Annotated in this window: 44 protein-coding genes and 2 pseudogenes (2 of these 46 running past the window's edge); 31 read left to right on the top strand and 15 right to left on the bottom strand. The window is 66.3% G+C overall.

Going from position 1 to position 57,671, the window contains the following annotated elements:
• The 3 genes from QMO14_RS02505 to QMO14_RS02495 form a co-directional block, all read left to right on the top strand.
• Positions 1-1,326, top strand: partial view of an NAD-dependent succinate-semialdehyde dehydrogenase gene (locus tag QMO14_RS02505; protein ID WP_301504105.1) — the 3' portion only. Its footprint begins 114 nt before the window's first position; the window shows 1,326 of its 1,440 coding nt (coding positions 115-1,440); its start codon lies beyond the left edge, outside the window; it ends in the stop codon at positions 1,324-1,326.
• An 11-nt stretch (positions 1,327-1,337) separates the two neighbouring features.
• Positions 1,338-2,789, top strand: coding sequence for an NAD-dependent succinate-semialdehyde dehydrogenase (locus tag QMO14_RS02500; RefSeq protein ID WP_301504103.1), 1,452 nt, complete (start codon positions 1,338-1,340; stop codon positions 2,787-2,789).
• Positions 2,790-2,914: 125 nt separating this feature from the next.
• On the top strand, positions 2,915-3,505 hold the full coding sequence (locus tag QMO14_RS02495) for a nitroreductase family protein (RefSeq protein WP_301504101.1): 591 nt from the start codon (positions 2,915-2,917) through the stop codon (positions 3,503-3,505).
• A gap of 27 nt (positions 3,506-3,532) precedes the next feature.
• Here QMO14_RS02495 and QMO14_RS02490 read toward each other — a convergent pair whose 3' ends face one another.
• The 6 genes from QMO14_RS02490 to QMO14_RS02465 all read right to left on the bottom strand — a co-directional run bounded on the left by QMO14_RS02490 (position 3,533) and on the right by QMO14_RS02465 (position 12,538).
• Positions 3,533-4,552, bottom strand: coding sequence for a YCF48-related protein (locus QMO14_RS02490; RefSeq protein WP_301504099.1), 1,020 nt, complete (start codon positions 4,550-4,552; stop codon positions 3,533-3,535).
• Positions 4,553-4,572: 20 nt separating this feature from the next.
• On the bottom strand, positions 4,573-6,987 hold the full coding sequence (locus QMO14_RS02485) for an RND family transporter (protein WP_301504097.1): 2,415 nt from the start codon (positions 6,985-6,987) through the stop codon (positions 4,573-4,575).
• Positions 6,988-7,046: 59 nt separating this feature from the next.
• Positions 7,047-8,711: a DUF1302 domain-containing protein gene (locus tag QMO14_RS02480; protein WP_301504096.1), complete on the bottom strand. Its 1,665-nt coding sequence runs from the start codon at positions 8,709-8,711 to the stop codon at positions 7,047-7,049.
• Between the two features lie 46 nt (positions 8,712-8,757).
• A complete protein-coding gene (locus QMO14_RS02475; protein ID WP_301504095.1) occupies positions 8,758-10,158 on the bottom strand; it encodes a DUF1329 domain-containing protein in 1,401 nt (466 codons plus the stop codon).
• A 257-nt stretch (positions 10,159-10,415) separates the two neighbouring features.
• Entirely contained in the window at positions 10,416-11,045 is a 630-nt protein-coding gene (locus QMO14_RS02470; protein WP_301504093.1) for a cytochrome b, read from the bottom strand.
• A gap of 38 nt (positions 11,046-11,083) precedes the next feature.
• On the bottom strand, positions 11,084-12,538 hold the full coding sequence (locus tag QMO14_RS02465) for an aldehyde dehydrogenase (protein ID WP_301504092.1): 1,455 nt from the start codon (positions 12,536-12,538) through the stop codon (positions 11,084-11,086).
• A gap of 328 nt (positions 12,539-12,866) precedes the next feature.
• On the opposite strand from QMO14_RS02465, the gene QMO14_RS02460 reads away from it, so the two are divergent.
• Positions 12,867-13,829 (top strand): helix-turn-helix domain-containing protein, encoded by a 963-nt coding sequence (locus QMO14_RS02460; protein ID WP_301504090.1) that lies wholly within the window; start codon positions 12,867-12,869, stop codon positions 13,827-13,829.
• A gap of 150 nt (positions 13,830-13,979) precedes the next feature.
• Positions 13,980-15,452, top strand: coding sequence for an APC family permease (locus QMO14_RS02455; protein ID WP_301504088.1), 1,473 nt, complete (start codon positions 13,980-13,982; stop codon positions 15,450-15,452).
• Between the two features lie 18 nt (positions 15,453-15,470).
• On the opposite strand, the gene QMO14_RS02450 is transcribed toward QMO14_RS02455, so the two are convergent.
• The gene (locus tag QMO14_RS02450) at positions 15,471-16,019 is read right to left on the bottom strand and encodes a GNAT family N-acetyltransferase (protein WP_301504086.1); all 549 of its coding nucleotides are present in this window, start codon (positions 16,017-16,019) and stop codon (positions 15,471-15,473) included.
• Positions 16,020-16,177: 158 nt separating this feature from the next.
• Between QMO14_RS02450 and QMO14_RS02445 the strand changes: the two genes are divergently transcribed.
• Positions 16,178-16,918, top strand: coding sequence for an IclR family transcriptional regulator (locus QMO14_RS02445; RefSeq protein ID WP_176666459.1), 741 nt, complete (start codon positions 16,178-16,180; stop codon positions 16,916-16,918).
• A 55-nt stretch (positions 16,919-16,973) separates the two neighbouring features.
• On the opposite strand, the gene QMO14_RS02440 is transcribed toward QMO14_RS02445, so the two are convergent.
• Positions 16,974-18,350 (bottom strand): aspartate aminotransferase family protein, encoded by a 1,377-nt coding sequence (locus QMO14_RS02440; RefSeq protein ID WP_301504083.1) that lies wholly within the window; start codon positions 18,348-18,350, stop codon positions 16,974-16,976.
• A 132-nt stretch (positions 18,351-18,482) separates the two neighbouring features.
• Here QMO14_RS02440 and QMO14_RS02435 point away from each other — a divergent pair, with 132 nt between their 5' ends.
• From QMO14_RS02435 to QMO14_RS02425, 3 genes are read left to right on the top strand one after another with little or no spacing between them, the layout of a single operon-like run.
• On the top strand, positions 18,483-19,979 hold the full coding sequence (locus tag QMO14_RS02435; protein ID WP_301504081.1) for an NAD(P)/FAD-dependent oxidoreductase: 1,497 nt from the start codon (positions 18,483-18,485) through the stop codon (positions 19,977-19,979).
• 59 nt (positions 19,980-20,038) lie between these two features.
• Positions 20,039-20,416 (top strand): DUF4440 domain-containing protein, encoded by a 378-nt coding sequence (locus QMO14_RS02430; RefSeq protein ID WP_301504079.1) that lies wholly within the window; start codon positions 20,039-20,041, stop codon positions 20,414-20,416.
• 41 nt (positions 20,417-20,457) lie between these two features.
• Positions 20,458-21,909, top strand: a complete 1,452-nt coding sequence (locus QMO14_RS02425) for an APC family permease (protein ID WP_301504077.1) — start codon at positions 20,458-20,460, stop codon at positions 21,907-21,909.
• A gap of 17 nt (positions 21,910-21,926) precedes the next feature.
• Here the strand turns inward: QMO14_RS02425 and QMO14_RS02420 are convergent.
• Positions 21,927-22,289 (bottom strand): annotated as a pseudogene (locus QMO14_RS02420) (cyclic peptide transporter); the annotation flags it as partial.
• A gap of 442 nt (positions 22,290-22,731) precedes the next feature.
• On the opposite strand from QMO14_RS02420, the gene QMO14_RS02415 reads away from it, so the two are divergent.
• Positions 22,732-23,631, top strand: a complete 900-nt coding sequence (locus tag QMO14_RS02415; protein WP_301504075.1) for a TolC family protein — start codon at positions 22,732-22,734, stop codon at positions 23,629-23,631.
• Positions 23,632-24,761: 1,130 nt separating this feature from the next.
• Positions 24,762-26,888 carry a hypothetical protein gene (locus QMO14_RS02410; protein ID WP_301504073.1) on the top strand — a complete coding sequence of 709 codons (2,127 nt, stop codon included), beginning with the start codon at positions 24,762-24,764 and terminating at the stop codon, positions 26,886-26,888.
• Positions 26,889-26,980: 92 nt separating this feature from the next.
• Here QMO14_RS02410 and QMO14_RS02405 read toward each other — a convergent pair whose 3' ends face one another.
• Positions 26,981-30,157 carry a glycosyltransferase gene (locus tag QMO14_RS02405; protein WP_301504071.1) on the bottom strand — a complete coding sequence of 1,059 codons (3,177 nt, stop codon included), beginning with the start codon at positions 30,155-30,157 and terminating at the stop codon, positions 26,981-26,983.
• A 515-nt stretch (positions 30,158-30,672) separates the two neighbouring features.
• Between QMO14_RS02405 and QMO14_RS02400 the strand changes: the two genes are divergently transcribed.
• Positions 30,673-31,386, top strand: coding sequence for a hemerythrin domain-containing protein (locus tag QMO14_RS02400; protein WP_367618143.1), 714 nt, complete (start codon positions 30,673-30,675; stop codon positions 31,384-31,386).
• Here the strand turns inward: QMO14_RS02400 and QMO14_RS02395 are convergent.
• The gene (locus QMO14_RS02395) at positions 31,368-32,864 is read right to left on the bottom strand and encodes a hypothetical protein (protein ID WP_301504067.1); all 1,497 of its coding nucleotides are present in this window, start codon (positions 32,862-32,864) and stop codon (positions 31,368-31,370) included. The genes QMO14_RS02400 and QMO14_RS02395 overlap by 19 nt on opposite strands.
• A gap of 191 nt (positions 32,865-33,055) precedes the next feature.
• On the bottom strand, positions 33,056-33,979 hold the full coding sequence (locus QMO14_RS02390; protein ID WP_301504065.1) for a LysR family transcriptional regulator: 924 nt from the start codon (positions 33,977-33,979) through the stop codon (positions 33,056-33,058).
• Between the two features lie 179 nt (positions 33,980-34,158).
• Here QMO14_RS02390 and QMO14_RS02385 point away from each other — a divergent pair, with 179 nt between their 5' ends.
• The 3 genes and pseudogenes from QMO14_RS02385 (at position 34,159) to QMO14_RS02380 (ending at position 36,197) form a co-directional block, all read left to right on the top strand.
• Positions 34,159-35,292, top strand: a complete 1,134-nt coding sequence (locus QMO14_RS02385) for an AraC family transcriptional regulator (RefSeq protein ID WP_301504063.1) — start codon at positions 34,159-34,161, stop codon at positions 35,290-35,292.
• Positions 35,293-35,497: 205 nt separating this feature from the next.
• A pseudogene (locus QMO14_RS33345) lies at positions 35,498-35,626 on the top strand (IS5/IS1182 family transposase); the annotation flags it as partial.
• Between the two features lie 238 nt (positions 35,627-35,864).
• Complete coding sequence (locus tag QMO14_RS02380) at positions 35,865-36,197, top strand: hypothetical protein (RefSeq protein ID WP_301504061.1); 333 nt, start codon at positions 35,865-35,867, stop codon at positions 36,195-36,197.
• Positions 36,198-36,579: 382 nt separating this feature from the next.
• Here the strand turns inward: QMO14_RS02380 and QMO14_RS02375 are convergent, their stop codons facing one another.
• Entirely contained in the window at positions 36,580-37,482 is a 903-nt protein-coding gene (locus QMO14_RS02375) for a LysR family transcriptional regulator (protein ID WP_301504059.1), read from the bottom strand.
• A gap of 116 nt (positions 37,483-37,598) precedes the next feature.
• Here QMO14_RS02375 and mdlC point away from each other — a divergent pair, with 116 nt between their 5' ends.
• The 7 genes from mdlC (at position 37,599) to QMO14_RS02340 (ending at position 46,804) form a co-directional block, all read left to right on the top strand.
• Positions 37,599-39,221: a benzoylformate decarboxylase gene (mdlC, locus tag QMO14_RS02370; protein WP_301504056.1), complete on the top strand. Its 1,623-nt coding sequence runs from the start codon at positions 37,599-37,601 to the stop codon at positions 39,219-39,221.
• Positions 39,222-39,287: 66 nt separating this feature from the next.
• Positions 39,288-40,736, top strand: a complete 1,449-nt coding sequence (locus QMO14_RS02365; protein ID WP_301504055.1) for an aldehyde dehydrogenase — start codon at positions 39,288-39,290, stop codon at positions 40,734-40,736.
• Positions 40,737-40,864: 128 nt separating this feature from the next.
• Entirely contained in the window at positions 40,865-41,842 is a 978-nt protein-coding gene (locus tag QMO14_RS02360) for a tripartite tricarboxylate transporter substrate binding protein (RefSeq protein WP_301504053.1), read from the top strand.
• An 11-nt stretch (positions 41,843-41,853) separates the two neighbouring features.
• Entirely contained in the window at positions 41,854-43,044 is a 1,191-nt protein-coding gene (pobA, locus tag QMO14_RS02355; protein WP_301504052.1) for a 4-hydroxybenzoate 3-monooxygenase, read from the top strand.
• 153 nt (positions 43,045-43,197) lie between these two features.
• Positions 43,198-44,601: an MFS transporter gene (locus QMO14_RS02350; RefSeq protein ID WP_301504051.1), complete on the top strand. Its 1,404-nt coding sequence runs from the start codon at positions 43,198-43,200 to the stop codon at positions 44,599-44,601.
• Positions 44,602-44,701: 100 nt separating this feature from the next.
• Entirely contained in the window at positions 44,702-45,625 is a 924-nt protein-coding gene (locus QMO14_RS02345; RefSeq protein ID WP_301504049.1) for a ketopantoate reductase family protein, read from the top strand.
• Positions 45,626-45,673: 48 nt separating this feature from the next.
• Positions 45,674-46,804, top strand: a complete 1,131-nt coding sequence (locus QMO14_RS02340; protein WP_301504048.1) for an alpha-hydroxy acid oxidase — start codon at positions 45,674-45,676, stop codon at positions 46,802-46,804.
• Positions 46,805-46,808: 4 nt separating this feature from the next.
• On the opposite strand, the gene QMO14_RS02335 is transcribed toward QMO14_RS02340, so the two are convergent.
• Complete coding sequence (locus QMO14_RS02335) at positions 46,809-47,789, bottom strand: helix-turn-helix domain-containing protein (protein ID WP_301504046.1); 981 nt, start codon at positions 47,787-47,789, stop codon at positions 46,809-46,811.
• Positions 47,790-48,058: 269 nt separating this feature from the next.
• Between QMO14_RS02335 and QMO14_RS02330 the strand changes: the two genes are divergently transcribed.
• From QMO14_RS02330 to QMO14_RS02305, 6 genes are read left to right on the top strand one after another with little or no spacing between them, the layout of a single operon-like run.
• The gene (locus QMO14_RS02330) at positions 48,059-49,372 is read left to right on the top strand and encodes an ABC transporter substrate-binding protein (RefSeq protein WP_301504044.1); all 1,314 of its coding nucleotides are present in this window, start codon (positions 48,059-48,061) and stop codon (positions 49,370-49,372) included.
• Positions 49,373-49,381: 9 nt separating this feature from the next.
• Entirely contained in the window at positions 49,382-50,125 is a 744-nt protein-coding gene (locus tag QMO14_RS02325) for an ABC transporter ATP-binding protein (RefSeq protein WP_301504042.1), read from the top strand.
• Complete coding sequence (locus tag QMO14_RS02320) at positions 50,112-50,804, top strand: ABC transporter ATP-binding protein (protein ID WP_301504041.1); 693 nt, start codon at positions 50,112-50,114, stop codon at positions 50,802-50,804. Before QMO14_RS02325 ends, QMO14_RS02320 begins: the two co-directional genes overlap by 14 nt.
• Before the next feature lies 1 nt (position 50,805).
• Entirely contained in the window at positions 50,806-51,672 is an 867-nt protein-coding gene (locus QMO14_RS02315; protein ID WP_301504039.1) for a branched-chain amino acid ABC transporter permease, read from the top strand.
• Complete coding sequence (locus tag QMO14_RS02310) at positions 51,669-52,670, top strand: branched-chain amino acid ABC transporter permease (RefSeq protein ID WP_301504037.1); 1,002 nt, start codon at positions 51,669-51,671, stop codon at positions 52,668-52,670. Before QMO14_RS02315 ends, QMO14_RS02310 begins: the two co-directional genes overlap by 4 nt.
• A 47-nt stretch (positions 52,671-52,717) precedes the next feature.
• Positions 52,718-53,731: a nitrilase gene (locus QMO14_RS02305; protein WP_301504036.1), complete on the top strand. Its 1,014-nt coding sequence runs from the start codon at positions 52,718-52,720 to the stop codon at positions 53,729-53,731.
• Between the two features lie 299 nt (positions 53,732-54,030).
• On the opposite strand, the gene QMO14_RS02300 is transcribed toward QMO14_RS02305, so the two are convergent.
• Positions 54,031-54,831, bottom strand: a complete 801-nt coding sequence (locus tag QMO14_RS02300; protein WP_301504033.1) for an IclR family transcriptional regulator — start codon at positions 54,829-54,831, stop codon at positions 54,031-54,033.
• 238 nt (positions 54,832-55,069) lie between these two features.
• On the opposite strand from QMO14_RS02300, the gene QMO14_RS02295 reads away from it, so the two are divergent.
• The 3 genes in view from QMO14_RS02295 to QMO14_RS02285 are tightly spaced (at most 56 nt apart) and all read left to right on the top strand, a layout consistent with a single transcriptional unit that may run on beyond the window.
• Positions 55,070-56,044, top strand: coding sequence for a tripartite tricarboxylate transporter substrate binding protein (locus tag QMO14_RS02295; protein WP_301504032.1), 975 nt, complete (start codon positions 55,070-55,072; stop codon positions 56,042-56,044).
• Between the two features lie 56 nt (positions 56,045-56,100).
• Positions 56,101-56,892 (top strand): enoyl-CoA hydratase/isomerase family protein, encoded by a 792-nt coding sequence (locus QMO14_RS02290; RefSeq protein WP_301504030.1) that lies wholly within the window; start codon positions 56,101-56,103, stop codon positions 56,890-56,892.
• A 4-nt stretch (positions 56,893-56,896) separates the two neighbouring features.
• Positions 56,897-57,671 carry the 5' end (the start) of an acetate--CoA ligase family protein gene (locus tag QMO14_RS02285; protein WP_301504028.1) on the top strand. 1,325 nt of this gene lie beyond the right edge of the window, so only the first 775 of its 2,100 coding nucleotides appear in the window; the start codon lies at positions 56,897-56,899; the stop codon falls past the right edge of the window.

The raw sequence follows: 57,671 nt of genomic DNA, 5'->3' as shown, positions 1-57,671 counted from the left end.
GCTGAAGCCGAAGACGTCGAGGCCGCGGTGCAGGCCGCTCATGCGGCCTTCGCGGGCTGGCGGCGCGTGTCGCCGCTGGAGCGCTCGGACCTGCTGCGCCGTGTGGCCGCGCTGGCCCGCGAGCGCGCGCCGGAGATCGGCCACGCCATGACGCTGGACAACGGCAAGCCGCTGGCCGACGCCGTGGCCGAGGTGCTGAACGCCGCGGAGCACGTCGAGTGGCACGCGGAGGAGGGCCGCCGCGTCTACGGCCGCGTGGTGCCCGCGCGTCAGCCGGGCGTGCGCCAGCTGGTGGTGCGCGAGCCGGTCGGTGTGTGCGCCGCCTTCAGCCCCTGGAACTTTCCCTTCGGCCAGGCGATGAAGAAGGCCGCGGCCGCCATCGCGGCCGGCTGTCCCATCGTGCTCAAGGGGCCGGAGGAGTCGCCCAGCGCGCTGGTGGCGATGGCGCGCCTCTTCCACGACGCCGGCCTGCCGGCGGGCGTGTTCAACCTGCTGTGGGGCGTGCCGGCGGAGATTTCGCGCCAGCTCATCGAGTCGCCGCTGGTGCGCGTGGTCTCGTTCACCGGCTCGGTGCCCGTGGGCCGGCAACTGGCCGCGCTGGCCGGCCAGCACATGAAGCGCATGACGATGGAGCTGGGCGGCCATGCGCCGGTGCTGGTCTTCGACGACGCCGACGTCGACGCGGCCGTGGCGCTGCTGGCGCGGCTGAAGACGCGCAACGCGGGCCAGGTCTGCGTGTCGCCGACGCGCTTCCACGTTCAGTCGGGCGTCCATGACCGCTTTGCCGCCGCCTTCGCCGATGCGCTGGGGGCGGTGAAGGTGGGCCACGGCCTGGAGGACGGCGTGCAGATGGGCCCGCTGATCCACGAGCGCCGCTACCAGGCCGTGCGGGCACTGGTGGACGACGCCCGCGCGCGCGGCGCAGAGCTGCTGACGGGCGGTGGGCGCATCGGCGGGGACATTGGAGCCGAAGGCCACTTCCATGCGCCGACCCTGTTGGCCAACGTGCCCGCCGATGCCCGCGTGATGCATGAAGAGCCTTTCGGCCCCGTCGCCGCGCTGTCGCGCTTCGACACCGTCGACGAGGCGTTGCAGCAGGCCAATGCGCTGCCCTTCGGCCTGGCCAGCTACGTCTTCACCCGCTCGCTGCAGACCGCGACCCGCGTGGGCGACGGCCTCGAAGCCGGCATGGTGAACATCAACCACTCGGGCATGGCGCATCCGGAGCTGCCCTTCGGCGGCGTGAAGGACAGCGGCTTCGGCAGCGAAGGCGGCACCGAGTCCTTCGACAGTTTTCTCAGTACCAAGCTCATCACCCAGATCTGAACTCGATCCTCATGCTGAAACTCGACGACCCCTCCCTGCTGCGCGAGCAATGCCTGGTGGCGGGCGAATGGATATCCGCCGAGCGGACCATCGCCGTCACCAACCCCGCCACCGGCGAACTGATCGCCCACGTGCCCCGGCTGGACGCCAGCGCCACGCGGCGCGCCATCGAAGCGGCCGATGCCGCCTGGCCGCAATGGCGCCGCCGCACCGCGCACGAGCGCTCGGCCATCCTCGCGCGCTGGCACGCACTCATCCTGCAGAACCAGGAAGACCTGGCCCGCATCATGACGGCCGAGCAGGGCAAGCCGCTGGCGGAGGCGCGTGGCGAGATCGCCTACGCGGCCTCCTTCATCCAGTGGTTCGGCGAAGAAGCCAAGCGCGTGTATGGCGAGACCATTCCTTCGCCCGTGGCCTCGCAGCGCATCGTGGTCGTGCGCGAGCCGGTGGGTGTGTGCGCCGCCATCACGCCATGGAACTTCCCCGCGGCCATGATCACGCGCAAGGCCGGCCCCGCGCTCGCGGCCGGATGCACGATGGTGGTCAAGCCCGCGAGCCAGACGCCGCTCACGGCCCTGGCGCTGGCGGTGCTGGCCGAGCGCGCCGGCGTGCCCGCGGGCGTGCTGTCGGTGCTGACCGGCTCCGCCGGCGACATCGGCACCGAACTGGCCACCAACCCCGTGGTGCGCAAGCTCAGCTTCACCGGCTCCACCGAAGTGGGCCGGCTGCTGATGCAGCAGACGGCGGCCACGGTCAAGAAGGTGTCGATGGAACTGGGCGGCAATGCGCCTTTCATCGTCTTCGAGGACGCGGACCTGGATGCGGCGGTCGAAGGCGCGCTGGTGGCCAAGTTCCGCAACGCGGGCCAGACCTGCGTGTGCGCCAACAGGCTCTATGTGCACGAGCGCGTCTACGACGCCTTCGCGCAGAAGCTGGCCGAGGCACTGCGTGCGCTGAAGGTGGGCCACGGCGACCAGGAGGGTGTGCGCATCGGCCCACTGATCGACGAGGCCGCCGTGCGCAAGGTGGAGGAGCACCTGGCCGATGCGGTGGCGAAGGGCGCGCAGGTGCTCAGCGGCGGGCGCCGCCATCCGCTGGGAGGCAGCTTCTTCGAGCCCACCGTGCTGACCGGCGTGACGCAGGCGATGACGGTGGCGCGCGAAGAAACCTTCGGCCCGCTTGCGCCGCTCTTCCGCTTCCGCGACGAAGCCGAGGTCGTGCGAATGGCCAACGACACCGAGTTCGGCCTGGCGAGCTACTTCTATGCCCGCGACCTGGGCCGCGTGTGGCGCGTGGCCGAGCAGCTGGAGTACGGCATGGTCGGCGTCAACACCGGCCTCATCAGCAACGAGGTCGCGCCCTTCGGCGGCGTCAAGCAGTCCGGCCTGGGCCGCGAGGGCTCGCGCCACGGCATCGAGGACTACCTGGTCATCAAGTACATCAACATGGCCGGCATCGCCTGATGCCCGGCTGAGGCGTCTTCGCGTTTCTCGCGCCGCATCTTCGCGGCGCACTTCTGCGTACCTCCGCGCGGCACCGCCGTGCCGCACCTTCTTTCATCTTTCATCGTTCCCACCTGGAGTCTTCAATGAGCAATCCCCGCCAATCCACCCACCCCATCGATCCGCTGTTCACCAACCGGTGGTCGCCACGCGCCTTCGCGGAAGAAACCATCGCCGAGCCCGCGCTCATGAGCCTGCTCGAGGCGGCCCGCTGGGCGCCCTCGGCGTACAACGTTCAGCCCTGGCGCTTCATCTACGCACGACGCGATACGCCCGCGTGGCAGCCCATCTTCGACAGCCTCGTCGAGTTCAACCAGATGTGGACGAAGCGCGCCGCCGCGCTGGTGGTGGTGGTCTCGCAGCGCGAGGCCCTGTTCCCGGGTCGCACCGAGGCGGCCCCCAACCAGTGGCATTCCTTCGATGCCGGCGCCGCCTGGGCCAGCCTCGCGTTCCAGGCCACGCTGTCGGGCTGGTCGGCCCATGCGATGGCCGGCTTCGACGCCGAGAAGCTGCGCACGGCCATCCAGCTGCCGCAGGGCTATGCCATCGAGACGGTCGTGGCCGTGGGCAGGAAGGGCGATCCGGCCGTGCTGCCAGACGGCGTGCGCAAGCTCGAGGCGCCCAGCGATCGACGTGCGCTCGCCGAGACGGCCGCCGAGGGCGTGTTCCGCCAGTAGCCTGCGTTCTTGCCGGGTCCGTGGCGCTCAGCGCGCTGACGGATCCTTGTCGCCCGCACGAGCCACCACGCCCTGGCGCGAATACATCGCCGCGTGGCCCTGGCCGTCCAGCACCACGCTGGTCAGGGGCAGGCGGTCTTCGCGCGTGCTGGCGGCGAAGCTCGCACCGCCGTCTTCGCTGTTCAGCACCAGTCCGTTGAGTCCGACAGCCACGATCTTCGAACCGGCGCCGGCAAGCGCGGTGATGGACGACTCCGTGTGCGTATCCACGCGCTGCCAGCTGCCGCCGTCGTCGAGGCTGCGGTACATCGAGCCGCGCAGCCCCGCCACCAGCAAGGTGCCACCGGGGCCCGCGATGCCGCTCCAGAAAGAGCCCGCATAGCCGGTCGGCATGTAGCTCCAGCTGCGGCCCTTGTCGCCCGAGCGAAGCACCATGCCGCGCTCGCCCGGCGCGAACAGCTGGCCGCGCGCGTCGGCGAACAGCCCGAAGAGGTTGAGGTCGGCGCGCTTGCCGCCCGGCGGCGGCGCCAGTTCGACGGACTGCCAGTGGGCGCCGCCATCGTCGGTGCGCAACACCAGTGACCACAGGCCCACGGCCACGCCTTGCTTCTCGTCGAAGAAGTGCACCGCGAAGAGCGGCCGGTCGTGCGCCGCGTCGCTGCGCTGCACCTGCCAGGTCTCGCCGCCGTCCGTGGTGTGCAGGATCACCCCCCAGTGGCCCGCGGCCCAGCCCTGCCGGGCATCGATGAAGGAGACTGAGGTCAGTGCCACGTCCACCGGCACCTGGCGCGCCTGGCGGTGGCTGCGGCCACCGTCGTCCGACAGCAGCACCACGCCGTGGTCGCCCACGGCGACGATGCGCTCGCCTGCGCGAGTGCTGGCGAGCATGGTGGCGCGGGCGGCATGCGCGGCGCGAACCGCGGGAACCAGCACCGGTGCGCCATCGACGGCAGCAGGGGCCTGTTGAGCCTGTGCCGCGCAGGCCAGCGACAGTGAAACGAGGGCGCCGGCCAACGCCGTGCGCGCAAGGAGGGAAGTCGATTTCATCTTCGATCGTGGGATGGAGTTCAGTGGTGCTGCAGCCCTGTCGCCCGCACCGGCTTGCGGCGCGGGAAGAGCCTTTCCAGCCAAACCGCCATGGCGGGCAGGGCGGTCATCGCCATCACCATGTTCACCATGAACATGAAGGCCAGCAGCTTGCCCATGTCGGCCTGGAACTTCAGCTGCGAGAACGACCAGGTCGCCACGCCCACGGCCAGCGTGATGGCGGTGAAGATGGTGGCCGTGCCCACTTCCAGGATCGCGTGCTCGATGGCCTTGACGATGGACTGGCCCGCGGCCATGTGCATCAGCAGGCGGTTGTAGATGTAGAAGGCGTAGTCCACGCCGATGCCCACCGCCAGCACCATCACCGGCAGGGTCGCCACCGTGAGGCCGATCTGCAGCTCCTTCATGAACCAGTAGCCGATGAAGGTGCCCACCGTGAGCGGCAGGCAGCAGGCCGCCACGGCGCGCAGGTCGCGGTAGACCAGGAAGACCAGCACCACGATGGCCGCGTACACGTACAGCATCATGGGCAGCTCGCTCCTCTCGACCTCGTCGTCGATGGCCGCGAGCACGCCGGCATTGCCGGCGGCCAGGCGGATGTTCACGCCGGGCATGGGATGGCCGTCGCGGAAGGCTTTCACCGCGTCGATCACGCGCTGGATGGTGGTGGCCTTGTGGTCGGTCAGGAAGAGGTTCACCGCCGTCATGCTGCAGTCCTTGCGCATGGTGCCGCGGATGCGGGCGATCTCGGTGGACAGGGCGGCGTAGTTGGCCGCATCGATGGGCACCACGGCCATCTTGGGGTTGCCTTCGTTGTAGCCCTCGTTGTACAGCCGCAGCTGTCCGGCGTACGACGAGATCGACAGCACCCCCTCTACCGGCTGCATCGCCCAGACGAAACGGTCCTGGTAGAGCCCGATGTTCACGTTCGCGCAGCTCTCGGGCGGCGCTTCGAAGACGACGGTCAGCCAGTCCAGGCCTGTGTCGAAGTTGCGCGCGATGGACGCGGCGTCGCGGTTGAAGCGCGCGTCCTCGCGCAGCTCCGGTGCGCCCGGCTGCAAGGTGCCGACCACGCGGTCGCGGCTTTGCCACACCGCGGCGGCGAATACTGCCGCGGTGACCAGCAGCATCGCGGCCGCCGTGCGAGGCTGGGCCACGCGGGCCAGCACGCGCAGCCAGCCCGAGCGGCGCTCGCGCTGCAGCAGGGCCTGGTCGGCGAAGTCGCGGCTCACCTCGAAGAAGGAGGCGGCCACCGGCAGCATGACGAGGTTGGTCACGATCTTGTAGGCCACGCCCAGGGAAGCCGCGATGGCCAGCTCGCGCACCATCGGGATCGGGATCATCAGCAGCGTGACGAAGGAGACGAAGGCCGTCACCAGCGCCAGCGTGCCGGGAATCAGCAGGCCGCCGAAGCTGTCGCGGCAGGCCTCGTAGGTCGTGCGGCCCTGCGAGATGCGCCGCACGATGTAGTTGATCTGCTGCACGCCGTGCGACACGCCGATGGCGAACACCAGGAACGGCACCAGCACCGCCAGCGGATCGAGCCCGAAGCCCAGCAGCCGCAGCGTGCCGAACTGCCACACCAGCGAGGCGAGCGAGCAGGCGATGGGCAGCAGCGTGAAGCGCACCGAGCGGCAGTACCAGTACACCGCCCCGGCGGTGAGCAGCAGCGCGACCAGGCAGAACTTGAGCACCGACTGCGCGCCGTCGGCGATGTCGCCGATCTGCTTGGCGAAGCCGATGATCTGGACCTCGAAATCGCCGTCCTCGAAGCGGGCGCGGATCTTTTCTTCGAGCAGGTGGTTGTAGGCCACGTAGTCCAGCTTGCGGCCCTGCGCGTCGTACTCGGCCAGCTCGGCCGTGACCATCGCGCTGGTCTGGTCGCGCGAGACCAGCGTGCCAATGAAGCCGCCCTGCGCGGCCGCGCGCTGGATGCCGGCAATGATCTCCGGCGTGAGCCGATCGGGCGTGATGGTGGCGTCTATCAGGGGATCGGCGCGGAACCCTTCCTCGGTGATCTCGTTGACGAAGCTGTTGGGCGTCCACATCGACTGCACGCCCAGCCGCTCGATGCCCGGCAGGTAGGTGACGGCCTGGGTCACCTCGTACAGGCGCTTGAGGGCCGGTGCGGTCCAGATGGTGCCGTGCCGGGCCCTGACCACGAAGTTGAGCCGGTTGGCGCCCAGCACGTCCTCGCGGTAGGCCTGGAAGGTCTGGATGTACTCGTGGCCCGAGGGCATCTGCTTGTCGAAGCCGGCATCCATTCGAAGCTGCGCGGCGAACCACGCCATGGCCAGCGTGAACAAGGCCAGCGCGACGAGGATGCCGCGGCGATGGGAGAAGCAGAAGGCCTCGAGGCGCTGCACGGCGCGCTGCAGCGCGGAGGCCTGGGCAGGAACAGGTGCGGAGGCGGGGTCGTGATTGGGATCGGACACGGAGTGCTTTCAGCAGGCGGCGCCGCCACCGCCGTGCGGGCGGTGCACGGCGCGCCGGGTCAGAAGTTGCGCGACAGGGTCAGGCCCACGAAGTTGCGATCGCGATAGGGCTGGTCGAACACGCTCTTGCCGCCGAAGAAGGCCGCGTAGTTGATCGAGGCCTGCCACTTCGCCGGGTTCTGCACGAAGGTCACGACCAGGTTGACTGACTTGGCGCCCTCCATCAACTGGCCCGCGCCGTTGGGCGTGCGCCCCTTCACGGCCTGGAAGTAATACACCTCGGGAATCACCTGCCAGCCGGGGATCAGCGTGCCGTCGTAGACCCAGCTGAAGTCCAGGTTGTAGCCCCACGCCGTCTTGGACCCCACCGGCTGCGGCGTGCCCGCGGCGCTGAACTCCTGGCCCCAGCCCCAAGCGCCCGCGGCGATCGGATCGGAGCCGTAGTACTTCTTGAGGTTGGGATAGCGCACGACCACAGCCTCCGCCATCAGCGTCGCGGTGTCCGCGCCGAGGGCGCGCAGCACGCCGCCAGCGTTGTTCGGCGTGAGGCTGAGCATGCCGGTCAGGTGCCACTGCAGCTTCTTCTCGTCGACCCAGCAGTTGCCGTGGTTGAACGAGCAGCCGCTGGCCGCCGGGTTCAGCGCCACGGCGTCGCGCGGACGGTACGACAGCTCGGTGCCCACCGACCAGTCGCCCACCGGCATGTTGGCGCTCAGGCCGTAGAGGCGGCGGTTCTCCGGGTAGGCCCAGCCCGGGCGGCCGGTGCCGCCCGCATTGGTGCTGAAGTTCAGCGACTTGTCGTTGTAGTTCATCACGTAGGCGCCCAGGTTCAGCTGCGTGCCTTCGGGCTGCCACTTCAGGGCGGTGCCCCACTGCCCGCCGTTCTTCGGCTTCGTCTGGATCAGCCCGTAGGCGTCGTGGCCCTTGCCCATGCCGTTGGCCACCGACCAGTACGAGCCGGTGGGCGGCATGTAGTTGCCGTTCCACCGCGACTGCACGTAGGCCTCGAAGTTGAGGCCGTGGCCCAGGCCCGTGGCGAAGCTGGCGATGGGCGCGGGCAGCACCGCCTCCTTCAGCTGAGTGCCCGGCTGCGACAGCCGCATGATGTCCAGGGCGTTGGTCGCGTTGATGCCGCCGGGCAGGAAGAGGCTTTCTCCCCAGCTGATCACCTGGTTGCCCACGCGCACGCGCGCCGTCTCGCCGCCGAGCTGGAAGCTCTTGCTCACCCAGAAGTCCAGCAGTCGGGCCTTGAAGCGCAGGTCGCTGCGCGCGTCGCTGGCCAGGCCGCCGGGCAGGTACTGCGGCGCGGCGGCGCTGGTGTAGCCGGTGGTCTGGGTGGCCGTGAGGTCGCGGATCCAGTTCACCCGCCCGAGGAAGGTGATGTCGTCGGGCATCTTCAGGAGCAGCTCGTGGCTGCCCTTGACGTAGGTGGTGAAGGCATCGCCCTTGCGGTAGTTCAGGTTGCCCTGGTCGCCCATCGACGAAGTCGGCGCCAGGCAGCCCGCGGGCGCTCCGACGCCCACCGCACCCTGGATGACGAGCGTGCAGGAGGGGTCCTTGGCGCGGATGCCGGTGCCGATGGTGATCGTGGAATCGAAGCTTCCTCGCACGTTGTCGGTCTCGAAGGTGAAGGCATGGGCGGCTCCGGTCGCGGCGAGCAGGCAGGCGGCGGGCACGGCGCTCAGCCGGGCGAAGGTGCTGGAGGGGCGGGCGGTGAAGTTCATCGGTTCTTCTCCTCGGGGCTTGTTGTCGTCGTTCTGGGCGCGGCGCTCAGCGCTCGCTGATGGCGCGCAGGTTGTCGGCCGTGAAGAAGCCCGAACGCATGCGCGGGCCGGTCGGCTCGGTGAACCAGCGGATGTCCTTGCCGACGCCCACGGTGTGCGTGTCGAAGACGTAGCGGCCCTCGGCCAGGTTGTTCTGCACCATGGCCATCGCGTCGCACGAGCCCGTCTCGTACACCGGGATGAGGAAGCCCTCGCGCATCTTGGCGAGCTTGTTCTGCCCGTCGAAGTCGTCCATCAGCAGCGGCGCCCAGCTGTCCTCGTCGAGGTAGACGGTGCGCCTGGGCGCCGAATGGCGCATGCCGGCCTTGACGGTGGCTTCCACCACCCACACGCGGTGCAGTTCGTAGCGGCGATGCGACTGCGCGATGAAGTCGTCGCGCGCCACGTCCTCGAACTTGGCCTTGAAGTCGTAGGCGCCGAAGGCGTTGTAGGGAACGTAGATCTCCTTCTTGCCCACCAGCTTCCAGTCGAAGCGGTCGAGCGCGCCGTTGAAGACCTGCGGCTCGTCCAGCGTGTACTGGTTCTCCATGCCGATCTGCGGGGAGTCGTGCGAGTAGGTCGGCATGCGGCGCACGCGGCGCTGGCCGGGGAAGTAGTAGAAGGTCTCGTTCTCGGCCTGGTTCAGGTACTGGGTGATCGCCAGGGCCTGTCCGGCCAGCGCGGCGGGCGCGGTGTAGCCGAAGTACACGTAGAACTCCACCGGCGGCAGCGAGGACAGCTGCTGCGAGCCCTTGGCGCCCGAGGGGATGAACACCGTCTGCTCCGAGTCGGCGCGGATCCACTCCGTGCTGCCGCGGCGCGGCGAGACGGCGGTGATGGTGCCCTTGTAGTCGACGCCCACGCCGCGGTAGCGCATCTTGGAGTTCCACATCGCTTCCACGCCATTGGAGGGAAGCGGAAACGGATAACCCGGCACGGTCGCCTCCTTCAGGCTCCAGCCGTCGTCGTTGAGGCGGGCGGTGCCCACGTTCTTGCGCGTGTTGGCGGCCACGAAGTCCGGCACGCCGCAGGTGCGGTGCGACGGATAGACGTCCATGCGGTAGTCCTTGCGCTGCTTGAGCATGGCGACCTGGCCGGCCGAGAGCTTGTCGGCGTACTTGTCGACGTTGGCGGCATCGATGGTGAACAGCGGCTTCTCGTCCTTGTGCTTCCAGAAGTCGCGCCGCAGCTTGCCCCATTCCCAGCCGGGCAGCGGCGGCTCCGCGCCCTGCCAGGCGGGAATGCTGCCGTCCGCGTTGCCCTCGCGCTGGGCGCCCGAGGGCGTGAGCTTGTCGAGCTGGGCCGCGTCGGGCGCGGCCATGGCGTAGAAGCCGGGGCAGAGCAGGCCGGCGGCGAGGGCCGCCGCCAGGGCGAGGGGGCGAAGGGTTCTTGCACAGTGCTGGGTCATGGGAACTCCTGAAAGATGAAGAGGCGAGGTGTGTGGATCCGGATCGCCCGGACCGTGACCGGGCTGCGCCGATGCCCGCTTTACCAACCGGCAGTGGGGTCTTTGGACTATCGGAGGGAGGCGAGGCCGGCCGTTATCCGAGATCGGCATCTGCTTGCAGGTAAGTCGTCGCGCCGCTTCTGGCATGGCCGCACCACGCCGCAACGCACCGCGATGCGGTGCGTCGTGGTGCGGGTCGGGTAACGGAGGGGCGTGGATCAGCCGGTGCTGCGACGCAGCGGCAGCATGCGGCGCAGCACGGCGTCCTTGCGCACGAAGTGGTGCAGCATCGCGGCCCCGATGTGCAGCACCACCAGCGGCCAGGCCAGCCAGGCGCCGATGAAGCTGTGCACCGCCCAGGCCGCATCTTCCAGCTGCGCCACGGAAAGGCCGAAGGCGCCGCGTATCGCGGCTGCGATGGCGGTATCGCGGCAGGCCGGGACCACGAACAGCCCGAAGTCCGTCGGGTCGTAGGTCGTCATGTAGCCCGACAGCGGCATCAGGATCAGGATGGCGTAGAGCGCCCAGTGCGCCGCGTCGGCCGACAGACGCTCCAGGCGCGAGCCGGCGACATGCCGCGGCACGCCGCCGGCGATGCGCCACACGAGCCTGGGCAGCGTGAGGAAGCCGATGGACAGGCCCAGCACCCAATGGATGTTGAGCAGCGGCACCACCCGCTCCGCATTGGGCGTGGTGCCGAACAGCCCCGGCTTGATGCTGGTCTGCGGATCGACGAACCAGATCACGTAGTACACGACCACGTAGGCGGTGATGAAGGCCGCGGCCGTGGCCCAGTGGAAGAGCATCGAGGCCCGGCCCCAGGCGTCGATCGTGTTGCGCCAACCCATGTCAGGATTCCTTGTCTGGTGCATTGTGAGGCCGGGCCTCAGGCCGGCAGCAGGACGGTGACGACCTTCTCCTCGGTGTACGCCAGCGCGCCGGGCAGCCCGCCCTCGCGGCCGATGCCGCTGTTCTTGAGGCCGCCCCAGGGCAGGTTGGCGTCCAGCGGACTCCAGCAGTTGACGCCCACGGCACCGGCCTTGACGCGCGCGGCCACGCGGTGCGCCCGCGCGAGCTGCGTGGTCCACACAGTGGCCGCCAGCCCGTAGGACGAATCGTTGGCCAGCGCGATGGCTTCTTCCTCGGTGTCGAACGCAATCACGGTGCCCACCGGCCCGAAGATCTCCTCGCGGGCGATGGTCATCCGGTTGGTGGCCTCGGCAAAGATGGTGGGTTGCACGAACCAGCCCTTCTCGGGCCGGGAGACGCCGCCGGCCAGCAGCACCGCGCCTTCGTCCAGGCCGAGCTGGATGTAGCGGTTGACGCGTTCGAACTGCGCCTTCTTGGCCACCGGCCCCATCTGCACGCCGGCCTGGCGCGGGTCGCCGACAGTGACCGCCCGGGCGGCCTCGGCCAGCGCCTGCGCGAAAGGCTTCGCGAGGCTGCGCTGCACCAGGATGCGCGAGCCGGCGGCGCACACCTGCCCCTGGTTGACGAACAGGCCCATGGCGCAGCCGCGCAGCGCGTCGTCGAACGAGGCATCGTCGAACACGATCTGCGGGCTCTTGCCGCCGAGCTCCAGCGTGACGCGCTTGAACAGCGGCGCGGCGATGCGCTGGATGGCGCGGCCGGCCTCGGGGCTGCCGGTGAAGCTGATCTTGGCGACCAGCGGGTGCTCGCACAGCGCGCGGCCCACCACGTCGCCATAGCCGGTCACCACGTTGATGACGCCATCGGGAAAGCCCGCTTCCTGCGCCAGCCGCGCGAGGTGCAGGGCGGACTGTGGCGTTTCCTCGGCGGGCTTGACCACCACGGTGCACCCGGCGGCCAGCAGGGCGGCGAGCTTCCACACGGTGATCATCAGCGGCGAGTTCCACGGCACGATGGCCCCGACCACGCCTACCGGCTCGCGCAGCGTGTACGACAGCGTGGGCGTGCCCATGTAGCCCCCGGTGGGCACCGTGCGGCCTTCGAGCTGGTTGGTCCAGCCGGCGGCCGCGCGCAGGTTGGCGACGGCGTTGGGCACGTCCATCATGCGCGGCTCCATCGGCGAGCGGCCGATGGCGTTGGCGTCCATGTCGGCAAGCAGGGCCGTGTCGCGCTCGACCAGGTCGGCAAGGCGAAGCAGCAGCTGGGCGCGCTGGCCCGCGTGCAGCCGGCTCCAGGCGCCGCCTTCGAGCTGGGCGTGGGCCGCGGCCACGGCGCGGTCGACGTCTTCGACGGTGCCGCGGGCGGCGCTGCCGTATTCATGTTCGTCCACGGGGCTGACAAGGCGCATGCGTGCGCCGTCGGAGGCTTCGGCGTGGGCGCCTTCGATGAAATGCTTCAGGTTCTGGGTCATGGTGTCTGCGGATGTTCGAGCGGCCGCAGTGTCCGGGAGGGCGCCGTCCGGCGTTAGCCCAAATCAGCAACGGTGCGCGGCACGTGTGCACCGCAAGGGTGCGGCTGGCGTGTCGAATCTGTGCACGATTGTTGCTCTGAACAAATGGAGCAAGCAGGAAGCCACCATTCGCGGCAGGCAGAGGCGTGAAAATTCAAGAATTCCAAGTACTTATCTATCGGGTTTCCCCTGTCGGGCGGCGGGCATGAAAAATGCAGAATTTTTCCTATTTGAGAAAAATGCATATTTGCTGATTGACGCAGCCCTTCCCGATCGAGGACTCCGCAACATGAACCGAAGCATCCGCCACTTCCAGGACGTGCATGCGCATGCCGCATCAGTCGCTCATTGGAGCCAGCTGCTGTACAGCCAGCTCGCGGCCGGCGCACTGGAGAGTTCGCTGCAGCAATTGTCCAGCGAACACTGCCACGCTTTTCGCGAGCGCATCAACAAGCGCGTTGTGCAGCAGGGAGAAGCACCCCGCGACAGTGTGTGCTTCGCAGTCCCGATCTCCATGCCGGGCACCGTCCGGATGCAGGGGCGCGACGCGGACGGCAGCAGCCTGTACTTCCTGCGCGGCGGCGAGGAGTTCATGTGCCACATGCCTACCGGGATGGATCTTCTGTCCATCGCCTTCGACCGAGCCTTCTTCGACGCCACGCTCCGGGAGGTGCCATTCGCCGACGAGATCGCCCGGCTGCTGCGCCAGCCCGTCATCAAGGTGCCGGCGCAGCGCTTCGTCGAATGCCGCCAGCGCCTGCTGGCGATATTCTCCGAGGCCCTGGTCAACGACGAGATGAGCGGCACGGCCGCGCGGCAGGACGAACTGGAACACGCGCTGCTGGACGAGCTGCTGCGGCTGGTGATGGACCCGGCATGCGACCGGCATCAGCGCAGCGGCAGTTCCACCCAGGACTTCATCGTCGAGAAGTGCCACCGGATGGCCATGGCCGAGACCATGAGCGCGCCCAGCGTGATGGAGCTGTGCGAGCGTCTTCAGGTCAGCCGGCGCACGGTGCAGAACAGCTTTCGCGCGGTGGCGGACACCACGCCGCTGAGCTACCTGCGCTCGGTGCGCCTGAACGGCGTGCGGCGCGCCCTCATGGGCAGCCGTGCCGGCGACCTGACCGTGGGCGACGCGGCGGGGCAGTGGGGCTTCTTCCACCTGAGCCATTTCGCAGCGGAATACCAGGAGCTTTTCGGCGAACTGCCGTCGCAGACGCCGCGGGCGGCGCAGTGGCATGACGCCTGAGGCGGGCGTGCGCGTCCGGATTGCCGATCCGGGATACCGCTGCGCACGCATGCCTTCCTAGACTGCCTGTCTCGGCGGCCGGCGCTGCGGTGCACGGCCTTCTCTCCCCACGCTGCACGCGTTCGCGCGCGGCATGCATTGCGACGCACCATGGAAACGCTGACCCCCGCGATGACGCCTGCCCAGGAAACGCGCCACCCCCACGCCACCAGTCTGCGCCGCGGCACGCTGAGCGCGGGCTTCATCACGCTGCTGGTCATTTCGGCCGCGAGCCCGCTGAGCGTGGTGGCGGGCGGCTTCCCTATCGGGATGATGCTGGGCAACGGCGCCGGCACGCCGGTGCTGGTGCTGGTGGCGCTCGGCCTGCTGCTGATGTTCGCGACCGGCTACACCGCCATGGCCACCTGCGTGACCAGCGCCGGAGGCTTCTATGCAATGGTGGCGCGCGGCCTGGGCGGCAGGGCGGGCGGGGCGGCGGCCATGGTGGCCGTGTTCGGCTACGTCACGCTGCAGTTCGGGCTCTACGGCATGCTGGGCGCGGTGGCGTCCGAGACGCTGCAGGCGCAGTTCGGCCTGGCGGTGCCGTGGTGGGCCTGCGCCTTCGCGGCAATGGCCAGCGTGGCGGTCTTCGGCTACCGGCAGATCGACTTCTCGGCGCGGGTGCTGGCGGTCTTCGTGGTGGCCGAGTACCTGGCGGTGCTGGTCCTGGACGTGCTGATTCTGTCGAAAGGCGGTGCCCACGGCATCGATGCGCACTCCTTCTCTCCCGAGGCCTTCACCAGCGGCAACCCCTTCATCGGCCTGCTGTTCTGCTTCGCGGCCTTCATCGGCTTCGAGGCGACCACCATCTACAGCGAAGAGGCCAAGGACCCGAAGCGCAGCATTCCCGTCGCCACCTATTCGGCGCTGCTGCTGGTGGGCGGCTTCTACTCCTTCTCGCTGTGGTGCCTGGTGCTCGGCGTGGGCAGCGACCGGGTGGTGGCCACCGTCAGCGGGTTGGCCGACCCGACCAACCTGCTGTACCTGCTGTCGGACACCTATGCGGGGCACGGCCTCACGGTGCTGCTGCGCCTGATGTTCATCGCCAGCATCTATGCGGGGCTCATTGCATTCCACAACTCCAGCGCGCGCTATTTCTACGCCATGGGCCGCGAGGGCCTGATGTCCGCTCGCCTGGGCTGGACGCATGCGCGCCACCGCAGCCCCCATGTGGCCTCGGTGCTGCAGACGGTGCTGAGCGCCGTGGCGGTCGGGCTGTTCGCGCTGCTGGGCGCCGACCCGGTGCTCACCATGTTCGCCTGGCTCAGCAACCTGGCCACGCTGTGCCTGCTGGTGCTGATGATCGCGACGGGCGTGGCGGTGGTGCGCTTCTTCCGTGCCGACTCGCATGGCTATGGCCGGATGCGAGTTCGCGTGCTGCCGTTGCTGGCGTGCGCGGGATTGCTGGCGGTGCTGGTGCTGGCGGTCGGCAACTTCCATGTGCTCACCGGCGCGAGCCGGGGCATCTCGGCGGCCCTGGTGATCACGGTGCCCCTGGCCGCGGCGGCGGGCTGGCTCGCCGCATCGCGGCTGGCGAGGCGCGATCCGCAGCGCTTTGCCGCGCTGGGCCAGGACCACGGCTGAGCCCCGGCGTGGCGCCCGTCAAGCTGATGAAGCGCGCAGCCATTCCTTGTGAAGGATCGCGTACTGCATGGTGTTCTCGTAGACGGGCTTGCCCTGCGCATCGTTCCTGAACGAGATGAACTCCAGGAACAGCCCTTCGGCGCGCATGCCCAGCTTCTCGCACAGCCGCCGGGAGGCGCCGTTGTGGTCTTCCACATAGGCATAGAGCCGGCGCGCGGCCCGGGCTGTGAAGAGATGGGCGAACAGCGCCGCGGCGGCCTCGTGGGCGTAGCCCGTGCCGCCGAAACGCGGGTTGAGGTTCCAGCCGACCGAGAAGGTGTCGTCCTCCTGCATGGCGAACAAATCGCCGATGAGCTGCCCCGAGTCCCGGAGGCACACGGCCACGTACTCGCCGCCGGTACTGCGTCTTCGAGCCTCGGCCCGCGCGGCTTCGAGGTCCGCGAGTGCGAGCGACAGGAAGCAGCTCGCGGTCGGTGCATGCAGGTAGTCGAACAGGTCCGCGGCGTCCTGTTCGCGAAAGCGCCGGAGGATGAGCCTCGGGGTGTGGATGGGTTTCTCAAGGGGCATGGTCTTTACTTGCGTCCTGTCTCGGGTGTCTGTGCCTCGGGGATCCGGCACCGCCGCGGGCCTCGATCAGGTCCGTGGATGGTGCCCGACAATGAAGGGCAACACGCCTTCGCGTGCCCGTACGATTTCCTGTTTCACGACCGCAGCCTTTCCAGACGATGAACAGCCTTCGCCGCATGCTCGATGTCCTCGATCTCTTCCGGCCCGACCAGCCGGTCATCGACGTCGAGATCATCTGCAACCAGCTCGGCTACACGCCCGCCAGCGCCTACCGCTACCTGCGCGAACTCGGTGATGCCGGCCTCCTTGTGCGCCTGCCCCGCGGCTATGCGCTGGGGCCGCGCATCATCGCGCTCGAGCACCAGATGACCGACTACGACCCGGTGCTGGTGCGCAGCCGCGACCTCGTCGAGAAGCTGGTGGCCGAGACGGGCCTGGACGCCGTGATCAGCGAGTGGTACGGCGACTCGGTGGTCAACGTGCTGATCCGCCGCGGCCCCGACCCGGGGCCCGTGGGCGGAGGCCGCGGCCGCCCCATCGACCTGTTCCACAGCGCGACCTCGCGCGTGGTGCTGGCCTACCTGCTGCCGCGGCAGATCCGCCGCGTCTTCGATGCCCATGCCAGCACGCCCGAGGGGCAGCAGCAGGGGCTTGAATGGAAGTCCTTCTCCAAGGGCCTGCTGGCGATCCGCAAGCAGGGCTACTGCATCAGCGAAAGCGAGCTGCATCCGGGCCGCACGGGCGTGGCCGCGCCGATCTTCGACGAGAAGCAGCGCGTGCTCGGCAGCATGACGCTGGTGGGACGCAACGAACGCTTCAGGGCCTTCCAGGAAAGCTACCTGTGCACGCTGGTGACCACTGCCGCGTCGGAGCTCACGGCCCGCATCGCCCAGCAGTAGGCGATATGGGCGAACCGCGCACCGGCCGCGCGTCGCGCGCGGCACGGCCGGTGATTCAGAGCGAGGCCAGTGCCTCGCCGAAGACATCCAGCGCGCGGTGCAGCAGCCGCCTCGAGATGGTCAGCGACGGCATGACGCGCATCACGTTGCCGTAGCGCCCGCAGGGCACCATCAGCACGCCGTGGCCGAGCACGTACTCCATGATCCGGCCGACCTTCTCCGGCGCCAGCGGTTCCTTGGTGGCCTTGTCCTCGACGAGCTCGATGCCGATCATCAGGCCCTTGCCGCGCACCTCGCCCACGTAGGGGCTCTGGAAGCCGCGCACCCGTTCCTGCACCTCCTGGCCCAGCAGCTCCGCGCGCGGCATCAGCCCCAGTTCGGGGTCGTGCAGGATCTCGAGGTTGGCGAGGGCCACCGCCGCCGACAGCGAGTTCGCCGCGAAGGTGTTGGGGACCGAGCCATCGGGAATGCGCGCGGCCAGGTCGCTGCGCATGGCGATGCCGGCCATGGGAACGTCGCCGCCGATGCCCTTGCCGAAGGTCAGCATGTCGGGCTTCACGCCCGTGTGCTCCACCGCCCACATGCGGCCCGTGCGGCCTGCGCCGCACTGCACCTCGTCCACGATCAGCAGCGTGCCGCTGCGGTCGCAGGCCTTGCGCAGCAGCTGCAGGAATTCGGGTGACGGCGGAACGTAGCCGCCTTCGCCCTGCACCGGCTCCACGATAACTGCGGCCACGTCGTCGGCGGCCGTGTAGGGCGTGTTCAGCAGGTAGTCCACGTACTCGCCGGCGATCTGCTCGGCCGACTTGTGGGTGGTGTCGAATGGGAAGCGATAGGCGTACGGATATGGCGCATGGATCACTCCACCCATGAAAGGGCCGTAGCCCTTGCGGTAGGCGGTGCCTGTGGTCAGCGCGTTCGACGCATGCCACACGCCGTGGTAGCCGCCATGAAACGCGATGATCTGGTGGCGGCCCGTCACGCGCCGCGCGAACTTCACCGCCGCTTCGAGCGCATCGCTACCGCTTTGCGCGAAGAAGGTGATGCAGTCGTCGCGCAGCCCTTCGGGCATCAGGGCCGACAGGCGCGCGGCCAGCTCGGTGCGGCGGGTGCTGTTGACCTCCATCGCATGCATGAGCTGCTGCGACTGCTCGACGATCGCTTTCTGCACCTTCGGATGGCAGCGGCCCACGCTGCTCACGCCGACGCCGGCCGACAGGTCGACGAAGGTACTGCCGTCCGGATCCTTGAAGGTGGCACCGAAGGCGCGGTCCATCACGACTGGCATGCGGCCGCCGCCGCGCGCCATGGATTCGGTGCGAGCCGACAGCGCCAGGGCTTCGGCCGCGCGCGGTCCGGGATAGGGGCCCGCCGCCATCTTTGGGGCGTCGGGGAAATGCAGGGTTTCGAGAATGGATTCGATGTCGTTCACAACATGCCTCGTTGAGTCTCTGGGTGCTTGAGTGCAGGCGCGTTCAGCACGCCGGCTGCAGTCATGGTTGCATCGATCACCGCAGTTCGTTAGCCCGAATCGGCAAGTCCGCTGCCATGGCGGCGGGCCGGAATGCGCTCCGCAGCGCTTGCCGATTTCGGCTACTTGCGCCCGACGGGATTCGCAATCATTGCGCCCATTCCCGACACAACACCATCCATTCATCCCGTGAAAAAAACTTCAGACGGATTCAACATCAAGCCAGGACTCCCATTGAGCCGCGGTTTGACTTCGCCTGCGGCACTTCCTGCACAAGGCTTGCCGCACGACGACTACGACGTGGTCGTGATCGGCGCCGGGTTTGCCGGCCTGACGGCGGCCAGGGAGCTGGGCCTGCGGGGCCTGCGCGTGGCCATCATCGAGGCGCGCGATCGAATCGGCGGCCGAACCTTCACGGCTGAGCAGGACGGGCAGAAATTCGAAGTCGGCGGCACCTGGGTTCACTGGGGCCAGCCGTACGTATGGAATGAACTGCATCGATACGGGCTGGACACCACCGAGTCCGTCAGCGGCACGGCCGACTCGATCAGCCTCCTGACTGCCGAGGGTCTGGTGACGGACTCCGCGGAAGCGATGGGCAATGACCTCGACGCAGCGCTGAGCGCGTACTGCAATGTGGATGGAGCGAACGGCCGGATCGCATTCGCGAACCCTCATGTCGATTCCACCAACCTGCTGTCGGACTTCGATGGCCAGAGCCTGGCGGATCGATTCAGGGACATGCCCGTCTCCGGACGGCAGCGCGACCTGCTGCTCTCGTTCATCTCCATGAACGCCGCGACCGATCCCGCAAAAGGCGGCCTGTATGACCAGCTGCGCTGGTGGGCGCTGGGCGACTACTCGGCGGACTCGCTGCTCAAGCGCCTGGGACGCTACAAGATCGCGAAAGGCACGTCCGCACTGGCGCTTGCGCTGCTGAAGGATTCGAATGCCGATCTGGCGCTCGGAGAGCCGGTCTCCAGCATCGAAACGGTGGAAGGCAAGGTCCGGATCCAGGCGAAGAGCTTTTCCGTCGGCTGCAAGGCGGTGGTCGTCGCGGTTCCGATGAACGTGTTGAGCGACATCGACTTCGTGCCGAAGCTGCCGGAGGCACGCTCGGCTGCACATCGCGAACGGCATGTCTGCGCGGGCACGAAATTCATTGCCCGTGTCGATCGCAATGTCGGCGCGTGGGTCGGCTTCGCGCCTTATCCCAATCCGCTGACCATGTTGGTCGCCGATCGTGAGGTCGATGGCAAGTCCGTCCTGGTCGGCTTCGGGCCGGACGATGCCGTCGACCTTCAGGACATCCGCGTGGTCGAAGCAGAACTTCGCAAGTTCATCCCGGGAATCAACGTGCAGGAGGTCGTTGCGCACGATTGGACGCACGACCCGTACGCCAAGGGAGGCTGGACCTGGTTCTCGCCGAACCAGACCTCCAGGGTTTTGGCAACGCTCCAGACCCAGGCGCCGCCGCTCTTCTTCGCCAGCACCGATTGGGCCACCGGCTGGAGAGGATTCATCGACGGCGCGATCGAAGACGGGATTCGAGGTGCCAGGGATGCACTCGAATTCTTGCGATCGCGGTAGCAAGAAAAGACCCAATAGCCCCCGATCCGACACACCATTTTTCAAAGGAAAACAAAGCAATGACACTGGAACAGGCCATCGAAAGACTTCAGACCTTGTGCCGCCAAGGCGACGCTCGCTTGCTGCAACAGGAGATGTTCGCGCCGGACGCGAGCGTCAGCGGCGAGGGCGCTCCCGGCATCACCGTGGGTGCCGACTTGCTGCCAGCGCTCACGGAAATGCTCAAGATGACGCCCAAGCTCTCGATTCGCTCCGTGCGGACGACGGAGCTCGCGGAAGGCGCGGCGGTCACCTGGCTGGAGTGGACCTCTCCGCCGGCAGACGGGCCGGCCGGCGAGGTGATCGCATTGCGATCGCTCACGGCCTGGCGCAGGCAAGGGGCTTCCTGGGTCATCGCGGCCGACATGTATGGCATGGGCGATTTCGGTACTTCCTAGGCCGGCGGCCAGGCCCCTGATTTATGTGCAAGGAGCATGCGATGTCTGAACCAGCGAGTCCGCCAGCGGACCACACGGGCCTCAAGCGAGATGCGATCGGTTGGTTCGGCATCTTCCTGATGGTGATCACGACGAATGGCCCGCTGACCTCCATGGGCGGCGGCGTGCCAGTGAGCATCACGCTGGGCAATGGCATCGGCCTTCCGGGCTCCTATGCCGTCGTCTGTGCTGCGTATCTGCTTTTTGCCGTCGGCTTCTGCGCCATGAGTCCCCATGTGGAGAACGGCGGAGCCTTCTACGCCTACATCACCAAGGGCCTGGGCACCATTCCGGGCATCGGGGGAGCATGCATTGCGGTGTTGTCGTACATCGCGATCCTGCTGGCCTGCTATGCGATGCTGGGGCACTTCGTTCACATCGCGATGGCTTCACTGGGCCTTGACGCGCCATGGTGGGCCTGGGCAATGGGCTGCGCCGTGGGCGCGCACCTGCTCTGCGTACGCGGCATCGAATTCAGCGGGCGGCTGCTCCTGATCCTGATGCTTTCGGAGGTCGGCGCCATATTGTTGGCGGACCTTCTCGAAGTATTCAACCTGCGGCTCGCCGGCCACGCGCTGTCCCTCGCGCCGTTCTCGCCGGAGGCCGTGTTCACCCCCGGGTTCGGGCCCTCGCTGATCTTCGTAGTCGCATCGTTCATGGGCTTCGAAACCGCGGCGATCTACTCGCAGGAAGCCAGGGACCCTCGACGCTCGGTGCCTCGAGCGATGTACCTGTCGATCGCATTCATCGGCATTCTGTATGCGGGGTCCATCCTGCTGATGCTGAATCATTTCGGCCTCTCGCAGGCGGTGGCCGTGGCAACAAGCGACCCCGGCGGCATGTGGCTTTCGATGTTCTCGGCCCTGGCCGGTCCCACGGCGGCAAAGATCGGCGCGGTGCTGGTCATCACCAGCCTCTTTGCCGCCGTCCTGAGTTTCACGAACGTGCTGGCGAGATACTGGCACGCGCTCGCCTCCTGCGGCCTCGTCTGGAGCCGATTGTCCCGGACGCACCACAGGCACAGGTCCCCGCACGTGGCGTCTGCGGCAACGCTGTGCATATCGGTGACGCTGGTTCTGCTGTGTGCAGTGGCGGGCCTGGATCCGATGCTCCAGGCCCTGCCCTGGGCAAGCGTTCCTTCAGCGGTCGGCGTGTTGACCTGCCAGGTCCTTGCCGCGCTCGCCGTCATCGCGTTCTTCCGGAAGCATCCGATGAAGGTCTCGCCCTGGCGATCGCTGATTGCACCAGTGATCGGCGCGGCCGTGCTGACGTTCTTCCTGTGGCAGATGATCACCCACGTCCAGCTCCTGTCGGGGCTGCCGGCCGGACCGAGCTACGCGTTGGCGTTCAGCGTGCTGGCAGCCGGCTTGCTGGCGTCGATCTACGCGCTCCATCTGCGCTTCCGGTCCCCGCAGCGGTTCGCGCAGCTGTCGTCGCTGGTCAGGCTGCAGTAATGCGGCCGCAGCCGGGCCTATCGGAGATCCGCCATGAACGACCTGGATGACTTCGGCTTCCCAGGCGGGACGAACTCATCGACGACCCGCCCCGCGCTCATTCGAATCACCCGGTCCGCGGCGTCGAAGTAGCGATCGTCATGCGAGACCACGATCAGCGTCTTGCCCTCGCGCTTGAGTTCCGGCAGCAACTCACGATAGAAGACGCTGCGGAACTCCGGGTCCTGGTCCGCGGCCCATTCGTCGAACATGACCACCGGACGGTCTTCCAGCCAGGCATGCACGAGCGCGAGGCGCTTGCGCTGGCCCGTCGAGACGTCCGTCGTGGAAAACATGCCGTCGACGAGATGGACCTTCCGCGCGACTCCCAGGCGCCGCATCAGTTCGCCGGCTGACCGAATGTGCTCGGCATCCTGCGTGGGCGCGCGGCGCGCCGACATCATTGCGCAGCTCCTCATGGAAGCCGTGCTGATCGGCGTGGCTTTCGGTTACCCGCCCGCAAGAAACGCCGCACGGCTGGAGCCAGTGCAGGCCCTCGCGCGGGATTGACATGACGCGATCCATATCTTCCTCTCTTCTTCGCCTGCGGGCGTACTTGCCCCGAGCCATGGTCACCACGCTGCTGGCCTGATGGCGCGCGGGCGAGCCGCCCGCGCTCGACGCCTGGGTCAACACCGCACTCGCACGCAACGCCGACCTTGCCAGGCGAGCGTCAGGTTGCGCCGCGCGATGCCGGAGCCCCGGGCGGCGGACAACCGGATCCAGGTTCGAGCAACACGGGGCAAATCGCGGTGAGCTGGGAGCTCGATCTTTTCCGGCGCCTTGGCGCGCTGCGGGACGCCGCCAGCTTCGAGGCGCAGGCAGGACACGCAGGACAGGCAGGACAGGCAGGACAGGCAGGACAGGCAGGACAGGCAGGACAGGCAGGCAGTGCGGCAGGTGCTGGTCGCCAGCGTCATCGACCTGTACTTCCAGCTCGCCTGCGCCAACGACCGCGTGGCGATGGCCGAAGCCAGCGAACGCGACGCCCAACGCATCGTGTCCCTGATCCAGGCCCGCTTCCAGGCGGGAGCGGAAGGCCGGCTGGCGCTGCACGAGGCGCGGCAAGTGCGCGAGGAGCGCGCCGCCGATCTGGCGGCCCAGCGCCAGGCAGCCACGGTGCTGCACGAGCGCGTGCGCGAGCTGCTGGATGGCGCTTCCGTGCCGCAACCCGAGCCCCGGACACTGCCCGAGATCGCCTTGGCGCCGGTACATCCAGGCCTGCCGGCCGATCTTCTCGGCCGCAGGCCCGACCTGCGCGCCGCCCAGTGGCGGCTCCAGGCCGCGAGCGCGCGCACCGACGCGGCGGTGGCCAGCTACTACCCCGGCATCTCGCTCACCGGCGCGCTGGGCGGTTCCAGCAAAGCCCTGCTCGACGTGCTGGCCAATCCGGTCGCGACATTGGGCATCGGCATGACCTTGCCCTTCCTGCAGGCGCGCACGCTGGGCATCGAGACGGACATCGCCCGCACTCGCTACGAAGAGGCGGCAGTGGGTTTTCGCAAGACGCCGTATACCGCGCTCGGCGAGACGGCTGGCCCAACTGCGGAACCAGGTTCAGCTGCGTCAGGTGCTGGGCGGCGGCTGGAGCCAGAACGATCCATGGGTGATGCCCTGATCTTGCGGATACCTGAGGCCCTGGGCCATGCAACGGCCCGTGTGCGCCGGGCATCTGAGCATTGAAACGATGGAAGAAACAGGAACTTCGCTGAGCAGCGGAAAGACGGCAGGCAGCGCTGCGCGCTCCGAGCGTGTGGCCCGCGCACGGGCAGCGGCGGAGGCGCAAGCGATCCGCCTGCGTGGCGCGGCGATTGCCTATCGAACTGCACGGATGTGGAAACGAGAGCCTCTCGCGTCAAGGGATCCATGAAGGGCTTCATCCGATCTCCACCAAACGCGCAATGCTTGTCAATGTTGAAGCAATCCAATGACGAACTCACCTCTCTCTTGCCGGCTGCTCGTCCTTTTCTCGCGCTCGACTCCCCGCTCCGCGGCGCACACAGGCCACGATGGTGTCCTTGTGCACGTCCAGGCCCGCACAGCGCTCACAAAGTATCCGCATGAGAGCCTTCGGGCGGTTGATGGGCACCGCAGGCAGTCCTCGTCATCGAACTCTACTCAGCGTGCTTAGGGGCGTCACTTCCCTGTGCCACATTCCCGAGTGCTCGCAGGACCGCGGATCCAACTATTGAACGGGTTCGCAACACCAAGCAAACGCCGACCTCTTCAGCAGTGCCGAGCGCCTTCCTATGACCATGCGTCATCGATCGCCAGCCACGACCCATGTTCATGCTCCGGGGTCGAGCCTGACCGATGATGAATTGCTGAGCGTCCCCGGTAGGCGTCAACCGCTCGGCCGCGGCTTCGCCCGGTCCTCGCAGCCCTGACGCTCGAAATTCGAGCTCGGCGTTCGGGAGGTGTTCGAAGGGCCTCTGAAGCGCAAGCTCCGCCCCTATTCTTCGTCGCTCTCGGCAACGCGACCGGCTCGCTTCCCTTGTTTGGCGGTCACTTCGCACTTGCCTGGAATGCCTCCAGCCGAAGGTACCGCCGCATTGCCGGAGTCTTGGGTGTTTTGGGGCATCGACAACCTTCAGATACCGACTTTGCGATGCACGACAGCTTCGGAAATGCGATCTCGTGGCGGGGCGACGGCAAGCCTCCGGGGGATCGGCATCTGAACGCAGCGTCGGTCGCATCGCCGGTGATGAGTCCGGGTATGCGCGGCGTGGACGCGCGTATCCCATGGGACGGATCTGGTCGCCCGTCCTCTTGTTCCTTCGGGTGGTGACCGCACCCGATTCAATCAAGAAATCATGAGTTCTAAGGGCAGCACGAGGCGCCAGATGATGGCGCGCGCAGTGGCCGCGGGGATGACCGCGGCGATTTCGGCTTGCGGAGGAGGTGGTGGCGGCAATGGAGGCGTTCTGCCGCTCGGCGGCATGGGTGGCCTCGATCCCGATGGGCAGGGCGATGGCGGCGACGGCGCGATCATGCCGATCGACCAGCGTTCTGCCGCCACCATCCGCGTCCACGACAAGTACATGGAACTGACGGCCGGCAACAACGCCGACCCGTTCGAGGCACTCGTCGCATGGGCGTTGACCCAACCCGAGTACGACCTGGCGGGCAGGGGCAAGGACACCTTCTGGGCGCGCTTCAAGGATGGACGCTACTTCGTCTACACGGACAACTGGCGCAGGGTCGATCCTCTGCAGATCCCTCAGGCACCGCAGCCCTTCGGGCGCATGCGCTCGGTCGGCCTGGCCGCGGCCGCCGCCGCGGGGTCCGGCAAAGCGGAGATCCCCGAGACCGAACTGGCCGTCATCCTGTCGGCCGACGGTGCCGGTGAGTTCGACCCCGTCAAGCCGTTCCAGCAGCAGGCCAGCGATGCGCTCAAGGAGAGGGGTTGGACCATCCATCCCGATCACGCGGTGACGGTCGATTCGCTCATGGCCCTCGGCAGCAAGAAGATCGGGGTGTTGTATGTGGCCTGCCATTCGGCTGAACTGGGGCCGACCGGCGGAAAGCAGTTCGGCATTTTCTCGGAAACCCGGGCCACACCGGCGAACGAAGCCAAGTACGAAGCGCTCTTCAAGGCTGGACTTCTGATCTACCACCGCGATCGCAACATGGCCGAAGAGGCACGCGGCGGAAACCCTCCGGTCTATGGGATCACCGATGGCTTCATCAGGAGCTATCTGCAGTTCGGAGATGCGTCCCTGGTCGTCACGCTCGCATGCCACACGGGGTCGCCCGAGGGTGCACCGTTGCGCGCCGCGCTGAAGGAAAAGGGAGCGGGGACCATCGTCGCTTGGGACGGCAGCAGCAACCCTTTCGGTGCGCTCTCGATGGTCTACATGTTCGATCGCCTGACCGGCGCCAACGCGTTCAACCCCGGCAAGCCGGCCAACCGTGCATTCGCGCTGGAAGATGTCTGGACCTTCATGCGCGAGAAGACCGATGGCGGCATCCGGCCCAACCTGCTGATCACGCCGTACATCAACAAGCAAGGAAAGGTGGACCCGCTGGGAGGTGAAGCGTCGTACATCAAGCGCTTCGAAGCGGGCTTCGACCTGAGCAACCCGGTGATCTCGGAACTGAGCGTCGACCGGGACGACCGGCTCTACATCCATGGAAACTTCGGAACCGAGCCAGGAGAAGTCTCCATCGGCGGCACCAAGGTCGCCTTCGAGACCTGGGAGGACGACAAGATCCAGCTCGTGCTGCCGACGGGCGAATCGGATCCGCCGGGATCGTTCGGCGAGGTCATCGTCACAGCGCGCAAGCGCACGAGCAACCGGCGGGTCCTCACGTCCTGGCGCGGCACGATCGAATACACCGTCGAGACCGTGCCGTATCCGGGAACCACGGGCCTGCTGAGCAGCGTGGTCACGGTGGATCTGCATCTGCGCGGCGACGCCCATGAACTGCGCACAGCGGTCGACGGTGAACTCAAGCGCAGCGTGAGGAATTTCATTCCCGCCTCCGACACCAAGGTGACCTACAAGGCCTCGGGCACGAACTCTGGCGGGTTGATCACCACCACATGGAGCGGCAGCGGCTCGCTGCCCTACAAGGGAACGCCCGACGCCGGCAACTGGTTTGCGATGAACACGGCGATCGATGTGGTCGGAAGGATGCTCAAGATCAGCCCCGCCATGCTGGCGAAAGACCTGCTGCTGGTGACGACCACGAGCGTCGGCGATTCGAAGCAAACGAAGACCTTCCTGCCGCTGCACACCAACGCCCTCGGCTACACCGATGCGTTCGGCGGGGACACCGTGGCCTACGGCACCGCGTTCTCGCTCGATGCAGCGCGCAACGTGGCGCCCTACGACAAGCGCCTGAGCGTTCCGAACTGGCCGTCCGAAGCCCACATGCGGGTCAAGACAGACGGCTTGACAGCGAACCCGCCGTTCGACGATACCGTCGGCCGGTAGCGACTTCCCGGGGCGGTGGCCGAACCTGCTGCCCCGGGAAGCCGGGCACGGGCGCTTCAGGCGGGCGCGCCCCGCGCCCCGGCTGGAAGCGCTTACGCCGCCATGGTCCATGCCCTTCGCGTCGTGTCGACGACGCGGCTGGATGCCGGCAAGGCGATGCGCTGCAGGTGTGCCCTGAGCTCGCTGGCCTGCTCGGCGTAGCCCCGGATGCGCGGCGTCCGCGCCCCATGCCCCGCGTTGGGCAGGTGATCGGGCCTTGCCATCGCTGCTTCGAGCGCACGCCGGAACCCGGCGGTGTCCGCGATGCCGACCACGCATCCGTTGACGCCTTCGACGATGTCCTCGCTCGCGCCGCCGGCCGCGGTCGCGATCACCCAGATGCCCCGCGCAAGCGCTTCGCGAACCACGAGGCCGAAGCTCTCCTTCCACAGCGAGGGCATCAGCAGCACGTCGATGCCGTCGTAGAAGTCGTCCATGTCGGCCTGCTCGAAAGGCGGCACCACGTGGACCTCGCCCGAGACATCCCATTCGTCGGCATCGATCGAAGGCGGGCCGGTGCGCCGGGCGATGTCGACGATCGTGAGTTCGTAGGCGTGGCCCGGCATGCCCTGCAGGATCTGCTTCATCCAGAAATAGCCCTTGTGCACCGCACGGCCACCAAGGTAGGCCATCCGCAACGGCGATCCGCGCCTGCGCGGCGCACGCGCACGCGACGGCAGCTGCACCCCGTTGCGATTGACGACGATGCGCTCGGGCGCGATGCCGTTGGACAGGTACAGCCCGCGCTGGAACTCACTCGGCGCCAGCAGAAGGGCCGCCTTGCCGAGTACGTCGTCCAGGAAGAACCTGCGCCTGAAGGTGAAGCCGCTGTCCGGCACGCACTTGGAGCACGCCCGCAGATCGATCGAGGCCTGACCGCAGTAGCGCCCGTCTTCCTGCACCATGAACTGCCGCTCGCACAGCCACCAGGCGTCGTGGAGCGTGATGGCGTAGGGCACGCCTGCTTCCTGGCAGGCGTGCGCCATGGCCGCACCCAGGCGCTGGATCGAGTGGAAGTGAACCACGTCGGGCCGCAGCGATGCGAGCAGCTGCGCGAAGATCCGGCCGACCTCCGGGTCGTTGTAGTCGAGCGCGCGCTGCGTGCCGGAAGCGACCTGCACGGCAACGACCGGCAGGCCGTCCACCTCGTAGCGTACGACGCTGTAAGGGGCGAGTTCCGACTCGAGCACGGCGGTGAAGACCGTCACGTCGCAACCGTCGGCCTGCAGCCTGCGACAGAGCTGCTCGGCGACCACCGTGGCACCGCCGAAGCTCACGGGCGCGAACAGCACGTTGACCGTCAGCACTTTCAGGCGGCCGGTGGGCGCCGGCAGCAGCGGCTCGACGACGCCATGCAACTGCGCGGCCGCCACCGCATGGGGGTGGTAGCGCGCCATCACAGCCTGGCGGGCGTCGTGCGCCATGCGGCGGCGAAGCCCGGCGTCGGTGACCAGGCGCGTCAGCGCGGCTTCCCATTGCTCGGGGGTGTCGGCGATCATGCCGGTGCGGCCGTGCTCGATCGCGCCACGGAACGGCGCGGTGCCCGAACACACGCTCGGCACGCCGAGGATCGCAGCCTCGATGAACTTGATGTTGCTCTTCGCCTCGTTGAACAGGCTGTCCTCCAGCGGCGCGATGTTGATCTGCCAGGAGGCCAGCGCGCGAAGATAGTCTTCCCCGCCGAGGAAAGGAATCTGGAAGACCCGGTCGGCGAAGCGTTCGAACCGCGCTGGAAGCGCGAGCGGCCCATGGATGGCAAGGCGCACCTGCGGATGCCGCTGAAGCACGGCCAGCAGCGCGGCCGCCACCACGCCGAAGTCTCCGTCGTGCGTCTTCGAACCGCTGCCGTAGCCGATGGTGACGAAGCGTTCGTCGGCTCTCGGCGGGCGTTGGTCGAGTTCGGCGGCCAGGTCCAGGATGGTTGCGTCGAGCGCGTTTTCCAAGATGTGCGTTCTTCCAGGCACGACATCGTCCATGCAGCGGGCGATCGCGGCCGTGCTCCCGATGCCGTGCTGGCAGTGGCTCAGCATCTGGCGGTAGCGAGCCGTTCCGTCCATCATCGCGGCCATTTGCTCTCCCGGAAAGCCCGAAGCCAGCAGCTGTCGCCGGTAAGCGTCGACATGGAAGATCAGGTCGTCGACGTCGAAGAAGCTTGGAACGGCGAAGCGCCGGGCTTCGGCAGCGAGCAGCAGCATGTCGGGCGTGGCCGGCACCCGGTAGAAGATCACGACGCCATGGAACGGCAGTGCCGCATGGCAGGCCCCGGCGTCGTGCCAGCTGATGACCGATGTCTCCAGGCCCAGGTGCCTGAACATGTCCACCTTCTGGTCGACCCGGTATCGCCGGCAGGCCGGAATCGAGAGCTCGGCGACGATCAGGATCCGGGAGCCCAGGCTCTGGCGGGAGGCTGCGGTCAGCGGTGCGTGCCAGTACCGATGTGGCCTCGCGACAGCGGGCGCTCTCGACACCGGCACGCCGGGCAGGGCGGGCATGTCGTGCGCTCGCCAGCGTCTCAGGCGCTTCTGGGCCGCGCGCAGCAACTGGTCGCGACGTCGCTCGTAGAAGGCGCCCCGCCAGGTGCCTGCGGGAAACAAGCGCGTGCGCAGCTCCCAGTAGTGGCGCACCAGCTGCCATCCGACGCTGGTTTCGATGACGGCGAGTTGCGCGGCTTGCGCCTCGGTGCGCAGGCGCAGCGCAGCCAGCAGCGTGTCTCGCCGCGCGAGCTCCGCTTCGTTCTCGATCGAGGTGCGGCGCCCGGCCTCGAGCATCTCCTCGGCCGTCTCCCGCCGCGCCGTGACCTCTGCCGCGTGGGCTTTCAGTCTTTCGACGTCACGCACGAGCGCTCCGAGCTGCTGCAGCAGCCCTCGATTGCGCAGTTGAAGCGCGGCGTGATCTTCGGCGATCGCGGTTTCCGTGGTGGGGGCCACCGTTGCCGCGCGGTGACTCTGGAAGAGCGCTTGAAGCGACGCGGGAAAGACCGGGCCCATGGCGAGCACGCCGAGTCCCGGACCGTCTTCGAGCTCGAAGCAGGGATGGTGCCGTCGTACCCGACCCCAGACGCGGCGCAGCCGGCGGCTCGAACGGGTCCCCGACACCAGCACGACCGCCTGCGAACTCAGCTTGGGCCGCCACCGGGCGAACTCGAAGGCGGCCAGCTGCGCGGGATCGGTGGCGTCGATGTGAAGCAGTTCGATGGCGCCGTCGATGAAGTCGGCCGCGTCCGGTGACATGTCCGCGCGGTGAAGGTCGCACGCACGGTACTGTGCGACCGCAGCGCATCGGGCGACGGCATCGCGGAGGACGGCGCTTGATACGCCGTTCTCGGGACCCAGGTCTACGACGAGTTCTGGCCTCGCGTGCGCCAGGAGCCGTTCGAGGAACTGCGCATGCACGCTCCAGCAGGCTGGCGGCCGTGCATGCCCGAAGGCATCGGCCTGGGGGCGCGCGGCGCCGTCGACGGTGACAGGTGGACAAAGGGACATCGAAGCCTCGGTGCTGGCGTGCGGGGAGGCGGTCGATTGTTCCTGTGCAAGTGCGTGCCGGTCACAGCCGAAACGCTCGAAATCCCAGCCGCACGTTCGCGAAGCGGGGAGCTCGCCAGACCGTCCTGACGTTGCCGCCCGCGTGGGAGCGCGGCTTGAACGTTGGGCTATCTTTTCGCGGGCGCCGGCTGTGGTCGCCGCGGCGTCGCGTCAGAACAATCCGAATCCTCTGTTCCACAGCCATTTCAACGAGGGAGGATTCCATGAATGGCCCACTCGCCGGCGCGGCGCCGCGCTTCGATCCATACGCCGCTGTGCACAAGGGCCTGCGGGCCCTGATGGCCGACACGCTCATTGCCTTGGGAAGGGTGGACGTCGGAAATCCCGGTGAATTCCACAGGACCATCGATCGTGTGGTCGAGATGCTCGATTTCTGCCGCTCGCATGCGCGGCACGAGAACCAGTTCCTGCATCCGGCGATCGAGATGCGCGCACCGGGAAGCACCGGCGCATCCGCCATCGATCATGCGCTGCATGAGCAGGCGATCGATCAGCTCAAGAAGACGGCGCTGCAGTTGCCCGAGACGCCCGTTGCGCAGCGCACGATGGCGGTGCTCGAGCTCTACCGTAGCGTGGCGCTCTTCGTGGCGCACAACCTCGAACATCTGCACCGTGAAGAGACCGCGCACAACACGACGCTCTGGGCGCACTACACCGACGCGCAGATCGAGGCGCTGCACGACGAGCTCGTCGCATCCATCGAGCCGGCGCAGAGCATCTTCATCATGCGTTGGATGCTGCCGGCAATGAACCCGGCGGAACGCGAGCGGCTGGTCCGCAAGCTGCGGGCGACAGCGCCGCCACAGGTGGTCGAGGCAGTGCTGCATGCCGTTCGCGATGTACTGGAGCCGCAGGCCTGGTCCGTACTCGCGGCCCTGCCTGCGGCCACTGCGAACGGTCAGTTCGCAGAAGCGTAGGTCCGCTCGACGACCCAGAGGTCGTTGATGCCGCCGCCGTCGTCCCGTTTCTGGCGCCACGCGACGACGGCGAAGTCGATGCCCGCGGCGCAGGCGGGCCAGCTGTCCAGGGCGCCCTTCGAACGATTCACGACAGCCGCGGGCGCCCAGCGGTCGCCGTCGTGCGCGGACACGACAACGTCGAAGTGCTGCTTCCCGTCGTCGCGGGCCCACACGCCGATCACATCCGTGCCGACGCTCACACCACCGAGGAAGGCATTGCTCTTTGCCGCGTCACGGTCGATCGCGACGGCCGGCGACAGGGAGAGGATGTCCTTCCCCGTGGCGTACATCGCCTCGGCGTTCTGGTCGTACTGGGTCCATGCAAGAGCTGTCCGGCCTCCGGTCGCGGCAGCCAGGTCCAGCATTTCGAACGACACGCCAGGCAGCGCTTGGATGGATGCTGGTGCGCTCCAGCCTGTGCGGTCGCCCATGTAACTGCGGATCTCGTGCGCGGCGCCCTCGCCGGCGCGCCTCAGCGAGGCCAGCGAATACACGCCGTTGGCATAGGCCATGCACATGGCGGTCGTCTTCTTTCCATCGGACTGGCGCTCGAGCTCCTGTGCAGTGCCCCAGGCTCCAGCCGACGAATCGAAGCAATGCACCACGCACGCGACGTCCCGGGAGACGCCGGTTTCGCGCAGCTGCATCGCCAGCGCGACCTGGGGTGCCCCGCCGCTCGACAGCGCGAACGCGGGACAGTCGTGATCGTCCGGTAGCGGGAAGCGTGCACCGTCCTTGACGTCGCCGCCGACCGGCATCGACGCCGTCCAAACGGTTCGCGCAGTCTGCGGGAAGTTCTGCTGAACGCCCCACGCCACGATGGCCGTGCTCTTCTCATCGACGGCGAGTGCCAGCGACTTGATTTCTGCAGCATCCTCGCTGACACGCACGGGCTTTGCGCTGCGGCCTGCGCCGGCGATGGTCAGATGGACGTGCTGCCTCAATTCGCTGTCGCCGCTGACCCAGGCCAGCGCGAGGTTGCCGGACCCGTGCTGCGCGATCCTCAGCGCATAGATGGTCGCGGGAATCGGGTCGGGCCACGCGTTGAAAGCGTCCCCCCAGCCCTTGCCCGTCTCGTGCGTGCGGACCCAGAGCTCCGAACCCTGCAGCCATGCCACGGAGCTGAAGCGGCCCGCGGCAGAGGTCTTCACGAGCTCGCTGGCCGCGGCGTTCTGGTTTGCCAGGTCCAGCGCGACAACCTTCGCCTCGCCCCAGCGTCCGATCATCTGCGCCGGCGGTGGCGGGGCTGGTGGTGGAGGCGACGGTGGCGGAGCGGGAGGCGGCGTCTGTTCGCCATGATCGATCGGCAGCGGAAGACCGCTGGCACTCGAACCTCCACCACCGCAACCGGCGACGGTGGCGGCCGCCGCTGCGGCTCCCACGGCGGACAAGAAGCGCCGCCGCGATCCACTCGGCACCTTGTTTTGAACTTGCATGCTTTTCCCTCCGGGGGCGGCCTTCCCCCCACATCGAAGTCGAGCAGGACCGGCCCCTCCCTGCCAATGAGAAGGCCGAATTCTTCAGGGGCAGGTGTGTGCTCGCCACAGTCAGGACGGCGCATTTCACAGCCCTGCGTTCGCGCACCTGGCATCGACGCGGGCTGAAGGCCTGCGCGTCCAGGGACGTGCTACTTCGAAGAGCGTCCCGCTTTCTCCGGTGCGGTCTTCAGCATGTCCGCTGTTGCAGCAACCAGAATGTCGTGGAGCTCTTGTGGAAGACGAAGGTGCGTCACCAGGACCACGGGCACCATGATCCGCTCGCGCAGCGGCCTGGGCTGCACGCCGGCGTAGCGATGCAGCGAGAACGGTGCGGGCAGGCAGGTGCACCCGCGCCCGGCGCCGATCTGCGCGAACACATGCAATGCGTCGGGCGCCCCCGCCGCCTCCACGGGTGTGAACCCATGAGCGGCGTATTGCCGCGTGAATTCGTCGTACATGCGTGCGTTCTCGGCGCGGGTGAAGCGATAGAAGGGCGGCAGCGCTTCCAGTTCCCGCACCGCGATCGAACGCTTGCGCGCGAGCGCCGACGTCGCCGGAACGAAGGCCATCAGGGGGACCTCGTGGACCAGGTCGCCGCGCAGGCGTTGCATCGAGGCCGGCCACAGAACGATGGCTGCGTCCAGTTCGTTCTTGCGCAGGGCGGACATGGCCGCGGCGGTCGTCGTCGTACGGGCATCGACGCCGCTGGCATGGCCGCCGGCCATCAACGTGTTCTCCAGGGACGCGAGACCGCGCAGTTGCACCCAGTTCAACACGCCCAGCCGCAGTCGCGGCAGTTGGTGCGATGCGTGGGCCACATGCGCGACGGCCGCATCGAATTCGTCCATGAGCGAAGAGAAGCGGTGCAGCGCCACCTCGCCGACCGGTGTCAGTCGTACGCTGTGCGTATCGCGGTCGAAGAGGCGAACGCCGAGGGCCGTCTCCAGCTCTGCGATCTGGCGCGACAGGGGGGGCTGTGTGATCGCCAGCCGTTCGGCGGCGCGCCGGAAGCTTCGCTCTTGCGCCACCGCGAGGAAGCACTGCAGTTGCCTGACGCTGATGGGCCTGGTCATTCAAAAACAGTATCACAAAAGTCGACATTCCCCGCGATGCCGCGCTTGCCTACAGTGCCGGCCTGGCTGGAATGCCGGGGGACTCAGAGCAGCACTGGCGGCGGCATCGCCTGCCGGGGCGAGCCTTTCATTGCAACGACAACTACCAACACCATGGACGAGCAATTCTTGTCGCACCGATGCCGTCATCCGCGCGGCGCATCTTTCTTCCCGCGCCACGGGTCATCGGCATCTCAAGCAGCCACCGCGACAGGGTCGAAGCCTTGAGGGAGGCTACGTATGCGCAGCCGGCACGCACCAGTGCGCCGCGCAGGGGTGCGCGCCCGCAGGGTGCGGCGAGCTACGAGGCGCTGGTCGAGTCGTGGAGGTTCGAGCCGATCCTTCACTTCCAGGCTCGGCTCGGTGCAGGGTTCGCAATCGCCATCGACAGCCGCAGGCGTGCACCGCTGTATATCTTTGCCGGCCGGTCCTGCCAGATCCAGATGCATGGCGCAGCGCCCGTACACGTGGAGCATGGGGACGTGGTGTTCCTTCCGCGTGGAGGCGCGCATCGCATCTTCGACACCCCCCACCTGGCGCCGATGCCCTTCCACTCGATCATCGCGCACCAGTCCGCGCGCGAGGGCCAGACCTATGCCATCGACCTGGAAGCCACCCACGGCCGCGCGAGTCCCGCGGATCTGGCGCAGGCGACCGCGGTCAGCGGCAGCTTCTTCTGGAGCGAACGCCTGCAGGCGGCGCCGCTTGTGGCACGGCTGCCCGAGATGGTCCATCTTCGCCGCCGAGACGATGTACAGCCTTGGCTTGCGCCGATGGCTGACCTGCTGCACTGGCTGTCCAGCGTGCCCGATGGTGGCCGCGGCGTGGGTATGACGGAGGCCGTCAACGCGCTCATCCGTCACATCGTGCTCCAGCACTTGCGCGAGGACAGCCCTGCGCAGGTCGTGGCAAGCGTGCGCGGGCATGCCGACCCGGCCGGGGTCGCGCCGAGCGCCGCACGGCACGACGCGCGGCTGCTGCCCGCCTTGCACGCCATGCACACGCGGCCGGAGCAGCCGTGGACGATGGAAATGCTCGCGGGCCTCTGCCACATGGCACGAACAACGTTCGCGACGCGGTTCCAGCAGCAGACGGGTCTTCCTCCCATGGGCTATCTCGCGCGCTGGCGCGTGCAAATGGCAGCACGCCTGCTGCGCGAGCGACGGATGTCGCTCGACGAGGTAGCCAGCCGCGTCGGTTACTCAACAGGCGCGATCCTCGCGCGTGCCTATAAGCGTGTGCTGGGGATGTCGCCGCGCGGCCGGGGGCGCTAGGCGCCTGCGTACGGGCATCGCCGTGCCTCATTCGGTGGCGGTCTGCCGACTTTGGCGCCGATCCATCCACGCCATGGGGTTTGCGCAGGAAGGCAAAGCTTTTGTCTTTGCGTCGACAACAGGTCCAGGGAAATGCTGATCAATCTGTCGCTGCAGGCACGGCCGGCGCGTAGGTGAAGACACCGCAAGTCACAGCACCACCAAGTTGAACCAGCGCAGCCTTGCCAGCGCCGAGTACGCGATGAAGAAGAAGCAGACGCGGTGCGAGAAGTTTCTTGTCGACATGGAACGCGTCATGCTGTGGTCCCGTCTGATCGCAGTGATCGAGCCGCTGTAGCCCACGAGCGGGCGCGTCGGGCGTCAGCTGCGTCGCCCGATGAGCGAGACGTGGAACCCGGGGCAGCTGACCAAAGGACGCGCAAAGTATGGCTGCCAGGCAGGAGTCGTCGGAAGCAGCTGCCCTGTTCCGCGGACGCGGCAATTGACCATATCCGGCACCAATCCCTGGGCCCTGTTCCAACGGTGATCTCGGCGAGCGAATCCGCCATCGGCGCATCGGACTGAACCTGCCGGTGGCCGATCTCAACGAGTTTCGATGGAAGTCGCCCGCCAAGGGCCCGGCGAACCGGTATTCGTTGAGATGCAAACAGTGGCGTCACGGCGAACAGGAATTGGCGATCGGCGTTGTATTTGTTGCGGGTCATCGTTGCGAGACCGACAACAAGAACGTGTTGCGGGGGGCGTCGAAGGCCGTCGTAAGTGCGGCCAATCTGAGTGATGCCGTCCCGGCAAATACTCCGCCGGATTTCGAAGTCGTTGTCGCCGACACATTGGCGATCGCTCTTACTCTCGTCGAGGAAATGAGAGGATCATCGGGTAGGCCGCTGGCGAGTCTGCTCAAGTAGAGCGCAACCGATGGCGTCGTGGGAGAGCCTGGGCGTCATGCGCACAGGCTCGGAGCCAAATGCATGATCAGGCGTGTGCGGACGGAAGGGCAAGGCCGTTCCGACGGACTTTGACTGCAAATCAAGATCTTCACAGCGTATGTGCGACCGACTTCCGCCGAACATCGTATGTGGAAGAATTTTGGGCGGGCAAGGACTTGGCGCCGCTGTTCTCGACTGACTTTATTGTGGGTCGCCAGCGGTGGTCTTTGATTGACAAATATCCGCGGAAATTTCTCGGAAGGGGTGCGGATAAAGACTTGGACTGGTTTTATGCCGCAAGTCGAAGGCTCACCCGGTATTCGATAGGGCTGCGAGAGCCAAGGGATATCTTGATGCTTCGTCACGCTGCTGTCAGCGCACGAAGCTCCTCGAGAAGCTTGGTCGAAGGGCCTGGCAGCATGCCTGCCCTTCTCCGGAAGGCGGTCAAGGTCCTCCTGTCGCTCGCCCCGGGGATGTCGAGGGCATCGATCAATCCGGCCTTTCTTTCCGCGTCGTACATCGGCGCGGGCATCCACCCAAGAAAACCCGAGTGACCGATCAGGCTCTTGAGCGCCGTGACCGAGCGGGTCTCGACGACCACGTTGGGCAGAGCAAGGTTCCGCCGCGCAAATACGCTCTTCATGTGCTCGAACGGTCCGGTTCCCTTTGGAAGGATCGCCCAGCGCTCGGCCAGAGTGTCCGACAGCTTCAGCTTCGGTTTCTTGCGCAGGGGGTGATGACGGCCGGCCACGACGTAGCTGGTGTCTTCCCATCGGCAGTCCTTGACGGCAACGATCTCGGCCGTGTCCTCGGTGTCGACCCCGAGCGCCAGGTCGATCTCGTGCGAGACGAGCGCATCCGCCAGCCGATCCCATACGCCTTCGATGATCTGGACCTGAAGGTTCGGCCATTTCTTGCAAGTTCGGCCAATGGCCAAAGGAAGCACAAGGCAAGCGATGCTCCCAACCGCGCCGACGCGGATCGTGCCCTTCGCCAGCCCGAGCATGGCCTTGATGTTCTCGCTTGCGTGCTCCGATTCACGTTGCAGCAGCAGTGCATGCGGCTGCAGCGCGAGGCCCACATCGGTGAGCTGCATTCCCTTCGAATGGCGCTCGAACAGCGCTGCCCCAGCCTGCTCTTCCAATCTGCGGATCGTGCGACTCAGCGCAGGTTGGGTGATGTTCAGCGCATCGGCCGCTCGCCCAAGGCTGCCCGACGAAACGATGGCGTTGAAGGCGACGAGATGTTGCAGATCGAAAGTCATGCACAACGGTAATGACTTTTTCTCGAAAAGGCAATTTTCAAGATGAGTGTGCGGTTTCACACTCCAGCCATCGAGACAGCATTGCGAGTTCGCGGTGCACAGCAGGAAAGCACGAAATGACCGCACCCGTACCGCACGCCATCGCCGCAACGGCCACGCAGCCCGCAAACACCACGACCGTCCGCGAGGCCGTGTTCGACTTGATGCGCCGCTTCGGAATGACCTCCGTGTTCGCGAATCCAGGGTCGACGGAGCTTCCCATGTTCCGCGACTTCCCGAGCGATTTCCGCTACATCCTCGGTCTGCAGGAAGCCTGCGTGGTCGGCATGGCGGACGGCTACGCGCAGGCGACCCGGAACGCTTCGTTCGTGAATCTCCATTCGGCTGCCGGCGTGGGCAACGCCATGGGCAACATCTTCACCGCCTACAAGAACCGCACCCCCATGGTGATCACGGCCGGGCAGCAGGCGCGTTCGATTCTTCCCTTTGACCCGTTCCTGTCTTCGGCCCAGGCGACCGAACTGCCGAAGCCCTACGTCAAATGGAGCATCGAGCCTGCCCGTGCTCAAGACGTGCCTCTTGCGATTGCCCGGGCCTACTACCTGGCCATGATGCCGCCTTGCGGTCCGGTCCTGGTTTCGGTGCCTGTCGACGACTGGGACCAACAAGCCGAGTTGGTTCCGACCCGAGTCGTGAGCACTCGAACGCGAGCGCAGCCCGAGCTCATTGCCCGGATCTCGGCTGCGTTGGAAGCAAGCGAGCGTCCGGCCTTCGTGGTGGGCGCCGCAGCCGACCGGGACAACGCGTGGAACGAAGTCGTGGCACTGGCTGAGGCTCACAACGCGCGCGTGTGGGTCGCTCCGATGTCCGGACGCTGCAGCTTTCCGGAAGACCACCGCTTGTTCGCCGGTTTCCTTCCGGCAATGCGCGAGCGCATCGTCGAACTGCTCGAGGGCCACGATCTCATCCTGGCCATTGGCGCGCCGGCATTCGCCTATCACGTCGAAGGCGCGGGGCCTCATGTGCCTGCGGGCGCGGCCCTCTGCCAGTTGACCGAGGATCCCGATACGGCGGCCTGGGCGCCTGTCGGCGTCTCGGCAGTCGGCAGCATCCGGTTGGGAGTGCTCGATCTGCTGGCCCTGCCGCCGAAGAAGACCCGCCCGCTTCCCCCCGCGAGAAAGGCCGCGCCGCGCGCGGAGCCGACGCCGTTGATGTCCGTGGCCTACGTGCTCCAGACGCTCGCCGAAGCAAAAAGGCCGGAAGACATCGTGGTCGAAGAGGCGCCGAGCGCAAGGCCCGTGATGCAGGCCCATCTGCCCTTCACACGCAGCGAAACCTTCTACACGATGGACAGTGGCGGCCTCGGCTACGGCATGCCCGCGTCCGTGGGCATTGCCTTGGGCAAACCGCGAAGCCGGGTCATCTGCCTGATCGGTGACGGGTCCAGCATGTACTCCATCCAGGCGCTCTGGAGCGCGGCCCAGAACAAGCTGCCGATCACCTTCGTGATCTTGAACAACCGCCGTTACGCCGCACTCCAGGATTTCGCACCGGTATTCGGGTTTTCGCCCGCCGATGTCGTGCAGGGCACCGAACTGCCCGACCTCGACTTCCAGTCGCTGGCCAAAGGGATGGGATGCACGGCACTGCGCGTGACCGATCCCGCCGATTTGCGCAAGGCGCTCGACCAGGGCTTGTCCAGCGACACGCCGAGCGTCGTGGAGGTCCGGGTCGCCTGACCTTGCCGATCATTTTCGTCCCGACGGACGACGCATTCTTTCAAACCACCATACGGAGACAAGCCGATGAAGATTTCGATGTTGATCAATGGCGAGCCCACGAACGCTCGCAACGGCGCGAGCTTTGAGCGGCGCAACCCTCTGGACGGCAGCGTGGCAACGACCGCACCCGCGGCCACGACAGAAGACGCCGTCGCGGCGGTGGATGCCGCGGCCGAGGCCTTCAAGACCTGGTCGACCACCGGGCCCGGCGAACGCCGCGCGCTGCTCATGAAGGCTTCGCATGCGCTGGAAGCCAAGGCAGAGGCCTTCGCCGCCGCCGTCGCGGCCGAGACGGGCGCATCGGCAATCTGGGCAGGCTTCAACGTCCACCTGGCAGCAGGCATGCTGCTGGAGGCGGCGTCGCTCACTACCCAGATCAGCGGCGAGGTCATTCCCTCGGATGTACCGGGCAATCTGGCGATGGCCGTGCGGCAGCCGGCAGGCGTCGTTCTTGGCATTGCTCCCTGGAACGCGCCCGTGATCCTGGCCGTGCGTGCCATCGCGACGCCTCTGGCTTGCGGCAATACCGTCGTACTCAAGGGCAGCGAAATCTGCCCGGCCACGCATGGGCTGATCGTCGAGGCGCTGCAAGAGGCCGGCTTCCCCAAGGGCGTGGTGAACTTCGTGACCAACGCGCCCGCCGACGCTGCCGCGGTCGTCGAAGCGATGGTGGCGCACCCTGCAGTTCGACGCGTCAATTTCACGGGCTCGACCCACGTCGGCAAGCTTATCGCCGCCACCTGTGCCAAGTACCTCAAGCCCGTCGTGCTCGAACTCGGCGGCAAAGCCCCCCTGGTCATCCTGGACGATGCCGACGTCGATGCCGCCGTCAACGCAGCGGTGTTCGGTGCATTTGCCAATTCGGGACAGATTTGCATGTCGACCGAACGCGTCGTCGTCGACGAGAGCATTGCCGATGAATTCGTCGCCAAGCTCGGCGCAAGGGCCGCGAGCCTTCCGCTGGGCGACCCACGACTGGGGCCCGTAGTGCTTGGTTCAGTGGTGGACATGGGTACGGTCAACCGCTGCAACGAGTTGATCGACGACGCGCTTTCCAAGGGAGCCAGGCTCGTCACCGGCGGCAAGGCCAAGGACACGCTGATGCCCGCGACGCTGCTCGATCACGTCACGTCGGAAATGCGCATCTTCCGGGAGGAGGCTTTTGGCCCCGTGAAAGGCATCGTTCGCGTCAGAGGTGTCGAAGCTGCCGTTGCTTGCGCCAACGACAACGAGTACGGCCTTGCGGCCGCCGTATTCGGGCGGGATGTGGCGCGAGCCATTCAGGTGGCGGGGCGCATCGAGTCAGGTATCTGCCATGTGAATGGTCCCACGGTCCACGACGAAGCACAGATGCCGTTCGGGGGCGTCAAGGGCAGCGGTATCGGCCGCTTCGGCGGAAAGGCCGGTGTGGAAGCCTTCACCGAACTGCGTTGGCTGACCGTGCAGACCACGCCGCGCCAGTACCCCTTCTAGGAAACGCACAAGTGCGCGGGCGTCCTTGTCGGACGCCATGTCACTTTCGGCTATGCGCCGAAGTGAACCAGCCGAGGCATGCGGCGGCCGAAGCCGCTGCATCCGACTATTCAAACCGGAGACAAGAAATGAAGTTTTGCTCGATGAGCCGCCGGCTTCTCGCCTGCACTCTGATCAGCCTGGGCGCCACGCCTCTCGTTGCGCTCGCACAGGATCAAAAGCCGATCGAATGGGTTGTCGGCTATGCCGCCGGCGGCGGCTCTGACACCGTGGCACGAACGATTGCCGAGGAGATGGGCAAGTCGTTGAAGCGCGTGATCATCGTGAACAACAAGCCTGGTGCCGCAACAAACATCGCAGCTGACTACGTTGCGAAATCCAGAGACTACGGGAACATCATGTTCACCGCCGACTTCGCCACGCTGGCGGCCAATCCGGCGCTTTTCGCCAAGCTGCCCTACGACGCGGAGAGGGACTTCGTGCCGGTCGGCATGCTTGCACGATTTCCGCTCTTGCTTGTCGTTCATCCGAGCAACCCAGCCAACAACCTGAAAGAGTTCATCGCGTGGGCCAAAGCCAACCCCAACGGCGCGAACTTCGCATCGGCGGGTGCCGGCAGTCCCCAGCACCTGGCCGCGGAGCTGTTCAAGGAACGCACCGGTCTCGCGCTGCAGCATGTGGCCTATCGCGGCGGCGCACCGGCAGTCATCGATCTCGTGGGCGGCCAGATTCCTTTCGCGCTCATGGACAGCGCCACGGTCCAGCAGTACGTGATTGCAGGCAAGCTCAAGGCGCTCGGCGTGGCCAGCAAGGAACGCTTGAAGAACTTCCCCGACATTCCGACACTTTCCGAGCAGGGGCTGACCGGTTTCGATGCGTCTGCCTGGCAGGGCCTTGTCGTTCCCAAGGGAACCCCGCCCGAGACCATAGCCGCCCTGAGCAAGACGCTTCAGGCTGCGCTCGCCTCCATGCCCGTCAAGGCGCGGCTGGAAACCCTGTCGCTCGAAGCACTGCCGGGTACGCCGGAGCAGATGACTTCCTATGTGCGTGCGGAACGCGACCGATGGGGCGCGGTGATCCGCAAGAACCAGATCCGCCTCGACTGAAGGGCCAAGTCATGAAAACGCAAGTCGCGATCATCGGCGCAGGCCCTGCAGGGCTGATGCTCTCCCACATCCTCCACCTCCAGGGCATCGAGTCGATCGTCCTGGAGACGCGCAGCCGCGAGGCGATCGAGGCCACGATCCGCGCCGGTGTGCTGGAACAGGGCACGGTCGATCTCATGAAGGAGATCGGTGTGGGCGCCCGTATGGAACGCGAGGGCTTTCGGCATGAAGGAACGATCCTGCGTTTCGACGGCATCGACCGCCGCATCGATTTTCCGGAGCTGACCGGCGGCAAGGCCGTGATGGTCTATGCCCAGCACGAGGTCATCAAGGATCTGGTGGAAGCGCGCCTGGCTTCGGGCGGCGACATCCGCTTCGAAGTGTCGGACGTAAGCCTGCATGGGCTGGAGTCCACGTCGCCGAGCGTTCGCTTTCGGCAGCCGGGTGGAGAGCTTCAAACCATCGAGGCCGATTTCGTTGCCGGCTGCGACGGCACGCAAGGCGTCAGCCGGCCCTCGATGCCACAAGGCGTGTTGAAGGGCTTCGAGCGACTCTATCCGTTCGGATGGCTTGGCATCCTCTGCAAGGCGCCGCCCTCATCCGACGAGCTGATCTACGCGCTGAGCGACCGCGGCTTTGCGCTCGTCAGCACCCGTTCGCCCGAAGTGCAGCGCATGTATCTCCAATGCGAGCCGACGGACAAGATCGAAAACTGGTCGGACGACCGCATCTGGAGTGAGTTCCGCGCTCGTCTGGCAACTCGCGACGGCTGGGCCCCCATCGAGGGCGAGATCTTCAGCAAGACCGTCGTCGGGATGCGCAGCTTTGTGACCGAGCCGATGCAGTACGGCCGTCTTTTCCTGGCAGGGGATGCCGCGCATGTGGTGCCCCCCACCGGTGCAAAAGGGCTGAACCTGGCGGTAGCCGACGTGAGAGTTCTTGCTCGTGCGTTCGGGGAGTTCTACAAGTCGGGCCGGGAAGACCTTCTCGAACGCTACAGCGACACCGCGCTGCGACGCATCTGGAAGGCGCAGCGCTTCTCCTGGTGGATGACCTCGATGCTGCATCGCTTTCCGGGCGCCGATGATTTCCAGCACAAGGTGCAGATCGCGGAACTCGACTACGTCACCGGCTCGCGCGCCGCTTCGACGGCCCTGGCAGAGAACTACGTCGGGCTGCCGTTCGACGAACTCGTCGGCTGATTCATACACGACCGCCCATCAAGAGGCGGCAGCCAATCGTTGGCACTGCACACCCTGAGCGCCAGGCAATGCCGAGCGTCCCATCTGGAGACAAGACATGAACCATCAGTTGTCGTTGGCGCTCGACGAGCCGTCCAACTTGCAGGGGCGCCCATGAACGCCGCCACTGTTCCCTTCAAAGGCAATGCAGACATCGGCCGGCTGCTGGACGACGGCGCCTACACAACCATGCAGAAGGTCGTGGTTTTCCTGGCAGCACTCTCGATCGTGATGGATGGATTCGATGGGCAGCTCATCGGGTTCGCGATTCCATCGATGATCAAGGAGTGGGGAATTACGCGCGGAGCCTTCGTTCCGGCAGTGGCGGCGGGCCTGATCGGCATGGGCATCGGAAGCGCTTGTGCGGGGCTGTTTGCCGACCGTTTCGGCCGGCGGATGGCTGTCATCGCAAGCGTTTTCCTGTTCGGCGCCGCTACCTGCGCGATCGGTTTTGCGCCTGACGTGTTGACCGTCGCTGTGCTTCGATTCTTCGCCGGCCTCGGTATTGGCGGCGCGCTGCCGAGTTCGACCACGGTCACCGCCGAGTTCACGCCTGCCCGCCGCAGGACGCTCGCCGTGACGGCGACGATTGTCTGCGTCCCCCTCGGCGGCATGCTGGCAGGACTCTTCGCCGCGGAAGTGCTGCCGGCCTTTGGATGGCGTGGATTGTTCGCCATCGGCGGCGCCTTCCCGATGGCCTTGGCGGTGCTCCTGCTCTTCACGTTGCCGGAGTCGCCGCGGTTCCTTGCCCGCCATCCGGCCCGATGGGGTGAACTGAGCAGACTGCTTGGACGCATGGGGCGCCCCATGGCTCAGGACGTTACCTACACCGACGCCGCTGAACAAGTCGTCGAAAAGCGGGCTGGCTTCGGCGCTCTCTTTTCGAACGGCCTGGCCCGCGACACGCTCGCAACCTGGGCTGCGTTCTTCATGTGCCTGACGGCCGTGTACACCGCCTTCAGCTGGCTGCCGACGATGCTGGCATCGGAAGGGCTTTCGATGGCGGTCGCCGGCTCGGGACTTACGGCATACAACCTGGGAGGCGTGATCGGCGCGCTGGCCTGCGCGGTGGCAATCACGCGCTTTGGATCTCGCTGGCCGCTGGTCCTGTGCTGCGCCGGTGCCGCTGCAAGCGCGTTCGCCTTGCAGACCCTGAACGTCGGAAAGGATACAGGCCTGCTCATCTTCGGATTCGGCGTGCACGGCATGTTCGTGAACGCCGTGCAGTCCACCATGTACGCGCTGTGCGCATTCATGTACCCCACCAGCGTGAGAGCGACGGGAACTGCATCCGCATTGGCGTTCGGGCGCCTGGGCGCCATCCTGAGCGCCTTCGCGGGAGCTGCGGTGATCACGGCGGGCGGAGCCATGGCGTATCTGGCGTTGCTGGGCTCGGCGATGTTCTTCGCCATGGTCGCGCTGCTCGTCGTTCGCCGGCACATTCCCGGGCGCGAAGTGATCCTGCATCAGGGCCGCGCGGCTCAACGGCAAGGCAGCGCTCCCGATCGCCCTGTATGAAGCGCACGAGGGCATCCCGAAGTAATCCGCGCATGCAGACGCTGTATGCCCGCTCTTGCCGGAACGACCGGCTGCCAAAAATTTCACAGGTAAAGTCATCATGAAAATTTCGATAGTTGGCGCAGGCGCCATGGGTTCCCTGTTCGGTGGCTTGCTCGCCGAATCAGGCAATGAAGTCACGCTGATAGACGTGAACGACGCGCACATCGGAGCCATCCGCGCAAAGGGGCTTCGCCTGGCCACCGACAGTGGTGATCGCCAGGTCACGGCACTCAAGGCTCTAAGGCCGGAAGAGGCCGCCGATCTTCCCGATCTGCTGCTGGTGTTCACCAAGACGCTGCACACAAGTGCGGCCCTGTCCGGGGTGCGGCATCTGATCGGACCGGGCGTGCATGTGCTGTCGCTGCAAAACGGCTTGGGCAATGTCGAGAAGATCGCCGAGTTCGCATCGCCGGAGCGCATCCTGATCGGTGTCACCACATGGCCGGCGGACATGGTCGGCGCGGGCCACGTGCACTCGCACGGCAAGGGCGTCGTGCGGCTGATGGCGGCCGACGGAATCGATCGCCCCTTCATTGCCCAGGTGTCCGAAGTGCTCACGAGGGCCGGGCTCGATTGCTCCTCGGACGGCACCGTGTGGGCGGCAATCTGGGAGAAGGTCGCGTTCAACGCTGCACTGAACAGCATCTGCGCCGTATCCGGTTGCACGGTCGATGAACTCGGCAAAGTGCGCGACGGCAGTCGCCTTGCAAACGACGTCGTCACGGAAGTGCTGTCCGTCGCATTGCGCATGGGCATAGACGTGGACCCTGCCAAATGCTGGGCCAATGTGGCGAGCGCAATCGCGCAACACATCGGGCACAAGCCATCCATGCTGCAAGACATCCTGGCAGGCCGCCGCACCGAGGTCGAGAGCATCAATGGCGCGGTCGTGGCGGCGGCCGGTCCCCTGAGCATCAAACTGCCTGTCACGGAGACATTGTTGTCGCTCGTGCGCCTCGCGGAAATGCGCGCCATTGCCTGACGCCGCGATCGATACAAGACACGTTCACCGGCTCCTCGGGTAACGCGCATGTTGTTGAACATCGAAGACTATCGGCGCAGAGCCTGCTCGGTGCTGCCGCGATTCGTCTATGACTACGTCGAAGGCTCCGCCGACGACGGACATTGCATGCGGCGAAACGCGGGCGATCTGTCGTCGATCGAACTCACGCCGCGCGTGCTGCGAGACACCACGCAGATCGACACGTCCGTCGAGGTCTTCGGCCGGAAATGGGCATTGCCTGTCGGCATTGCGCCTACCGGGCTCAACAGCCTGGTTCGGCCGGAGGGAGACCGCCTGCTGGCGAGCGCGGCCGCCGGTGCAGGGATTCCTTTTTCACTGTCGACAGCCTCCAACATGCGACTGGAGGATGTACGCGCAGCCGTCCCGGGCGGCATGCTGTGGATGCAGCTCTACGTCATGCACCGCGAGATGGCGAGCCAGATCGTCGAGCGTGCCCAAAAGGATGATTACCAGGCGTTGGTGCTGACCGTGGACGTTCCCGTCAGCGGCAACCGCGAACTCGACATGCGCAACGGATTCCGCATGCCGTTTCGGCCAACACCCCGCCTGGCCTGGGATCTGTTGAGCCACCCCGGGTGGTCGCTTCGGATGGCCCCGCGCGGCGCGCCGGACTTCGCCAATCTGACGCCGTCCGGAAGCGGCGCTGGTTCGACCAGCATGCAAGCCGCGTTGCTGGCTCGCGCCATGGACCGGTCGCTCGTCTGGGAATCCCTGGCGTGGCTTCGTGGATTGTGGAAGGGGCCACTCCTTCTCAAGGGCGTGCTCCATGCGGACGACGCACGCATGGCGGTCGACCACGGCATCGACGGCCTGATCGTGTCGAACCATGGTGGTCGCCAGAACGATGCGTCGCCTTCGGCGATCTCGGCGCTGCCGCGTGTCGTGAGTGCAGTTGGCGGACGCATCCCCGTGTTCATGGACGGCGGAATTCGGCGTGGTGGCGACGTCGCAAAGGCCTTGGCACTGGGGGCAACGGCTGTGTTCGTGGGCCGACCCACGCTTTACGGCTTGGCCGTGGGCGGGCAGCAGGGCGCGGCAGCCGTCCTGGGGATCCTGGCCGACGAACTTGTCCGCAGCATGACCCTGCTCGGCGCGACAAACGTGCGCGATCTGCCTGGCTCCCCAGGCGGCCGGTGACACCTCAGGCGGTCGAGGCGGTGCCGCTTGCGCGGTAAGCGCGGGGCGACAGGTCGAACCGTTGCCGGAATGCCCGGCTGAAGTGGCTCAGATCGTTGAACCCGTGCGCCATCGCGATCGCGGAGATACCGAGGCTGGCGCGCGCCGGATCTTGCAGATCGGCCGCCGCGCGTTCAAGCCGCCGGCGCCAGATGTACCGCGTCAAGGAGGTGTTCTCGGCTTCGAACAACTTGTTGATATAGCGCGGCGACAAATTCAATGCGGTGCTCACCATGGACGTGCCAAGTTCGCACACGTCCAGATGGCGCTCCACGAAGTCCCTCACGCGCATCAATGCGGTTGCCCGGTATTCCGAGAGCGGCAGCGGCGAGGCCAGGATGACCTCGTCCATGGCTGCAGACAGCAATTCGGTGAAGTTCCTGACCACTTTTTCCGATGCGGCCGGCTCAAGAAGAGAGGCCTGCTTGCTGAAACCGACCAGGTACCCAAAGAGGATCGGGCACATCTGGCTCGATTCCGCCAGGCTTCTCGCGGTGATGCGATGAATGCTCGCGGCCCGATGTGCGATGGCCGAACGCGCAAGTTTGATCGTGATGAGCTTGAACGCGTCGTCGAATCTCAGTGAATAAGGGCGCTGTGCGTCGCAGACGGCTCCGTCGCCTGCCCTCAGCACGACTCTTCTTCCGTCCTGCTCCGCCATGGCTATCCCCGAGAGCACGAAATTGAAAATCAGCGACTCTTCGCCGGAACGCGATATGGCCGAAGGCTGGCGGGCGACGCGGTGCGCGGAAGCTTCGATCTGGGCAACGCTCAGGCCCTCGAGACGCGATCCCCTGACGGACGCCTCGAAGGCCATTCCGTCCATGGGCCTGCATTCGAGATCGACCAACGCACGGCACACGACGTCCTGCCAATAGCCGAACTTGTCGTGTCCATCGAGGCCGGCAGTGGAAGCGAGGATCGGGGTGGCAGTTGAGGTCGACATGGCGGCCCACCTGGGGCTGGCGTTGCACTTGCTCGGTGCCCGGGCAGCGCAGGCCCGGTGCATTGATCCGGTTCTCCGGAGTCTGATCGAAATCACGCAAGGTTGATGCCAAGAAAACCCTAAGTCACTCCCAGGTGGCGCGCATCTGCAGCCCGGGGAAGGGCCGTTCCAGTCAAATTTTCTGGCCGAACCAACAAAGTCGCGCGTGCCCGAAAAAAGGAAAGTTGGGCAGGCCTTCGCGGAGGGCTGTAACCGCAACGGAGCGCACTTTGAAGACATCGACACACATGCAGAACGCCGGCTATTCCGGCCTCCTTGGCAACCGTCGCCAGTTGCTTCGCGGCGCGGCGGCGCTGGGCGCGGTAGCGGCCCTCGGCCAGGCCAGTTCGGCTTGGGCAGCCGACAAGGACACGATCAAGATCGGCTACATCAGCCCGAAGACGGGTCCTTTCTCGCCGTTCGCCGAAGCCGACGACTTCATCCTCGACCAGGTGCGCAAGTCGCTTGCGGACGGGTTGACCGTCGGCGGCAAGAAATACAAGGTCGAGATCCTGGCGCGCGACGACCAGAGCAGCCCCGACCGGCAGTCCAACCTGGCGGCCGAGCTCATCAACAAGGAGAACATCGACCTGATGCTGGCGCAGGTGGCGATCGGTCCCAACGCGTCGCAGCAATGCGAGCTGAATGGCGTGCCCTGCATCTCGACGGTCGGCCCGTGGCAGGCATGGATGTTCCCGCTCAAGGGCGATCCGGCCAAGGGCTTCAAGAGCGTCTTCCACTTCTTCTGGGGCCTTGAAGACATCTCCGACGTGTATCTCGACATCTGGTCCGGCGTGCCGTCGAACAAGGCGGTCGGATCGGTCTTCAGCAACGACGTGCCGGGCAACGCCATGGGCGACCCGAAGCTCGGCATGCCCGCCGCCTTTGCCAAGGCAGGCTACAAGGTCGTGGACATCGGCCGCTTTCCGGTGGGCGCCGACGATTTTTCTTCCTACATCCAGGCGTTCAAGAAGGACAACGTCGAGATCGTCACCGGCCTGTTCAATCCGCCCGAATGGGCTTCGTTCGTCAAGCAGTCCGCGCAGATGAACTTCAAGCCGAAGGTCGCGACGGTCGCCAAGGCCCTGCTTTTCCCCGGCGGTGTCGCGGCGCTCGGTGCGCGTGCCGACGGCATGTCCACCGAGATCTGGTGGACGCCTGCCTATCCGTTCAAGTCCAGCCTCACCGGCCAGACGGCCAAGCAGTTTGCCGACGCCTACACCACCGCCACGAAGCGCGAGTGGACTCAGCCCCTGGGAGTCGTTCACGCGCTGTTCGAAGCCGGAATCCAGGCGCTCAAGGCCAGTGGCGACCCCAAGAATCCTGTCAAGGTGGCCGACGCCGTGCGCGTGATGAAACACGACACCATCATCGGCAGGCTCGACTTCGCATCGAGCGGTATCAAGAACGTCTCCAAGATACGTGTCGTCGGGGGGCAATGGCGAGTGAGCGCCGCGGGCAAGCCGGAGCTCTTCATCACGAACAACAAGACGGCGCCGGAGATTCCCGTGCAGCGCAAGTTCGAACTCCTGAAGCTGGCCTGAGGAACTGCCATGCTGCTCGAACTGCGCGACGCAACCAAGCGCTACGGCGACATGGTCATCATCCCGAAACTCTCGCTTTCCGTGGCGGACGGCGAATTCATCGGTGTGATCGGTCCCAACGGCGCAGGCAAGAGCACCATGTTCGGGCTCATCTCCGGAAGCACGCGCTGTGACAGCGGCAGCGTCTTTCTCGATGGCATGGACGTCACCACGCTGGATGCAGCGCAGCGATGCCGTGCCGGCATCGGGCGCACCTTCCAGATCCCGCAGCCGTTCGAAGGCATGACGGCCTATGAAAACGCGCTGGTGGCCGCGACCTTCGGCAGCAGCGGGAACGGGAGTGCCGCACAGGAATTGGCGGTAGACGCGATCGAACGCTGCGGCCTCGCTCCTGTCGCGAACAAGCTGGCAGGCACGCTCACGCTGCTTCAGAGAAAACGCCTGGAGCTTGCGCGTGCGATCGCCACGCAGCCACGCCTGTTGCTGCTCGACGAGGTGGCCGGAGGGCTGACCGACGGCGAGATGCAGCAGCTGCTGCAGCTGATCGTCACCATTCATCAAAGCGGCGTCACCGTTCTCTGGATCGAGCATCTGGTGCACGCCCTGGTTTCGGCAGCGGATCGCCTTGTCGTGCTTGCAAGCGGCGCTGTCATCTGTGATGGCGATCCCGGATCGGTCATGGATGACCAGACTGTGCGGGACACATACCTGGGCTCCGACATCGGCGAGGAGGTCGACTGTGCTGCGCACTGAACGACTCGATGCGTACTACGGCCTGTTCCAGGCATTGTTCGGTCTCACATTCGAGGTCAAGCCGGGGGAAACCGTGGCCTTGATTGGATCGAACGGCGCGGGCAAATCGACGTTGCTTCGTTCGATCGTCGGTTCGGTCCGCGCACGTCCCGACGGGGTTCTGCTCGACGGCCGGCCCGTGGGCGGCGAACCGGAGCGCAAGCAGCTCGATCGCGGCATCGCACTGGTGCCGGAAGGCCGGCGGTTGTTTCCCAGCCTGACGGTTCGTGAAAACCTTCAGTTGGCAATGCGCAATGGACGCAAGGGGCCATGGACCATCGAGCGTTTGATGAAGGAATTTCCGGTGATGGAAGCATTTCAGCATCGCCCGGCGACAGCCCTGTCGGGCGGTCAGCAGCAACTCGTGGCGCTCTCGCGCGCGCTGGTCTGCAACCCCAGTTATCTGCTGTGCGACGAGATCTCGCTGGGTCTTTCTCCGGTTGCCGTCAACGAGGTTTACGAACTCCTGGGGCGGGCCCGCGGCGATGGCCTGGCCGTCGTACTGGTGGAGCAGAACGTGAAGCGCGCGATTTCCGAATCCGATCGCTTCTATTGCATCCAGAAAGGGCGCGTCGTGCTGGAAGGGGCGTCCGAGCATGCGGACCATGCGCAAGTTGCCCAAGCCTACTTTGGAATCTGACATGCAAGCCTTTCTCGAGACCATCGCAGGCGGGCTGATGCTCGGTGCGCTCTATGCCCTTTTCGGACTGGGCCTCAGCCTGAGCCTCGGCGTCATGAAGATGATCAACATCGCGCACGGCGATCTGATCGTCCTGGGCGCTTATTTGTGCAGCACCGTGATGCAGGTCCTGGGCGTCGGTCCGTTTCTCTCGTTGCTCGCCGTGGTTCCCATGATGTTCGTCATCGGCTATGTGCTGCAGAGAATCTTGCTCAATCGCGTTGTCGGCAGGGGAGCGCTTTCGCCGCTGCTTCTGACGTTCGGCCTCTCGATCGTCGTGCAGAACGTCCTGCAGGAGGTCTATACGGCCGATACGCGCAGTCTTCAGGCCGGCGAGTTCGCCTTGCGGGGATTCGATCTGGGCGGCGTGTCGATAGGGCTGCTGCCGCTGGTCTCGACATTGATCAGCGTGGCCATCTTTGCGGGCACCAGCTGGTTGATAGGTCACTCGCATCTGGGGCGGCAGGCTCGTGCCGTCGCGGACGACCCCGGCACCGCGCGCCTGGTTGGCGTCAATGACCGCAACTTCTTCGCGCTGGTCACCGGCTTTGTCCTCGCCGTGATCGCGCTGGCGTCGGTGATGTACGGCATCAGAACGCCGTTTTCCCCCACGGCGGGGCCCGAGCGACTGCTGTACTCGTTCGAGGCCGTCGTGCTCGGGGGGCTCGGAAATGTCTGGGGCACGTTCGTCGGCGGCTTGATCATCGGCGTGGCACAGCTTCTTGGTGCCAAGGTGTCGTCGGGCCTCGGTCCCTTCTTCGGGCACCTGGTCTTCTTGATCGCGCTGCTGGCCCGTCCACAAGGGCTTTTTGGAAAGGGTTCCCGATGAACTCGGTCGTATTGATGGACGGGGCGCGGCCCCGCAAAGCGGGGAGGGCGGTAGTTGGCGTCGCCTTGCTCGCCGTGGTGGGTGCCTTGGCTTTGGCGCCGTGGTTCACGAGCTTCGCGACGCAACGTCTCCTTGTGGAAATCTTCACCGTCTTCGCGATGGCCCTGGCCTGGAACCTGCTCGCAGGCTACGGCGGACTGGTTGTCGTCGGGCACCAGATGTTCGTCGGTGTGGGGGCCTACGCTCTTTTCGCGCTGTCCAACGGGTTGGGAGTCAACCCCTGGATGATGCTGCCGCTGGCAGTGGCGGTGACCGCCCTCTTTGCATTGTTGAGCGCCCTGCCGATGTTTCGGCTCGGCGGCGCCCACTTTGCGGTGGGAACGTGGGTTCTTGCGGAGATGCTGCGAATCCTGACGCTCAACAGCGAATGGCTGGGAGCCGGGGGCGGCATGCCGCTCGAAGCACTCGCGAGCTTTGATCGTTGGACGCGCAACGCGGGTGTCTATTGGTCGGCGCTGATCACTGGCGTTGGCGCACTCGTGATCGCTCGCATGATGCTCAGGGGCAGGCTGGGCCTGGCGCTGATGAGCGTGAGGGATTCGGAGGCTGCCGCCGCCGCATCCGGCGTTTCGATCCAGCGGGCCAAGCTTGCGCTGTGGGTCATCGCGGGATCCATCACCGGGCTCGCGGGAGCCGTGGCCTACATGAATACGCTGCAGGTGACGCCGGACGCGACCTTTTCGTTGAACTGGTCCGCCGCGGCCATCTTCATTGCAGTCCTGGGCGGTATCGGGACACTGGAAGGCCCGATCCTGGGAACGATCCTCTACTTCCTCTTGCGCGAGTCCTTCGCCAGCTACGGCTCGTGGTATTTCATCGGCCTCGGCTCCCTGGCCATCGCCACCATGGTGTTCGCACCCGGTGGCGCCTGGAGCCTCGTCACCCGGCGATGGGCCATCGATCCTTTTGGCGTGCGGCGCGACATGCCTCGCCGCTGACCCCGTCTCTCCCTTAGTTCAGTTCACTTACGGTCAAGGAAATCCAGATGTCCGAAACAGCATTCAAGGTCGCCGTCGTCCAGGCTTCCCCGGTCTTTCTCGACGCGAGGGCGACAACGGAAAAAGCCATCGGCCTCATTGCAGAAGCAGGTGCGAACGGCGCCAAGCTCGTGGCCTTTCCCGAAGTCTTCATTCCGGGCTACCCGTGGTGGCTGTGGCTCGGAACGCCTGCATGGGGGATGCAGTTCGTCTCCAAATACCACGCAAACTCCCTGCGAGCTGACGGACCCGAGTTGGCGGCGATCGCGGCCGCAGCGAAGAAATCGGACATCAATGTCGTGATCGGCTTTTCCGAGATCGAGGGTGGATCCCTGTACCTCAGCCAGGCGCTCATCAGTGACAAGGGCGAGATGGTGTTCAAGCGCCGAAAGCTGAAGCCCACGCACGTCGAGCGCACTTTGTTCGGCGAGGGCGATGGATCGGATTTCCAGGTCGCCGACAGCAGCGTCGGCCGGCTGGGGGCGCTGTGTTGCGCAGAGCACGTCCAACCGCTCTCCAAGTACGCGATGTACTCGATGCACGAGCAAGTGCACGTCGCGTCCTGGCCGTCGTTCACGCTGTACCGCGGCAAAGCCTTTGCGCTTGGCCATGAGGTCAACCTCTCCGCCAGTCAGATCTACGCGCTTGAAGGGGGCTGCTACGTGCTCCACGCGAGCGCGGTCACCGGACAGGACATGTTCGACGTGTTGTGCGATACGCCTGAGCGAGCGGAGCTGCTCAATGCCGACGGAGCCAAGCCTGGTGGTGGCTACTCGATGATCTTCGGTCCGGATGGACAGCCATTGGTGGCACACATGCCTCAGGACCAGGAGGGCCTGCTCTACGCAGATATCGATCTCGCCAAAATTGCCGTGGCCAAGGCGGCTTACGACCCATCGGGCCACTACGCTCGCGGCGACGTCGTACGCCTCATGGTCAACAAGAATCCGCGCCGAACGAGCGTCAGTTTTGGAGAAGGCGCCACCGATGGGGCCCAATGGACAGAAGCCAGGCCGGATTGAACTCCTGCGCTTCAACGCTCTCTTTGGCTGCGGTTTGGCGCCGCAACCCCTGATCGCCGGCGTGACTCACCGCCTGCGGACTTGGTCACAAGCTTTCAATCGAATGCGAGACCTTCCCCGACGCGACAGCGCCGCGCGACCCCGCGCCCGGGACGATCTTGTCCTGTATCGCCCATGGCGCGCCCTGCGCCCTGCGCGGGCAGCGGCATGGCCACGCGTATCTGGCCCGAGGGGAGGACGTTCCCATTCCCCGCCGACCAAAGAGCCTTCGCACGCCGGGTTGCCGCGCGGCCCCAGGTTCAACCGGACCTCGGCATCTGCAGTTCGAGGTCATGGCGTATAGCCTGCACCAGGCCGAGCAGCGAAGGCCCGAGCTCATGTGCGATGGTGGCGATCGACTCCTGCGTCGAGAGGCTGACATTCAAGACGTAGATGGCGCCTTCCACCTCGAGCGGCGCGGCCAGCGCGACAACTTCAGGCTGCCAAGCAGCGGCGCAGAAGCCACTTGAGCGCACGTCGGCACATGCTTGCCTGATCTCCGCCCCAATGACCTTCCAGTGGATGCGGCGTCGTGAAAGAAGCTGCACGAGTTGGGACCTGTGCTGCGGCGTAAGTGCGGCCAGGTATGCGCGCCCGAGCGAGGTGAGCTCCATGGGCACACGCTGGCCGGAAACCACGTGGCGAAGAGCGGCACGTCTGGCGTAGCGAATGGATTCGAGGTAGACCATTTCGTCCCGATCGGGGGAGGCCAACCCCACGTTGATGTGGCGTTGTCTTGCCAGTTCGAGCATGCGAGGAGCTGCCGCCTGAAGGACGCGCGACGCGGTCCGCATTGCATGAGAGAGGCTCAGGACCGCTGGGGCGAGCCGATACGCACGCTCGGCCTTGTCGAGCTGCAGCATCCCGCTGCCGACCAGAGTTTGCGTGAGTCTGCTGACCGTGGCCTTGGATAGGCCCGTGCGCTCGGCAAGTTCACCATTTCCCAGCAGTTCCGATCCGGGGCGGAACGCGCGAAGGATCTCTATGCCGCGCTCCAGAGAGCGGTTTGCGGGCGATCGTCCCGGCTTGTGATCGAGAAAGAAGCGGGCTGAATCGGTCATGGTGCGTCCTACGAAAAGTGTCTGCGGACTCGATGTCGTCGCGTGCCTGAGGGCCCCTGGCTTCGAGTCCGTCGACATGTGGCCGGGGCGGTGATCATCCCAGAGATATTCCATCCAGTGGAATTGAGATCCCCGAGATCGATTGTTTCCTCCTAAAGTTCTCGCACCCACCTGCGGCGTAGCCAAGAACGTTCGCGCTTACTTGGGGTTCATTACTTGGTTCTGGAGACATCAGATCATGGCTGCTATTGGCATGCGCCGGGTGCGCGCACTCTTCCTTCTCGTGCTGGGCTTCATTGCTTTCGGCGCGGCGTTCGCCGCCTACCCCGACAAGCCCATCCGCTTCGTGGTTCCGTTCGCTCCTGGCGGGGGCACCGACATCATCGCCCGGACGCTGGGTGCCGAAATGTCCAAGGATCTGGGGCAGCCCGTGATCGTCGACAACAAGCCCGGCGCCGGAACGCTGATCGGCACGGACAACGTGGCCAAGAGCGCGCCGGACGGCTACAGCGTCGTGGTCGCCTCGTTCGCCCATGCCGTCAACCCGGCGCTGCAGCCCAAGCTTCCGTACGGCAGCAACAAGGCTTTCGCGCCCGTCATCCTCATCGGGCGCGGACCCAACGTGCTGGTGGTGCGTCCCGACAGCCCCTACAAGTCGGTGGCCGACCTGATCGCCGCCGCCAAGGCCAACCCCGGCAAGCTGACCTTCGCGTCGCAGGGTGCGGGCACCTCCGCCCACCTGGCCGGCGAGATGTTCGCCAACCTCGCGAAGGTCAAGCTCACGCACATTCCCTATCGCGGTGCCGGTCCGGCGCTGACCGACCTGCTGGGCGGCCAGGTCGACATGATGTTCGCCACCGCCGCGGCGGTCTCCAACTTCGTCGACAGCGGCAAGTTGCGCGCGCTTGGCGTGACCACGGCGGAGCCTTCGCCGTCGTTCAAGGGCGTGCCGGCCATCGCCGCCACCGTGCCCAACTATCTGGTTGAAAGCTGGTATGGCCTCTACGTGCCCGCCGGCACGCCGACGGCCGTCATCGACCGGCTCAACGCCGCGGCTCGCAAGGCGGCGCGCGCGCCCGACTTCGTGCGCAAGATCGAGCACGAAGGCCTGGTGATCAATGCCGGCGCACCGGCAGAGCTCGACACCTACGTGCGGGCCGAGGAAGAGCGCTGGGCGCGCGTCATCAAGGAAAACGGCATCAAGGCCGACTGAACCGATCGCCGGCCGAATCGATTGAACGGCGGCAGCCGGCCTGCAGGAAAAAGCATATGACCTACACCCTCATCGACTTTCAGGTGACGGACGCCATCGCGACCGTGACATTCAACCGCCCCGACAAGCGCAACGCCATGAGCGACGACATGCGCACGGAATTCATCGACGTGCTGGAGCGCGTGACCGCCGACAAGGCCATCCGTGCAATGGTGCTGACCGGCGCCGGCAAGGGCTTCTGCGCGGGCGGCGACATCAGCGGGATGCAGAAGCGCATGAACGCGCCGGCGGGCGAGGTGGGGTTCAACGGCTGGCACCGCCAGCAGCGCGTGCACCATGTGCAGGCCCTGCTGCACACCATGCCCAAGCCGGTGATCGCTGCCGTCAACGGCGCCGCCTCGGGGCTGGGGGCCGACACCGCGATGGCGTGCGACTTCGTCATCGCCAGCGAATGGGCCAGCTTCACCTGGAGCTACGTGCTGCGCGGCATCATTCCCGACGGCGGCGGCATGTACTTCCTGCCGCGCCGCGTGGGCCTGCCCAAAGCCAAGGAACTGATCTTCACCGGCCGCCAGGTCAAGGCGGATGAAGCCCTCTCGCTGGGCATCGTCGATCGCAAAACGAGTGCCGAGACCCTGCTGGCCGACGCGCAGGCGTGGGCGCGCGAGCTGTCGTCCGCGTCCTCCACCGCGCTTGCGCTGACGAAGACCATCCTGAACCAGAGCTTCGAGCTCTCCTCGCACGACGTGTTCGCGCAGGGCAGCCAGGCGCAGGGCATCTGCTACACCAGCAGCGAGCACCGCGCGTCGGTGGAGGCCTTCCTGGCCAAGACGGCTTCGAAGGAGTGATGCCATGAACGAAGCCATCGCCAAGCTGCTTTCCCCGCGCAGCGTCGCCGTCATCGGCGCGTCTGCCGATCCGAAGAAGACCACGGGCCGGCCGGTGGCCTACCTGCAGAAGCATGGCTTCGCGGGTCGCATCATGCCGGTGAACCCGAAGGTCGAGCGCATCGGCGAATTGCCGTGCTATCCGGACATCGCGTCGCTGCCCGAAGTGCCCGACGTCGCCGTCGTGCTGCTGGGCGCGGAGCGCGCCCACCTGGCCGTGAAGGAACTCTCGCAGCGCGGCTGCGCCGCCGCCATCGTGCTGGCCAGCGGCTACACCGAGACCGGCGAGGAGGGCGCCCGGCGCCAGCAGCAGCTGGTGGAGGCGGCCGGCGCGATGCGCATCCTGGGGCCGAACACCATCGGGCTGGTCAACCTCACCGACAACATCGTGCTGTCGCCGTCCGGCGCGCTGGAGATGGACGAGTTCCAGGCCGGCGGCATCGGCGTGGTCTCGCAAAGCGGCGGCATCCTGGGCTCGCTGCTGTCGCGCGCCGCGGCGCGCGGCATCGGCCTGTCGAAGCTGATCTCCACGAGCAACGAGGTCGACCTGGAGCTGGCCGACTTCATCGACCATCTGGCCGACGATCCGGCCACCAAGGTGATTGCGCTGTACGTCGAAACCGTGCGCGACCCCGCGAAGTTCCGCGCGGCCTGCCTGAAGGCAGCACGCATGGGCAAGCCGGTGGTGGCCTTCAAGATCGGCCGCTCGGAGGCGGGCGCGAAGGCCGCCGTGTCGCACA

Source organism: Variovorax sp. CAN15, assembly GCF_030462475.1.
GTDB lineage: Bacteria > Pseudomonadota > Gammaproteobacteria > Burkholderiales > Burkholderiaceae_C > Variovorax.
This window is presented reverse-complemented; position numbering and strand designations above follow the sequence as displayed.

Excerpts from the sequence above, each read along its gene's own strand:
- QMO14_RS02500 (WP_301504103.1), top strand. The coding sequence starts at position 1,338 with ATGCTGAAACTCGACGACCCCTCCCTGCTGCGCGAGCAATGCCTGGTG.
- QMO14_RS02495 (WP_301504101.1), top strand. The coding sequence starts at position 2,915 with ATGAGCAATCCCCGCCAATCCACCCACCCCATCGATCCGCTGTTCACC.
- QMO14_RS02490 (WP_301504099.1), bottom strand. The coding sequence starts at position 4,552 with ATGAAATCGACTTCCCTCCTTGCGCGCACGGCGTTGGCCGGCGCCCTC.
- QMO14_RS02480 (WP_301504096.1), bottom strand. The coding sequence starts at position 8,711 with ATGAACTTCACCGCCCGCCCCTCCAGCACCTTCGCCCGGCTGAGCGCC.
- QMO14_RS02475 (WP_301504095.1), bottom strand. The coding sequence starts at position 10,158 with ATGACCCAGCACTGTGCAAGAACCCTTCGCCCCCTCGCCCTGGCGGCG.
- QMO14_RS02470 (WP_301504093.1), bottom strand. The coding sequence starts at position 11,045 with ATGGGTTGGCGCAACACGATCGACGCCTGGGGCCGGGCCTCGATGCTC.
- QMO14_RS02465 (WP_301504092.1), bottom strand. The coding sequence starts at position 12,538 with ATGACCCAGAACCTGAAGCATTTCATCGAAGGCGCCCACGCCGAAGCC.
- QMO14_RS02460 (WP_301504090.1), top strand. The coding sequence starts at position 12,867 with ATGAACCGAAGCATCCGCCACTTCCAGGACGTGCATGCGCATGCCGCA.
- QMO14_RS02455 (WP_301504088.1), top strand. The coding sequence starts at position 13,980 with ATGGAAACGCTGACCCCCGCGATGACGCCTGCCCAGGAAACGCGCCAC.
- QMO14_RS02450 (WP_301504086.1), bottom strand. The coding sequence starts at position 16,019 with ATGCCCCTTGAGAAACCCATCCACACCCCGAGGCTCATCCTCCGGCGC.
- QMO14_RS02445 (WP_176666459.1), top strand. The coding sequence starts at position 16,178 with ATGAACAGCCTTCGCCGCATGCTCGATGTCCTCGATCTCTTCCGGCCC.
- QMO14_RS02435 (WP_301504081.1), top strand. The coding sequence starts at position 18,483 with ATGCGCTCCGCAGCGCTTGCCGATTTCGGCTACTTGCGCCCGACGGGA.
- QMO14_RS02430 (WP_301504079.1), top strand. The coding sequence starts at position 20,039 with ATGACACTGGAACAGGCCATCGAAAGACTTCAGACCTTGTGCCGCCAA.
- QMO14_RS02425 (WP_301504077.1), top strand. The coding sequence starts at position 20,458 with ATGTCTGAACCAGCGAGTCCGCCAGCGGACCACACGGGCCTCAAGCGA.
- QMO14_RS02410 (WP_301504073.1), top strand. The coding sequence starts at position 24,762 with ATGAGTTCTAAGGGCAGCACGAGGCGCCAGATGATGGCGCGCGCAGTG.
- QMO14_RS02405 (WP_301504071.1), bottom strand. The coding sequence starts at position 30,157 with ATGTCACCGGACGCGGCCGACTTCATCGACGGCGCCATCGAACTGCTT.
- QMO14_RS02400 (WP_367618143.1), top strand. The coding sequence starts at position 30,673 with ATGAATGGCCCACTCGCCGGCGCGGCGCCGCGCTTCGATCCATACGCC.
- QMO14_RS02395 (WP_301504067.1), bottom strand. The coding sequence starts at position 32,864 with ATGCAAGTTCAAAACAAGGTGCCGAGTGGATCGCGGCGGCGCTTCTTG.
- QMO14_RS02390 (WP_301504065.1), bottom strand. The coding sequence starts at position 33,979 with ATGACCAGGCCCATCAGCGTCAGGCAACTGCAGTGCTTCCTCGCGGTG.
- QMO14_RS02385 (WP_301504063.1), top strand. The coding sequence starts at position 34,159 with ATGCCGTCATCCGCGCGGCGCATCTTTCTTCCCGCGCCACGGGTCATC.
- QMO14_RS02375 (WP_301504059.1), bottom strand. The coding sequence starts at position 37,482 with ATGACTTTCGATCTGCAACATCTCGTCGCCTTCAACGCCATCGTTTCG.
- mdlC (WP_301504056.1), top strand. The coding sequence starts at position 37,599 with ATGACCGCACCCGTACCGCACGCCATCGCCGCAACGGCCACGCAGCCC.
- QMO14_RS02365 (WP_301504055.1), top strand. The coding sequence starts at position 39,288 with ATGAAGATTTCGATGTTGATCAATGGCGAGCCCACGAACGCTCGCAAC.
- QMO14_RS02360 (WP_301504053.1), top strand. The coding sequence starts at position 40,865 with ATGAAGTTTTGCTCGATGAGCCGCCGGCTTCTCGCCTGCACTCTGATC.
- pobA (WP_301504052.1), top strand. The coding sequence starts at position 41,854 with ATGAAAACGCAAGTCGCGATCATCGGCGCAGGCCCTGCAGGGCTGATG.
- QMO14_RS02350 (WP_301504051.1), top strand. The coding sequence starts at position 43,198 with ATGAACGCCGCCACTGTTCCCTTCAAAGGCAATGCAGACATCGGCCGG.
- QMO14_RS02345 (WP_301504049.1), top strand. The coding sequence starts at position 44,702 with ATGAAAATTTCGATAGTTGGCGCAGGCGCCATGGGTTCCCTGTTCGGT.
- QMO14_RS02340 (WP_301504048.1), top strand. The coding sequence starts at position 45,674 with ATGTTGTTGAACATCGAAGACTATCGGCGCAGAGCCTGCTCGGTGCTG.
- QMO14_RS02335 (WP_301504046.1), bottom strand. The coding sequence starts at position 47,789 with ATGTCGACCTCAACTGCCACCCCGATCCTCGCTTCCACTGCCGGCCTC.
- QMO14_RS02325 (WP_301504042.1), top strand. The coding sequence starts at position 49,382 with ATGCTGCTCGAACTGCGCGACGCAACCAAGCGCTACGGCGACATGGTC.
- QMO14_RS02315 (WP_301504039.1), top strand. The coding sequence starts at position 50,806 with ATGCAAGCCTTTCTCGAGACCATCGCAGGCGGGCTGATGCTCGGTGCG.
- QMO14_RS02310 (WP_301504037.1), top strand. The coding sequence starts at position 51,669 with ATGAACTCGGTCGTATTGATGGACGGGGCGCGGCCCCGCAAAGCGGGG.
- QMO14_RS02305 (WP_301504036.1), top strand. The coding sequence starts at position 52,718 with ATGTCCGAAACAGCATTCAAGGTCGCCGTCGTCCAGGCTTCCCCGGTC.
- QMO14_RS02300 (WP_301504033.1), bottom strand. The coding sequence starts at position 54,831 with ATGACCGATTCAGCCCGCTTCTTTCTCGATCACAAGCCGGGACGATCG.
- QMO14_RS02295 (WP_301504032.1), top strand. The coding sequence starts at position 55,070 with ATGGCTGCTATTGGCATGCGCCGGGTGCGCGCACTCTTCCTTCTCGTG.
- QMO14_RS02290 (WP_301504030.1), top strand. The coding sequence starts at position 56,101 with ATGACCTACACCCTCATCGACTTTCAGGTGACGGACGCCATCGCGACC.